Annotated in this window: 45 protein-coding genes and 1 riboswitch (1 of these 46 cut by a window edge); of the genes, 21 read left to right on the top strand and 24 right to left on the bottom strand. The window is 45.8% G+C overall.

Features of this window, described 5'->3' with window-relative positions:
* The 3 genes from MC24_RS01845 to axeA all read left to right on the top strand — a co-directional run.
* Positions 1-496: oligopeptide/dipeptide ABC transporter ATP-binding protein (locus MC24_RS01845; protein WP_038052016.1), on the top strand; the 496-nt coding region annotated here is incomplete at its 5' end.
* Between the two features lie 37 nt (positions 497-533).
* Positions 534-2,870, top strand: a complete 2,337-nt coding sequence (locus tag MC24_RS01840) for a glycoside hydrolase family 3 N-terminal domain-containing protein (RefSeq protein WP_038052014.1) — start codon at positions 534-536, stop codon at positions 2,868-2,870.
* 4 nt (positions 2,871-2,874) lie between these two features.
* Positions 2,875-3,852 carry a cephalosporin-C deacetylase gene (gene axeA / locus MC24_RS01835; RefSeq protein WP_004082599.1) on the top strand — a complete coding sequence of 326 codons (978 nt, stop codon included), beginning with the start codon at positions 2,875-2,877 and terminating at the stop codon, positions 3,850-3,852.
* Here axeA and MC24_RS01830 read toward each other — a convergent pair.
* From MC24_RS01830 to flgM, 8 genes are all read right to left on the bottom strand, one after another.
* Positions 3,835-4,605, bottom strand: coding sequence for an ABC transporter ATP-binding protein (locus tag MC24_RS01830; protein ID WP_004082601.1), 771 nt, complete (start codon positions 4,603-4,605; stop codon positions 3,835-3,837). The genes axeA and MC24_RS01830 overlap by 18 nt on opposite strands.
* A 1-nt stretch (position 4,606) precedes the next feature.
* Complete coding sequence (locus tag MC24_RS01825) at positions 4,607-5,575, bottom strand: FecCD family ABC transporter permease (RefSeq protein ID WP_038052012.1); 969 nt, start codon at positions 5,573-5,575, stop codon at positions 4,607-4,609.
* On the bottom strand, positions 5,572-6,465 hold the full coding sequence (locus MC24_RS01820) for a cobalamin-binding protein (protein WP_065212821.1): 894 nt from the start codon (positions 6,463-6,465) through the stop codon (positions 5,572-5,574). Before MC24_RS01820 ends, MC24_RS01825 begins: the two co-directional genes overlap by 4 nt.
* Before the next feature lie 53 nt (positions 6,466-6,518).
* Positions 6,519-6,703: riboswitch (cobalamin riboswitch) on the bottom strand.
* Between the two features lie 10 nt (positions 6,704-6,713).
* Positions 6,714-7,163 (bottom strand): flagellar assembly protein FliW, encoded by a 450-nt coding sequence (gene fliW / locus MC24_RS01815; protein ID WP_011943429.1) that lies wholly within the window; start codon positions 7,161-7,163, stop codon positions 6,714-6,716.
* Positions 7,164-7,167: 4 nt separating this feature from the next.
* Positions 7,168-8,082: a flagellar hook-associated protein FlgL gene (flgL, locus tag MC24_RS01810; protein ID WP_038052007.1), complete on the bottom strand. Its 915-nt coding sequence runs from the start codon at positions 8,080-8,082 to the stop codon at positions 7,168-7,170.
* A 5-nt stretch (positions 8,083-8,087) separates the two neighbouring features.
* Positions 8,088-10,664: a flagellar hook-associated protein FlgK gene (flgK, locus tag MC24_RS01805; RefSeq protein ID WP_038052005.1), complete on the bottom strand. Its 2,577-nt coding sequence runs from the start codon at positions 10,662-10,664 to the stop codon at positions 8,088-8,090.
* A gap of 3 nt (positions 10,665-10,667) precedes the next feature.
* Entirely contained in the window at positions 10,668-11,114 is a 447-nt protein-coding gene (gene flgN / locus MC24_RS01800; RefSeq protein WP_012310783.1) for a flagellar export chaperone FlgN, read from the bottom strand.
* Positions 11,111-11,389 carry a flagellar biosynthesis anti-sigma factor FlgM gene (gene flgM / locus MC24_RS01795; protein WP_011943425.1) on the bottom strand — a complete coding sequence of 93 codons (279 nt, stop codon included), beginning with the start codon at positions 11,387-11,389 and terminating at the stop codon, positions 11,111-11,113. Before flgM ends, flgN begins: the two co-directional genes overlap by 4 nt.
* 67 nt (positions 11,390-11,456) lie before the next feature.
* Here flgM and murJ point away from each other — a divergent pair, with 67 nt between their 5' ends.
* Positions 11,457-12,878 (top strand): murein biosynthesis integral membrane protein MurJ, encoded by a 1,422-nt coding sequence (gene murJ / locus MC24_RS01790; RefSeq protein ID WP_038052003.1) that lies wholly within the window; start codon positions 11,457-11,459, stop codon positions 12,876-12,878.
* Here the strand turns inward: murJ and amrB are convergent.
* The 14 genes from amrB to ligA all read right to left on the bottom strand — a co-directional run bounded on the left by amrB (position 12,859) and on the right by ligA (position 27,589).
* Complete coding sequence (gene amrB, locus MC24_RS01785; RefSeq protein ID WP_011943423.1) at positions 12,859-13,692, bottom strand: AmmeMemoRadiSam system protein B; 834 nt, start codon at positions 13,690-13,692, stop codon at positions 12,859-12,861. The genes murJ and amrB overlap by 20 nt on opposite strands.
* The gene (locus MC24_RS01780; RefSeq protein WP_038052001.1) at positions 13,689-17,537 is read right to left on the bottom strand and encodes a type II secretion system protein GspD; all 3,849 of its coding nucleotides are present in this window, start codon (positions 17,535-17,537) and stop codon (positions 13,689-13,691) included. The genes amrB and MC24_RS01780 overlap by 4 nt, the downstream gene beginning before the upstream one ends.
* A 15-nt stretch (positions 17,538-17,552) precedes the next feature.
* The gene (locus MC24_RS01775) at positions 17,553-17,981 is read right to left on the bottom strand and encodes a hypothetical protein (RefSeq protein ID WP_235280275.1); all 429 of its coding nucleotides are present in this window, start codon (positions 17,979-17,981) and stop codon (positions 17,553-17,555) included.
* 29 nt (positions 17,982-18,010) lie between these two features.
* On the bottom strand, positions 18,011-18,427 hold the full coding sequence (locus tag MC24_RS01770; protein ID WP_038051997.1) for a hypothetical protein: 417 nt from the start codon (positions 18,425-18,427) through the stop codon (positions 18,011-18,013).
* Positions 18,424-18,843, bottom strand: coding sequence for a hypothetical protein (locus MC24_RS01765; RefSeq protein ID WP_235280273.1), 420 nt, complete (start codon positions 18,841-18,843; stop codon positions 18,424-18,426). Before MC24_RS01765 ends, MC24_RS01770 begins: the two co-directional genes overlap by 4 nt.
* A gap of 100 nt (positions 18,844-18,943) precedes the next feature.
* Positions 18,944-19,924 (bottom strand): hypothetical protein, encoded by a 981-nt coding sequence (locus MC24_RS01760; RefSeq protein ID WP_038051993.1) that lies wholly within the window; start codon positions 19,922-19,924, stop codon positions 18,944-18,946.
* Position 19,925: 1 nt separating this feature from the next.
* On the bottom strand, positions 19,926-20,309 hold the full coding sequence (locus tag MC24_RS01755; RefSeq protein WP_011943417.1) for a hypothetical protein: 384 nt from the start codon (positions 20,307-20,309) through the stop codon (positions 19,926-19,928).
* Complete coding sequence (locus MC24_RS01750; protein ID WP_038051991.1) at positions 20,306-21,505, bottom strand: type II secretion system F family protein; 1,200 nt, start codon at positions 21,503-21,505, stop codon at positions 20,306-20,308. The genes MC24_RS01755 and MC24_RS01750 overlap by 4 nt, the downstream gene beginning before the upstream one ends.
* A gap of 1 nt (position 21,506) precedes the next feature.
* On the bottom strand, positions 21,507-21,977 hold the full coding sequence (locus MC24_RS01745; RefSeq protein WP_008194070.1) for a ferritin-like domain-containing protein: 471 nt from the start codon (positions 21,975-21,977) through the stop codon (positions 21,507-21,509).
* Positions 21,978-21,979: 2 nt separating this feature from the next.
* Complete coding sequence (gene dusB, locus MC24_RS01740; RefSeq protein ID WP_038051989.1) at positions 21,980-22,900, bottom strand: tRNA dihydrouridine synthase DusB; 921 nt, start codon at positions 22,898-22,900, stop codon at positions 21,980-21,982.
* Positions 22,890-23,507: a nicotinate (nicotinamide) nucleotide adenylyltransferase gene (nadD, locus tag MC24_RS01735; protein WP_038051987.1), complete on the bottom strand. Its 618-nt coding sequence runs from the start codon at positions 23,505-23,507 to the stop codon at positions 22,890-22,892. The genes dusB and nadD overlap by 11 nt, the downstream gene beginning before the upstream one ends.
* A complete protein-coding gene (gene obgE, locus MC24_RS01730; protein ID WP_038051985.1) occupies positions 23,464-24,771 on the bottom strand; it encodes a GTPase ObgE in 1,308 nt (435 codons plus the stop codon). The genes nadD and obgE overlap by 44 nt, the downstream gene beginning before the upstream one ends.
* Positions 24,768-25,532 (bottom strand): hypothetical protein, encoded by a 765-nt coding sequence (locus MC24_RS01725; RefSeq protein WP_011943411.1) that lies wholly within the window; start codon positions 25,530-25,532, stop codon positions 24,768-24,770. The genes obgE and MC24_RS01725 overlap by 4 nt, the downstream gene beginning before the upstream one ends.
* Positions 25,523-27,589, bottom strand: a complete 2,067-nt coding sequence (gene ligA / locus MC24_RS01720) for an NAD-dependent DNA ligase LigA (protein WP_038051983.1) — start codon at positions 27,587-27,589, stop codon at positions 25,523-25,525. Before ligA ends, MC24_RS01725 begins: the two co-directional genes overlap by 10 nt.
* A 50-nt stretch (positions 27,590-27,639) precedes the next feature.
* On the opposite strand from ligA, the gene MC24_RS01715 reads away from it, so the two are divergent.
* Genes MC24_RS01715 through MC24_RS01695 form a run of 5 tightly spaced genes read left to right on the top strand, consistent with a single transcriptional unit; the run spans position 27,640 to position 34,130 of the window.
* Positions 27,640-29,508, top strand: a complete 1,869-nt coding sequence (locus MC24_RS01715; protein ID WP_012310776.1) for a hypothetical protein — start codon at positions 27,640-27,642, stop codon at positions 29,506-29,508.
* Positions 29,505-30,584 (top strand): BMP family lipoprotein, encoded by a 1,080-nt coding sequence (locus tag MC24_RS01710; protein WP_011943408.1) that lies wholly within the window; start codon positions 29,505-29,507, stop codon positions 30,582-30,584. Before MC24_RS01715 ends, MC24_RS01710 begins: the two co-directional genes overlap by 4 nt.
* A gap of 35 nt (positions 30,585-30,619) precedes the next feature.
* Positions 30,620-32,143 (top strand): ABC transporter ATP-binding protein, encoded by a 1,524-nt coding sequence (locus tag MC24_RS01705; RefSeq protein WP_011943407.1) that lies wholly within the window; start codon positions 30,620-30,622, stop codon positions 32,141-32,143.
* Positions 32,140-33,174 carry an ABC transporter permease gene (locus MC24_RS01700; RefSeq protein ID WP_011943406.1) on the top strand — a complete coding sequence of 345 codons (1,035 nt, stop codon included), beginning with the start codon at positions 32,140-32,142 and terminating at the stop codon, positions 33,172-33,174. The genes MC24_RS01705 and MC24_RS01700 overlap by 4 nt, the downstream gene beginning before the upstream one ends.
* The gene (locus MC24_RS01695) at positions 33,171-34,130 is read left to right on the top strand and encodes an ABC transporter permease (RefSeq protein WP_008194051.1); all 960 of its coding nucleotides are present in this window, start codon (positions 33,171-33,173) and stop codon (positions 34,128-34,130) included. Before MC24_RS01700 ends, MC24_RS01695 begins: the two co-directional genes overlap by 4 nt.
* Here the strand turns inward: MC24_RS01695 and MC24_RS01690 are convergent.
* Complete coding sequence (locus tag MC24_RS01690; RefSeq protein ID WP_038051981.1) at positions 34,112-35,296, bottom strand: TM0106 family RecB-like putative nuclease; 1,185 nt, start codon at positions 35,294-35,296, stop codon at positions 34,112-34,114. The genes MC24_RS01695 and MC24_RS01690 overlap by 19 nt on opposite strands.
* A 76-nt stretch (positions 35,297-35,372) precedes the next feature.
* On the opposite strand from MC24_RS01690, the gene MC24_RS01685 reads away from it, so the two are divergent.
* From MC24_RS01685 to xylB, 10 genes are all read left to right on the top strand, one after another.
* Positions 35,373-35,945 carry a diguanylate cyclase domain-containing protein gene (locus MC24_RS01685; protein ID WP_011943404.1) on the top strand — a complete coding sequence of 191 codons (573 nt, stop codon included), beginning with the start codon at positions 35,373-35,375 and terminating at the stop codon, positions 35,943-35,945.
* Positions 35,946-37,211 carry a UDP-N-acetylglucosamine 1-carboxyvinyltransferase gene (murA, locus tag MC24_RS01680; RefSeq protein WP_038051979.1) on the top strand — a complete coding sequence of 422 codons (1,266 nt, stop codon included), beginning with the start codon at positions 35,946-35,948 and terminating at the stop codon, positions 37,209-37,211.
* Entirely contained in the window at positions 37,192-38,154 is a 963-nt protein-coding gene (locus MC24_RS01675; protein ID WP_038051978.1) for a radical SAM protein, read from the top strand. The genes murA and MC24_RS01675 overlap by 20 nt, the downstream gene beginning before the upstream one ends.
* Before the next feature lie 107 nt (positions 38,155-38,261).
* Positions 38,262-39,398 (top strand): ROK family transcriptional regulator, encoded by a 1,137-nt coding sequence (locus MC24_RS01670; protein ID WP_038051976.1) that lies wholly within the window; start codon positions 38,262-38,264, stop codon positions 39,396-39,398.
* A gap of 13 nt (positions 39,399-39,411) precedes the next feature.
* A complete protein-coding gene (locus MC24_RS01665) occupies positions 39,412-40,575 on the top strand; it encodes an iron-containing alcohol dehydrogenase (RefSeq protein ID WP_038051974.1) in 1,164 nt (387 codons plus the stop codon).
* A 12-nt stretch (positions 40,576-40,587) separates the two neighbouring features.
* On the top strand, positions 40,588-41,541 hold the full coding sequence (locus MC24_RS01660; RefSeq protein WP_038051972.1) for an ABC transporter permease: 954 nt from the start codon (positions 40,588-40,590) through the stop codon (positions 41,539-41,541).
* A gap of 14 nt (positions 41,542-41,555) precedes the next feature.
* Positions 41,556-42,275, top strand: coding sequence for a polysaccharide deacetylase family protein (locus MC24_RS01655; protein ID WP_038051971.1), 720 nt, complete (start codon positions 41,556-41,558; stop codon positions 42,273-42,275).
* Between the two features lie 25 nt (positions 42,276-42,300).
* A complete protein-coding gene (locus MC24_RS01650; protein ID WP_004082691.1) occupies positions 42,301-43,272 on the top strand; it encodes a sugar-binding protein in 972 nt (323 codons plus the stop codon).
* 15 nt (positions 43,273-43,287) lie between these two features.
* Positions 43,288-44,850, top strand: a complete 1,563-nt coding sequence (locus MC24_RS01645; RefSeq protein ID WP_156105007.1) for a sugar ABC transporter ATP-binding protein — start codon at positions 43,288-43,290, stop codon at positions 44,848-44,850.
* A complete protein-coding gene (gene xylB, locus MC24_RS01640; protein ID WP_038051968.1) occupies positions 44,850-46,328 on the top strand; it encodes a xylulokinase in 1,479 nt (492 codons plus the stop codon). Before MC24_RS01645 ends, xylB begins: the two co-directional genes overlap by 1 nt.
* Before the next feature lie 21 nt (positions 46,329-46,349).
* Here xylB and MC24_RS01635 read toward each other — a convergent pair whose 3' ends face one another.
* A complete protein-coding gene (locus MC24_RS01635) occupies positions 46,350-47,081 on the bottom strand; it encodes an SPL family radical SAM protein (RefSeq protein ID WP_038052020.1) in 732 nt (243 codons plus the stop codon).
* 157 nt (positions 47,082-47,238) lie between these two features.
* Between MC24_RS01635 and MC24_RS01630 the strand changes: the two genes are divergently transcribed.
* A complete protein-coding gene (locus tag MC24_RS01630) occupies positions 47,239-49,722 on the top strand; it encodes an adenosylcobalamin-dependent ribonucleoside-diphosphate reductase (RefSeq protein WP_038051966.1) in 2,484 nt (827 codons plus the stop codon).
* Positions 49,723-49,734: 12 nt separating this feature from the next.
* On the top strand, positions 49,735-49,967 hold the 5' end (the start) of the coding sequence (locus tag MC24_RS01625; protein ID WP_008194031.1) for an acetamidase/formamidase family protein. Its footprint extends 625 nt past the window's final position; 233 of the gene's 858 nt are visible here — the first part of the coding sequence; its start codon is at positions 49,735-49,737; the stop codon falls past the right edge of the window.

Genomic DNA, 49,967 nt, shown 5'->3' with positions numbered 1-49,967 from the left:
AGGAGGTCAGCTTCAAAGAATTTCCATCGCAAGGGCGCTTCTCACGAATCCTTCTCTTCTTGTCGCAGACGAACCCGTCTCGATGGTCGACGCTTCTTTGAGAATGTCGATCGTGAACCTCTTCAAGGATCTCAAAGAACAGTACGGTGTGAGCGTGCTCTACATCACCCACGATCTCACAACGGCTTACTACGTCTCTGACAGAATCGCCGTCATGTTCAGAGGAAATATAGTGGAACTGGGACCTGCAGAGAAAGTTCTCATGGAACCAAAGCATCCATATACCCAGCTTTTGAGGGAATCCGTCCCAGAGCCGGATCCGAAGAAAAAGTGGGACATCAGGATAAAACTGTCCGAGACAGAACAGGCAGAGTATCTGAGACAGGGCTGCAAGTTCGCAGGAAGATGTCCAAAGGCCATGGATATATGCAGAAAGGAGCCTCCTCCGTATTTTGAAGTTGATGGTGTGCAGGTGAAATGCTGGTTGTACAGATGATCTTTATGGTTTCAATAACAGATGAGGAGGGAAAAATATGGAACTGTACAGGGATCCTTCGCAACCCATTGAAGTGAGAGTGAGAGATCTTCTTTCCAGAATGACGCTGGAAGAGAAAGTGGCCCAGCTTGGGTCTGTCTGGGGTTACGAACTGATAGACGAGAGGGGAAAATTCAAAAAAGAAAAAGCAAAAGAACTCCTCAAAAATGGTATAGGCCAGATCACAAGGCCTGGTGGATCAACGAACCTTGAACCTCAAGAAGCCGCGGAACTTGTGAACGAAATACAGAGATTTCTTGTGGAAGAAACACGCCTTGGAATTCCTGCGATGATACACGAAGAATGTCTCACCGGTTACATGGGACTTGGAGGAACCAACTTCCCTCAGGCGATAGCAATGGCAAGTACATGGGATCCAGATCTCATAGAAAAAATGACCACCGCCGTCAGAGAGGATATGAGAAAGATAGGGGCACATCAGGGTCTCGCACCTGTTCTGGATGTCGCAAGAGACCCAAGGTGGGGGAGAACAGAAGAGACGTTCGGAGAATCTCCCTATCTGGTGGCGAGGATGGGAGTCTCTTACGTGAAAGGCCTCCAGGGGGAAGATATCAAAAAAGGTGTCGTTGCCACAGTGAAACACTTCGCCGGATACAGCGCTTCTGAAGGTGGAAAGAACTGGGCACCAACGAACATTCCGGAGAGGGAATTCAAAGAGGTCTTTCTCTTTCCGTTCGAAGCGGCCGTTAAAGAAGCGAATGTGCTTTCTGTGATGAACTCCTACAGCGAAATAGACGGTGTCCCATGTGCAGCGAACAGGAAACTCCTCACAGACATTCTCAGAAAAGACTGGGGATTCGAAGGAATCGTCGTTTCTGACTATTTTGCTGTGAAAGTTCTGGAAGATTATCACAGAATAGCAAGGGATAAGTCAGAAGCCGCAAGACTCGCACTTGAAGCGGGGATAGATGTTGAACTTCCGAAGACAGAATGTTATCAATATTTGAAAGACCTTGTTGAAAAAGGCATCATCTCCGAAGCTTTGATCGACGAGGCAGTCGCCAGGGTGTTGAAACTAAAGTTCATGCTCGGACTCTTCGAGAATCCCTACGTTGAGGTGGAAAAAGCAAAGATAGAAAGTCACAGAGACATCGCACTCGAGATAGCAAGGAAATCCATTATCCTTCTCAAGAATGATGGAATTCTGCCTCTTCAGAAAAACAAAAAAGTTGCCCTGATCGGACCGAACGCGGGTGAGGTGAGAAATCTCCTCGGAGATTACATGTACCTTGCACACATAAGGGCTCTCCTCGACAACATAGACGACGTCTTTGGAAATCCTCAGATCCCGAGAGAAAACTACGAAAGACTGAAGAAGAGCATAGAAGAACATATGAAGAGCATTCCGAGTGTTCTCGATGCCTTCAAAGAAGAAGGGATCGAATTCGAATATGCAAAAGGCTGTGAAGTGACAGGGGAAGACAGAAGCGGTTTCGAAGAGGCGATAGAAATTGCAAAGAAATCCGACGTTGCCATCGTTGTCGTAGGGGACAAATCTGGACTCACCCTTGACTGCACAACCGGTGAGTCCAGAGACATGGCAAACCTCAAGCTTCCAGGAGTCCAGGAAGAACTCGTCCTCGAAGTTGCAAAGACAGGAAAACCCGTCGTTCTTGTCCTCATCACGGGAAGACCCTATTCACTCAAAAACGTCGTCGACAAGGTGAACGCGATCCTTCAGGTGTGGCTTCCTGGAGAAGCGGGAGGAAGAGCGATCGTTGACATCATCTATGGAAAGGTGAATCCCTCTGGAAAACTCCCGATCAGCTTTCCAAGAAGCGCTGGTCAGATTCCTGTCTTCCACTACGTCAAACCATCCGGGGGAAGGTCTCACTGGCACGGAGACTACGTGGATGAGAGCACAAAGCCTCTCTTCCCGTTTGGGCACGGTTTGTCTTACACGAAGTTCGAGTACAGCAACCTCAGAATCGAACCGAAGGAAGTGCCACCGGCCGGCGAAGTGGTGATAAAGGTGGACGTGGAAAACATCGGAGACAGAGACGGAGACGAGGTGGTTCAACTTTACATCGGTCGTGAGTTTGCAAGCGTCACAAGGCCTGTGAAAGAGCTGAAGGGCTTCAAGAGGGTTTCTTTGAAGGCGAAAGAGAAGAAGACTGTTGTGTTCAGGCTTCACATGGACGTGCTCGCCTACTACAACAGAGACATGAAACTCGTGGTTGAACCCGGTGAGTTCAAAGTGATGGTGGGAAGCTCTTCTGAAGACATCAGACTCACAGGTTCTTTCTCCGTCGTCGGTGAAAAAAGAGAAGTGGTGGGAATGAGGAAATTCTTCACGGAAGCCTGCGAGGAGTGAAAAAATGGCCTTCTTCGATTTACCACTCGAAGAACTGAAGAAATATCGTCCAGAGCGGTACGAAGAGAAAGACTTCGATGAGTTCTGGGAAGAGACACTCGCAGAGAGCGAAAAGTTCCCCTTAGACCCCGTCTTCGAGAGGATGGAGTCTCACCTCAAAACAGTCGAAGCGTACGATGTCACCTTCTCCGGATACAGGGGACAGAGGATCAAAGGGTGGCTCCTTGTTCCAAAACTGGAAGAAGAAAAACTTCCCTGCGTTGTGCAGTACATAGGATACAACGGTGGAAGAGGATTCCCTCACGACTGGCTGTTCTGGCCTTCTATGGGTTACATATGTTTCGTCATGGATACTCGAGGTCAGGGAAGCGGCTGGCTGAAAGGAGACACACCGGATTACCCTGAGGGTCCCGTTGACCCTCAGTATCCAGGATTCATGACAAGAGGAATACTGGATCCCAGAACTTACTACTACAGACGAGTCTTCACGGACGCTGTCAGAGCCGTTGAAGCTGCTGCTTCTTTTCCTCAGGTAGATCAAGAAAGAATCGTGATAGCTGGAGGCAGTCAGGGTGGCGGAATAGCCCTTGCGGTGAGCGCTCTCTCAAAGAAAGCAAAGGCTCTTCTGTGCGATGTGCCGTTTCTGTGTCACTTCAGAAGAGCAGTACAGCTTGTGGATACGCATCCATACGCGGAGATCACGAACTTTCTAAAGACCCACAGAGACAAGGAAGAAATCGTGTTCAGGACTCTTTCCTATTTCGATGGAGTGAACTTCGCAGCCAGAGCGAAGATCCCTGCGCTGTTTTCTGTGGGTCTCATGGACAACATTTGTCCTCCTTCAACGGTTTTCGCTGCCTACAATTACTACGCTGGACCGAAGGAAATCAGAATCTATCCGTACAACAACCACGAGGGAGGAGGCTCTTTCCAAGCGGTTGAACAGGTGAAATTCTTGAAAAAACTATTTGAGAAAGGCTAACGGTCTTCCTGTGACAGGATGTTCAAGTACCACGAATTCCGTTTCGAATGTATTCCGGAGCACCTCTTCGGTCACCACCTCTGGGGGTGCTCCGGTTTTTATCATCTCACCGTTTTTCATAACGCCTATTCGATCACACAGAGCAGATGCCACGTTTATGTCGTGGAAAACGGAGATGATGGTTTTTCCCGATTCTTTCAACCTTTTCAAAACGTTTCCCACAAGACTCACGTTGTTGTAATCCAGATGGGCTGTGAGTTCATCGATGAGCAGGATTTCCGTGTCCTGCACAATCGCTTTCGATAGCACAACCTTCCTGCGCTCTCCAGAGCTCAATGTCCAGAAGTTTCTGTCGACAAATTTCAATGTTCCGGTTAGCTCTAGGCTTTTCAGGACTATCTCCTCATCCTTTCTGGATGTTCCACTCAGAAGACTCAAGTGTGGAAGCCGTCCCATCTCGACTATCTCTTTTACAGAAAAGTCGTAGGAAGGAAAGAAATCCTGAGAAACGAGGGTTACTATCTTCGCCATCTCTTTTCTCGAAGTCTCCCACGGTATCCTACCGAGGAGCTGAACCGTTCCTTTCTGAGGACGAAAAATCCCCACAAGGATCTTTAAAAGAGTAGTCTTTCCGGAACCGTTCGGTCCGATGATACCGAAGAACTCCCCTTTTTTCACAGAAAGATTTATGTTTTTCAGAGAGAATCCGCCTCTGTATTGGAAGAACAAATTTTCAATCCTCACAATCTCCACTTCACACACCTCTTTTCATGAGGAAAGCAAGGAAAGGTGCTCCGATCAACGCTGTTACAACGCCGACTGGAAGTTCTGTGGGAGAAAAGAAGGTTCTGGCTGCCGTGTCGCAGAGTGTGAGAAGAACTCCTCCCACGATCAAACTCGAAAGGACGGACTTCAGAAAATTCGGACCAACGAGGTAGCGAGAGATGTGAGGAACTATGAGACCGACGAAACCGATAACACCACTTCTGGAGACCAGAAATGCCGTGATGAGATTTCCAAAAAGAAAAGTGACAACCTTCAATCTCTCAACGCTGACTCCAAGGATGAACGCCTCTTCCTCTCCAAGTGCCATGGCGTTCAGATGTTTGGAGAAGATCAAAGAGTAAAGTAAAAACGGGATGACGACCATCAGATAGAAGAGAACATCCTCCCACGTACTCCCTGAAAAGCTTCCAAAGAGCCACATAGAGATGGTGGTTACATTCCTTTTCAAAAGAACGATCGTCATGTAAGTGAGAGAGCTGAACAACGTGCTTACCACCACTCCAGAAAGCACGATGGTTGTTACCGGAAAGCGGCCCTCTTTCCTTGCAATGAGAAGGGTCAAGAGTGACGCTATCATAGAGAAACCAAAGCTGAGAAGTGGAATTCTGTATATCCAGGAGATTCCGAAGATTTCAGCGAGGTAAAACGACACAACGGTACCGAAAGATGCACCCGAGGAGATTCCAAGGAGATACGGATCAACAAGAGGATTCTTCAAAAGATTCTGAAACGAATTTCCCACGATCGAAAGACCGGCTCCAACCAGAAAACTTGCCAGAACCCTTGGAATTCTGAGAGAAAGAATCCTTTCGACCCCGGGGTTTTCTTTCAAACCAAAGAGGACCCCCAGCACTTCAAGGGGGTCCAGAGGCACACTTCCAAAGAAGATTCCAAGAAGAAAACTGAGTATCAGTATCGGAAAAACGAGTTTTCTCACTCACCTTTTCCTCCGTAGAAAAATTCATAGAACAAATCGAGGAGTTCAAACACATCGGGAGAAGGTTGAGAGGCCACGTTTCCATCCACTGCAAAGACCCTTTTGTTCTTCACTGCGTTTATTTCTTTGAAAGGTTCAAAATTGAGTATTTTCTTTATCTCTTCGTTCTCCGTTCCAGAGATGTAAACTCCAACTATTATCACATCAGGATTTTGAGACACAACATACTCAAGAGAAAGCTGTGGCCAGCCGTTCGGCCCTGCGATTCCGGAAGCAATGTTCACCCCGCCCGCCAGAGAGATGATCTCGTTGAGATAGGATCCCATTCCACACGTCCAGATATCCTTCACATCAGGACCGGGAGATGAGATCAGGTAGAGTACCTTGGGACGCTTCGATGGAGGAACGTTGTAGGTCTTCTTTCCTATCTCAAGCATTTTCTCTCTCAGCTTTTCCGATTTCTCCAGGGCAAGGTCTCGACGATCAAAGATCGTTCCAAGAAGGACCACGTCTCTGATGATGTCGTTGAGAGAATTCGGATTCACAACAAGGACCTTTAAACCTGCTTCCTCAAGTTTTGGAACTTCGGGAAGCTGAAATCCGCCGAACATCAGAACGAGATCGGGATTCAGACTCACCACCTTTTCGATGTTCGCAGGAACCATCGCACCGACTCTTTCGGCTTCGTAGCTGTCGTAATCGGTGACTCCAACGATTTTGTCTTCCAGGCCGAGGAACACAAGAAACCTCGTTGCGGCGGGAGACAGACTGACCACCCTTTCGGGTGCGGATGTGATCTCCACCACTCTTCCAGAATCGTCCACAACCGTTACGGCGAGCGCAACAGCGGTGACAAAAAGAAGAATCAAAGAAACCAGTTTTCTGAACACTTCCATCCCTCCCTGAAAAAGAATATTCCCACCTTCCTGGTGCCGAGGAAGGTGGTTTCCCTTCACCGCGGGCGGGTTTCCCGGCTTCCGGATCATCCTACTCCCCGCACCTTCCCAGGGTGATCGCCCCAGTGGCGTTCTGCGGGTTTCGTCCCCGGTCACGGTGGCGGCCCCGCGCCGGATTTCCACCGGCTTCCCCTTTGAACCCCGAAGGGTACCGCACGGTGAGGGAGGCTTCTATTTGAAGATCATACCACAGTCTTTGAACGCTCCATCTCTTCGGAAAGAAGGTGTCTCAACTGGTAATCTTCGTTCTCCAGTATCGTTTGAATTCCCTTCTTTTTCTTTTGATTCAAAATTATCGGTGCCCTGAGATTTATCGTGGTCTTTTCCGGTTTCCCTGGGGGAATCGTTAACACACAGAAGAAAAGGAGCGCTTCCTGATTTTCGGCTTCGATCTCCTCGAGATCCTCACTTAGCACTACAGGGTCGTAATCGGCTCTCACGAGCTTTGGATCCACAACGGGAAGTCCCACTTCCGGATCCTCGAGTGAAAGCAGCCATCCTATGGGAAAGGTTTCCTGAGGAAAAACGAGCGCGAACTTTCGCAGATGTTCGAATCCGGGAATTCCTTTTTCGAACGTGAAGATACTTTCATCCGAAATTTCCATCTCTCCGAGTTTGGTTTTGTAAACCACGTTATCACCTCACGAAGTCTACCAGGGTCGCCTGAAGCACTCGACTGGCCGATTTCAAAGCAGCTTCAAGAACCGACTGCTGCATAGCAAGATCCGTCACGAGTTCTGTGATGTCTGCATCTCTCTCTTTTGAAAGGTACTCGGTGAAGAAGAAATCGAGATCCTGCACCCTCGAGTTCACCATATCGATGAACCTGCTCACACCACCGACCTCTCCTATTGTTCTGGTTATACGCTCTTCGAAGTAGGATAATTCCTTCAAGAAAACGTTCGACACACGCTCCGATATCTGAGTTTCGTTGAGATTGGAACGAAGAGTGGCAGAAACCTCCTCAAGCATCTGGAACACATTCTTTCCGCTGTCCAGTTCAAAAACCTCACTGGCTGTGACACCGTAATCAATGGAATGTCCCAGCACCAGAATAGAGCGACTCTTATCTGAGGCCGGAAGTGTCGAGATCTTCCAGGTGCCGTTTTCGTTTTCGACCGGCTGACTGAAAACATCGTATCCAGAAAAGATGTACTCGTTCTCTATTCTTGTGTTCGCCACTTCCACCAGATTCTCTTTGATTTTATCGATCTCCTCTGCTATAGCCTCTCTCTCTGCTTTCGAAAGAGTCCCATTCGCTGCTCTAACCAGCAGTTCTCTGAGTCTTTGAGTAATGGAGGAAACGGTTTGAAGGGCACTGTCGTACGCGTTCACGTAAGTTTGAACATGATCCACGCTTCTTTGAAACTGCTCGAGTTCCCTCTTTCTCGTCAGAATGTCACTGGCCCTCTTCGCAACGACGGCATCGTCACTCGGATACCTCACCTTGTATCCCGAAGAGAGTTGATCGTGGAGCTTCGCTATTCTTTTCAAACTCGTCTGTATGTTGAACAGCACCCTATCACTGATCATTTTGTTTGTAACCCTCATTCAGATCACCCCACCATGTTGATCACGGTCTGTATCATCTGATCGACAGCGGTGATGACTTTGGCAGCAGCGCTGAACGCGTGCTGATACTCTATCATGTTTGCCATCTCCTCGTCGAGAGAGACTCCCTTCACTTCTTCACGGGCATTGTCGATCTCCTGTCTGAGGATTTCCGTGTTGTTCTTGAGATTGCTGGCAGTCTCCGCCTCCACACCGAGCTCCGAGACCACACCGCCGAAGAACTCGTAGAAACTCTCCTTGCCGTTCGATAATATCTTTCTGGTGTAAAGATTCTGTATGGTTTCAAGAAGCTCTGGATTGGCTCCACCCGAAGGTTTGATACTCGTCGCGTTCCAGTCGGAATTTTCCAGAGCGTATCCCACATCGACCGCGAGGTTTGCCGGGTTCGCAGCGAGAGAAGAACTCACCTCGAACTGATTGACGATGTTCAAGGGTTCATCGTACGGTGCCCTGTCGAAAGTCAGAATGTCCGCAACCTTGAAACGTTCGCTCAACGTTGTGAAATCGTCAGATTTTGAAACCAGGGTGAAGGAAGAGCTCCAGTCAAAAGTATTGGGATCACCGTCTGGATCAACAAATCCGACGGCTTCGAAAAAACCCTGCGGACCTTTTATTTCCATCATTCTGAGATCGAAATCGTAGAGTGACGACGCCCTGAAGACGAGCGAATGATGGGGCGTCAAATCCGCGAGAACTCCCGTGTTCTTTTCGTTGATCTTTTCAACGAGTGTTTCCAGAGTGTCCACAGCTGGATCTATTTCTATATCCGTGGAGTTAATAGTGATCGTGAAAGGCCTTGTTGGGTCAAAACCGGTTTGACCGTAGAAAATGTTTTCCAGAGTGTCTTTGTATTTCAGCACCTCGTAATTTCTCACGAACGCGTTAGACTCCGTGAAGAAGTCATCGTCACTCAACACCTTGACAGCTGAAGGATCGAAATTGAGCTGCTCATCTGGAACGATCACAAGCATGTTTTCTCCAGTGGATGGATCCGCGTAAATCTGCGCCCTCAGATGCGAAGAAGAATTTATGGAAGCTTCTATATTCGAAAGGTTCACCCCGGAAGAAAGATCCACGCTGATTGTTTCTGTCTGCCTTGTGCCATCTTCAAGAGTGTACTCCACGTTTATGTTGTAAACACCGGAAGACAACCCGGAAAGGTCGGATTCTTTTATGGTTATATACCCTTTTGTCTCGGTGTCGAATCCCATCTGCGATAGAGAATCCCCCAGTGAGAGGAAAAGCTTGTTCCTCAAAGAACCGGTGCTGTCCTCCAGGTAAAGTCTGTATCCTCCCGCATGTGAACCCACCCTAAGAGAGGTACCGAGCAGGTTCCACGAACCAACGAGGTCACCAATGGTCGTTCCAGCCGAGACGTTCAAAACGTTCGATGAGCCACCACCGAAAGAGAGAACGATGTCATCAGAGTTGAAGCGTCTTCCTTCTATTTCAACTTGGCTGCTTGTAGAATGAAGACCAGTTACAGTGTGGTAAGGTCCCATCTCGAGCTTTCTACTTCCTTTGATTCTGAAGATGGAAGGATCATCGCTGAAGGCCTCAATTTTCTTGAAGAAGTTGAGGTTCGTTGTCACTCCGTTCGACTCAAAACCATCCCTGTGAACAAGATTCAATGAGTCCGTTATAAAAAGCACGAATTCATCGAGTTTTCTCATGTACTTCACTATGCTGGAATCCCTCAGATCCATCAACGCTTTCAGCTTCCCATCCGAGAGAATCAACTGAGAGTTTCCAACGAAGAGCTCATGGTATCCTTTTCCGTAAGGTCTCTCCAGTGCCCTGAGTTCTCTATAAGTAGAACCGTTCAAAACGATCTGATTTCCTATCCTCAGGGTAATCTGTCCGTCCTCCGCTTCGGTGTAGTTGATATTCGCAAGATTGGAGAGCTCGTCAAGGATCCTGTCTCTTTCATCGAGAAGGTCGTTCGGTGGAGAGTTGAGCATCATGCTGGTTCTGATCTTGTTGTTGAGATCTGCCAGTCTTTTTATCATCTGGTTTATCTCGGACACTCTCTGAACGATCTCATCGTCTATATCTTCTCTGAGCTGCTCCAGTCTTCCGTAGAGATCTTTTATCTGAGAAACCATCTGTTGTGCTCTGGAAACAACCTCCGCCTTCGAGGCTGTGCTACTGGGGTCGGACATGACTTCTTTGAAAGCGTTCCAGAAGTTGTCCACAAGGCTTCTTACACCATCTTCACCTGGCTCTGCCAGAAGCTGCTCTATGAAGTGAAGGTTAGAAAGGACAGTGTCCCAGTAGTTGTATCTGTTGTTCACCTGTCTGTACTGCACGTCGAGGAAGGCATCTCTCAACCTCACAATAGTTTTAACCCTTGCACCGGTTCCCATCTGCAAGGGAAAAGAAGGCTGTGTCAGGGTAGTGAGGGGAATGGGGGGATTCGCCTCTATGACTGGTCTCTGTCTCGAGTAACCGGGTGTGCTGGCATTCGCGATGTTGTGCCCCACAACGTTCATCGCCAGCTTGTGCGCGTGTATTCCTGTGAGCGCCGTGTTGAGTATTCCAAACATGGACATATCGGGCATTTTTCAGGACCTCCCGTTGAACATCGAAGGACCATCTCTATCGAAGGATCCATTTCGATTGTAGGTGAGTTCATTCCTTTGAAGATTGAACACAAAATCTATGTAATTCAAATGAAAACCTATTGCCTGTTTTAACTTTTCTATCTCGAAGACCAACTTGTTCAGCGTTTCAAAGAAACTCCTTAGCTCTGAAAGCATTTCTTCATCGTCCTTGTAGATTTCCAGAAGATCGATGAGCTTTGTGCCATTTCCGTGTGATTCCAGTGAAGATTTCAATATTTCGTTGCAGGTTTCCATCGAAACGGAAAGCTCCTCAATGTGCGGCAGGATGCTTTCAAGACGTTCGAAGTCCTTATTTACAATCGCTTCCAGTTCTTCTTCCAGAAGATTTCTCATATTCTCCATGAGTCTTATCTTCTCTGTGAGAACCCTCTTCAATTCCTCTCTCATTCGGACAGCTCCTCCAGAATTTTTCGGGCAAGCCTTTCAGTATCGACGAAGTAATTTCCACTCTCTATGGCCTTTTTCAGCTCTTCTACCAGCTGCTCGCGGACAGTTGATATGTTTTTCGCCTCTTCAGCGAATTTTCTGACATCTTCGACGTGCCGAAGCTCAACATTATCGGTGCTTTCCTTTTTCCTCTTCTCCTTTGATTTTTCTACAGAAGGCTTCTTTATTCCTTCGATAGGATTTATATCTCCCGGTCCGTTTATTCTGTCTATCATTCCCTCACCTCCTTCCGTATAATATTATCGGGTGCTTTTCCGCAAACTTAAATCAGGAGGAAGAAGAGTGTCCAGCATAAAGAAAACGCTCGCTTTCTCTCTGGGAACGCTTTTCTCGCGTATCACGGGCCTCGTTCGTGATGTGATTCTCGCAAAAACTTTTGGTGCTTCCTCTACTCTCGATGCTTACTATGTTTCTATAGTCTTTCCGTTCTTCCTCAGAAGGACCTTCGCCGAGGGTGCAATGAGCTCAGCTTTTCTGGCAATCTACAAAAAGTTGGAGAACGAGGAAGAGAAAACACAATTCACTTCGGCCGTACTCACCTCTCTCGGACTCGTCACTCTCGTTATTGTTTTTATTTCCGAAGTTTTTCCTTATTTCATGGCATCTATCTTCGCCACAGGTGCCGATGAAAAAGTGAAATCGCTGGCAGCCAATCTTATACGCCTGACAGCTCCGTTCATAACCATCGTTTTTGTGTGGGCAGTTTTTTATTCGGTACACAACGCCTCACACAGATATTTCCTTCCCGCATTGACTCCGATGTTTTCGAACGTAGGTGTGATGGTGGGATGTCTGTTTGGTGACATAAAATGGGCAGCCGCCGGATTCACGATTGGAGGCCTGGCTGCACTACTGGTTTTACTTCCCTTCGGAAAATTTCGATACAGACCAACATTCAAAGGCCTTGGAGAATTCTACAGACTCTTCTTTGGAACGTTCATGACAATGGCAGTCTCCCAGATAACCACACTGATCGACGTGAACGTTGCATCCTTTTTAGACCCGGGTTCTCTCTCTTTGATCCAACTTTCCAGCCGGCTCTACCAACTTCCACTCGGTATCTTTGGTGTCGCGGTATCCACTGTTGCACTGTCCACCCTCAGCGAAAGTGAAGGGGATTTCCACGAGAATCTGAAAGACTTCATAAGCAAAAGCCTTTTTCTGACACTTCCTTCCTCGATTGGATTGATGGTTCTTTCCGAAAGAATCATTTCCCTACTCTTCGGATATGGAGCGTTCACCTATGAAGACGTGAAAAAATCGGCTCAGATACTCTTCATGTACGCAATTGGATTGTGTTTTGTGTCTCTGTTTAACCTTTTATCCCGCGCCTACCACGCTTCGAAAGAAGTGAAAACCCCCTTCTTTGCCACTCTGCTCGTCTCTGCTGTGAACATAGCACTCGATATGATACTCGGTTTTACCATGGGAGCTTCGGGCATTGCACTTGCGACGAGTGTTTCATACATCACCGGATTCGCTTTTCTCGTTTTAAGGATGAAACCTTCCTTCGATAAAAAGATTTTCAAAATCGGCTTGTCCTCTGCTGTTATGGGAACGATGATCTTTCTACTGAACGATTCGTTCAAAGGAAATCTCGGAACGATCTTTCTGATACTGATCGGTGTGTTCGTTTATGTGTTGCTTTCGAAACTTCTGAAAATAGAAGAACTCGAAGAGATTCTCAGAAGAGGATCGCACTGAGATATCCAACGACTTCCAGTTTATCACCGGATACATCTCCGCTGGTCGCGTGTTTCAAAATCCTGGCGTTTTTGAAATTCATGTTCAAAAGGGTGGCCACTCCACCGTATCCACACATACTTATATCTTCCTTCACAAGATACTCATATAGAAGACGAGGATCTTTATTTCTTATTGCTTCCATGATATAGGAATCTTTCCTCAGGGTTGTTCTTTGATCCTCGTAGTGGTTCAGATCTGTTGAAGCTATTATCAGAACACTTGGGAACTCGGCTACGAGTTTTGTCAAAGCGTTCGCGAGATCTTCAGCAACCGCAGGGCTTTGATCCATCAGACATATGGGGACTATGGAAACGTCCCCAAACACGAACTGAAGAAACGGAATTTGAACCTCAATAGAATGCTCTCTGATATGAGACATGAAGTCTTCCTCAGCGTATCTGGAGCTGTTCAAGATGATCTCTGCTGCACGCTGATTCACCGGAACGGTTCCAAGTGGAGTTTCCCATTCACCCTCTGGCCACACACCCACAGGCCTTCCCAGGCCTGTGTGATTTGGTCCGATAATAACCACGACAGAAGGTTCGCCGAACTTAGCCACCTCGAGGAACCCCCACGCGGCAACAGGCCCACTGTAGATGTAACCAGCATGGGGAGAAACGAAGCCAATGGGACTTTGAAGCTTTGTTTCGGAAGGATCCGGCAACTCACCCGGTCCAATTCTTTTGTCGAGAAAGCAAATTCTGATTTGTTCAACGAGTTCATCTCTCCTAGAGGGATAAAAAAGGCCGGCCACGGCCGGTTTTCTTTTCATGGTTCCACCACCCTTACGGTGAGGAATATGATGAGATCTCGTTTTTCCTTATTTTCGGACTTTGTTCTGAAGAACTGTCCTATCACCGGTAAATCTCCGAGGAAAGGTAGTTTGCTCTCTGTTACATTCGTTACTTCCCTGATCAGACCTCCTATCGTTATGGTACTTCCGTTCTTCACGATGAGGTGTGTCTGAGTCTCTCGTGTTCTCTCTCCAGGCACTTCATTTATGTAGTTTCCAGGTTCGCTAGCCTTCACAAAGAGATCGAGCTCTATAGTGTCGTCACTTCGTACAAACGGTGTGATGTTGAGTTCTATACCGGTCTCGAGGAATTGCACTTCCGGAGTCCCGTCTCCATTGGTGTCCGTAACGTACGGTATTCTGTCACCTATCAGTATTCTCGCCTCTTTTCCACTGGTGGTGACGATTCTGGGACTCGCAAGAATGTCATCGAGGGTGTTTGTCTTTTGATCTGAGAACTGGAGAGAAAGATTGCTGTTCAAAATTCCTCCAAAGATCTTTTCGAAATCAAGGTAGTCGGTCACAGAGAAAGATATCCCTGCACCAGAGGGCCCCACATTCACATTCCCTCCCGTCAATTCGAGACCGGCTTCTTTGCTTAGTCTGTCAATCAAAGATCTATCCACTATCTTCGCGGATATCTCTATCTGTTTCGTCGGCTTTTTCAATTTTTCTATGATATTGTCCAGTTCTTTCTTTATCGTCTCAGAAATTCCCGTTACCACCATGAAGTTGTTCAGAGAATCCACATAAACCGTTCCTCCGTAGAATTCGATCAAAGCCTTTATTTGATCGAAATTGTGCGGTACGTCGTAAATGTAACGCCTTGCAAGATCCTGTTTGGGTTTTGAGAGAACGTAAACACCGCTTTTGTTGTCAAACAAATAACCATAGTTCTGAGAGATCAGATCCACGAACTTTTCCCAAGTGATATCATCTGCCTTCATCGTGATCTTTTCCGAAGGAATGGAAACAAACATCACCGAAATTCCAAGTTCACTGGCGATTTCTGCGAGAAGATCGTAAAGCGAAACATCCTCTGCGTTTATAGCCAGCCTACCATTCGAAACCTTCACGTAATCTTTCCTTTCCCTCGAAACGATCTTTTCTTTTTCCGCTTCTACGAGTTCTACAGCTTTTTCCACCTCGTTTTCTGGTCCCTCTACGATCATCTGGCCCATGTTCGGAAAGACTGTGATCTCGACATTTCTGAGGAGTTTCTTCAAGTAAAAGGAAAGTTCATCGGGATTCACACCGGAAGGTATGGTGACGCTTTTCACCGCTTTCTTTTCCGATACAGCTTCTTCTTTTTTCAAGAACGTATCGAGTAGACTACTCACTCTTTCCGATTGTGAAACAGGAACTTCCACCAAGAGCAAGTTCAATTTGTCAAGATAGACAACCTGTTTGACTTCTGGAACGAGAACTTCCAGGAAGGTCTTGAATTCCTCGAAGGAAAAACCGCTCGGAACCTCTAGCATGAGTCGATCGAACACGTTTTCTTTCACTATCTTTTGGTATCTCTCGAAGAAAGAACGATACATGTTCGAAAGATCTTCGACCGCTTCTGAAGATCCCTTGAGAACCAGAAGACCCAATTGATCGAGACTGAAACAGGTAGCATCCGGATACAACTTGCTGGAGAGGTTCATAAATTCGTCAACAGGGAAGGAAGAATCCACTTCGAGGAATTCCACTTTCTCTTCTTTGCGTACTTCTCCGAGTTTTTCCACTATGTCTGAGAAGAGTTCCTTTGCCTTCTCAACGTTTTCCTTTGTCCCTTCAAAATAAACTACTCCATCCAGTACTTCGTAAGTAATTCCAGCGCTGTTTTTCACAACTTCGAGGAGTTTCTCTGGTTCATCGATCCAACCAGGTAGCTTCACAAAGTCACGCGAGATCTCTACTTCGGAAGAGAAAATTTTCTGAAGAAGATCAGCAGCTTTTTCGACTTCTTCTCTTTCACCGATGACGACAAGCTCATTCCCTAACTCTTCTATGGATACACTGTAGAGTTGTGAAACAACGCTTTTCGCTTTATCGATCGGTACATTCTCGGATTTTTTCACAAACCTTATGATCCTTTCCTCCGAAGAAATTAACTGCAATTCTTCAGCAGCTTTCTGAACGCTTTCTTCTTCCTTTCCACTCAGCATTGCCACTTTCAGAGAAGAAAAGTACTCGAATTCAACACCGTACTTTTCCTTCATGAATCTCTTCAAATCTTCCACATTTTCAGCTTTTAAGGTAATTTTCAGAAATTGTGTGTGTTCACTCTGGAGTTTCTCCAGTTGTTCTTCAGCGTTTTCAACGGAACCATTGGCTCCCTCTATGAAGAGGAAGTTTCCTATTTTTTCTATAGAAACCCCGTACATTCTCGTTATCGCGTCTATCATTTCCTGCTGAATCTCCTTTTTCAATTCCACACTTTTCACGATGAAATTCTTTCTCCTGAGTGACAACATTTTTTTCAGAATGGGAGATATTTTCTCATAGACCGCTTTTGGAACTGAGATACCGACTTTTACATTCTCACCGTCGATGTTGAGAAACCTCAACCTCGAATCTGGTACTCCAAGAAACTGTATCGTTTCTTTGAGAAAATCCTCTTCACCTTTTTTGATATCCAGATAGAACATCTCACTGAGCTCCAGGTTGTTTTCCGCGATGAAATCAACCAATTCCTGCTCTCTGTCTATCGGCACCTGACATACCACCAGATTCATGTCCTTGAAAGACTGAGCATCTATTCCGAGGAGTAAAGTGATAAGCGAAGCAGCGGATTCTGGATCGTAAGCATAAAAGACGAATTTTTTAGCTGGAATCTGGACCTGTTCTTCTACAGACACCTGCTCGCGAGTTTCCAAAATCTTGATATATCTTTCCACTTTCGAAATCGTCTCAGAATCTCCCACAAGAATCACCCTGGATACCGGCTTTAAGAGGTGATACTCGAACTGATACACGTTTTTGAGGGCGGTCAAAAGTTCCTCCACTCTCATCGAATCTACCGAGAAAGAAACTTCCTTTTGCTGAAGGGGGGGAGAAACAGAAAGAAGGCTCGCCACGAGATCATGTTCTTCCGAGGTTCCATAAACGAAGAGAACGGATTTCGATGGAAGGTAGTCTATCATGGCTTCCTGAGAGATGAGGCTCTTTATCCTGTCCGCGACGGTCTGGTTCTCTACTTTGTATATACCCCAGAATCTCTGGAACCTTCCGGATACTTCTTCGTATTTCCCTATGAACATAGTCCCATCCGGGAAATAAGCGTAGGCAACTTCTCCGAATGTAACAAGAAGATCCCTTAGAGCGTCTTCAGGTGTGACATCGTTCAGTTTCAAACTTGTTGTCGCGCTTTTGATGCTATCAGAAACGATCACGTTGAGATTCAACCTTTCAGCGAGATACTTCACCATATCTTCGAAAGGCATGTTTTCAAAGGACACATCGATTCTTTCCTTACTTCTTGGAAATTCCATTACTATCGTTTCGTCTTCCACGCGGTAGCTCCCTGGGAATGGAACCAGTAGACTCGCGGACACCATAACTCCATTGCCTACGTTTACCACCCTTATACCTTCAACAGGCCCAACACCAACGGGAACCATGAACCTGCTGATCTTCATTTGAACCCCTTTCATAAAGATGGAGAACACAGTCTTTGAAGAATTCATTTCTGCCGAAACATCTTCAACCGGTGAAGAAACCTGAATCTCTATGGTCACTCGATCATTTTCTATCTTAGGAAGTACCCCTACGAGTTCTGCAGAGAACAACACACCGAACATCAACATGACAAGAATCAGAAGTATTCTTCTCACAGCTATCACCCCTCCTCATCTTATTGAAAAGAATCTCCCATTTTCCACGTCGAGAACCAGAACACCGAGGCTCGAAACATATGTGATCACATAATTTCCAAAAGATGGGCTCTCGCCCGACACCTCAAAGAGTTTTTCCCCATCGGAGAGGAATATTTTTAACCCGTCAACCGTTCTTATGAAACCCAGGAATCGATATTTCAGAGAAGGAAGCGTCACAATCAGAGTGTCAGCTGCCTCTTTCGCAAAACCGAGCGTCACGGGATTGAAAACTTTGTACGAGAATTCTGGAGGATTTTCCTGAACCGTTTTCTTGAGCAAGGGGTTGATCTGTATTTTGTTCACCAGCGCTGTAAAATCCGTTGTTCTTTCCACCTGAGAAGTTCCGGATTCTCCGTTGCCAGCGAATAAATAGAAAAGAACGAATGACCACACAACCCCCATAATCACGAGAAGGACTACGGTTCTTCGGTTCATTGTTTCACCCTTTCTAATTCAAGGGAGATCTTCACACTGGGTTGAGATATTGAGGTACCGAAGAAGTTGATCGGTATAACTCTTTTCGCATCAATGGTCAAGGTCTTCACTGTCACCCTTCGTGTCTCAGCGAGTTCTTTTAAGAGAACTTCAACTTCTTCAACACTGATTTCTTTTTCGGTGAAATTGTATTGAAACTCAGGTGTACTCATGATCGTCTTTATTATTTCCTCGTATTCCCTTTGCTTCAAGGTGAAAACCTTGAAAGCAGGTGCCAGGTTTTGAAGTCTCCGTTCCAGTTCTTTTGTGTTGGCCATGAAGATCACAAAATCTGGCACCACAAGTCCAAAGACCAGCACGAGGAGAGTCAAAACAGCGAACCAGATAGCGAACTTTCTGTTTATTCCCCTCACTTTCCCACCGCCTTGTACTCAAGCCTGTACTTTCTCAGATAAAAACCTTCCGGTAGTTTTTCTTCAAACAGGAGACTTGTACTCACATTCGAGTTTTGAAAAGTACTACTTACAACGTTTTTGGAAACTTCGTAAAACTCAACAATGGCTTTTTCTTGAGAGAAATCAAGATAGCACAGAGTTCGATTTTGATCTTCAAAAATGTTCAGCAAAACCTTCAAAAAATCTTCCCATTTCTTCCTTTTGTCAAGGAAAGCATTCAGTTGATTGACTCTCACTTCCAATGATTTTATTTGGTTCATAAAAACGCTTTCCACACGGGAGATTTCCTCCAGATTTTTGGAAGAATCTTTCGAAAGCTTCACAGAATACGCTCTCAAAACCTCGGAGTAATCACTTTGCAGTCTTTCTATCATTTGCTCTTTCGCATAACTAAAGTAGATATTAAAGGAAACAGGAGGAAGCAACATGACGACCAACAGTACCAGAAAAGTAGATAACTTTACCTTTCGTTTCTTAAACGGATAGATGTTTAACCTTTCCAATTTCCCTACCTCCCCTTATCATCAAACCAAGGGTTCCTAAGGATACACCAGGTTTAAAAGAAGGAACGATTCCTTGCTTCAATGCTACTCCTTCGAACTTTTCCAGCGTCTGAGAAAGAACTGGTGAAAGGATTGGGGGATCAACGATGTAGAAGAACTGATCGACCCTGCTCAGATTAACTTCATCCAAAGACACTTTGACTTCTCTGTCGAGTTCAATCAGGAAATCACCAAAATATGGTTGTAAAAAGTCAAGATCTACATTCACTGTTCCTTCCATCAATTCCTTGGGCTGAACTCCCGTGTTCTCCACCACAATGTCCATATAGTCCCAGAACATCGAAAAAAGCAACCTGAGAGAACGATAGTGGTTGTTCTCGAGAACAACTATGGAATAATAGTCACTCAAGAAAGAAATCACCGTAAGAACACTGGTTCCTTTCAAACGCTTCCCAAAATAGAATTCGAACACTTCAAGATATTTAACGATATCGGGAATAACCACATCCGTTTCCGGAAATTCTTTTTTCATGAGATCCTCCACAAAACTTTTCACCTGATCAACCTTTGAAACAAAAAACAATCCCTCACCACCGTGAATATCCAGAGGAGCAACAACAAGCTGTTCAGGGAGTATACCAAGATTTCTTGATATTTCCATCGTGGCATACTCTACAGCATTTTGCCTGTTCAACGTAGGAGGAACTTTTATATTCATCACCAGCACGTTCTCCATGGACACGTTCGCAACGACTATATCTTCAAGATCTTTTTTCACGTTTCTTGAAAGATTCAGTATAATTTCATCTGATTTCTCCTCATCTGTTATTTCCAGAAGAGATAATTTGTGATCTAACAGCTTCAATTTGGACCCTCTCATTCTCGCACGGGATATCTCCACACAATGTGAACACCAATTCAGGGAAAGGATATCATTGTAGAAAAGCTGCAAGCTATCTCCCCCCGTACAATCTCATTCTGCCAGTGACTGGTTCCACGGTGATCCACCACCCATCTCCATAGACAGTACCTGCTGTGGAGACAAACCCATTTTTGAAAGTGATGTCTTCTCCATCTACAGCCGTTTTGGAGAGAAAAGTGAATGGAAATTCATAGATTTTCTTTTCATTCTTATGAGGATCGTAAGTTACTATTTTCCCATTATCTTCTATTATCAAAAGTCCGTTTCTGGATGTTCTTTCAATCATTCTAATCGCCATGATCTTAAAAGCAACAGCCTGATGATCTTTTCCCAGCTTGAACATCAGAGTCGGTATGAAAAATCCCATTATCATCAATGAAATAGCGATGACTATGAGAACTTCGATAATGTTCATCCACCTATACTCCTCTGAAGCTGAAATACCGTGGTGTATATCGAATACGCGAGGAAAGCCACAAATCCACCAACACCTGCTATCAATAGAGGCTCTACCAGAGAAACAAGCTGCTTCACACTGTTTTTCACTATGTCCTCGTAGAAGTCGGCCACTCTTTCCATCACTTCGTCGACTTTTCCAGTCTCTTCTCCTGTTCCGATCATCTCATAAATCAACTGTGGAAAAACTCCACTTTCTGCAAAAGTATCTCGAAGGGTTTTCCCTTCGGATATCTTCCGAACCATTTCTTCGGTTTTTCTGATAATGGAAGGTGAACTGGAAGCCTGAGCGGCCATCTTTATGGCATCGGTTATTCTGACACCGCTTCCCACAAGAATTCCCAGTGTTCTGGCGAATCGTTCGAGCCCCATGTTCTGTCTGAGCTTCCTGACAGGTGGAAAAATAAAGGATAGATATTCCTTTATGTAAACACCGTATCTTGATTTCATCAAAACGAAAATACCGGCTATGATACCCACCACAAGCACCGAGAACCACGGCCAGTTTTCACTCAAAAATTCGTTGGCTTTTAGAAGAGATTGAATCGTGGGTGAGAGTGGAATAGAAGTTCCAAAAGCCCTGACGAGGTTGGGGAGTATGTAAAAACTGATCACAAGTACGATTACCACTGCAAAGAAGAGAACAAAGAGAGGATAAGCCATGGCGGATTTTACCTCATCCTGAAGCCTTTTCATACTTTCGTAAAAGTCCGCAGCCCTCTTCAGGGTTCTGTCAAGGACTCCACCTTCTTCTCCCGCTTCTAACATACTGATCAAAACGTTGTCGAAAACACCTGTTTTTCTGAAAGCTTCTGCTAAAGAGTCCCCCGTTTCAACGTTGAGAGCGATTTCCAGTATAACTTTTCTGAAACGTCTTGAAAAAACCGTTTGACGTGCCAGAATGTTCAACGCTTCTTTTATCCTTATACCGGCTGAAATCATTATGGAAAGCTGTCGGCAGAACGTAGCTATTTCGCTGATTGAGATTTGGAAAAACGTTGAACTTCTCTGCGCTTTTTTTCTCTCCTCCACACGAACAACCATCAATCCTCTCTCAGAAAGGATCGATATCGCTTTCAATTTGTTCTCTGCCTCTATGACCCCCGTTATTTTCTTGCCATTCCCCTCCACGGCCACGTATTTGTAGAAAGGCATATCAGGTGATCATCCCCTTTATCCTGAGGAGTTTTACCACGTGCTGTTTTTCCTGCTCTATAATACCTTTAACAAGAGATCTTGCTTTCTCATTCTTCAAGAGCTCTAAAATTTCGTAATAAAAGATGATGGTTTCCTTTTCAACCGATATAGAAAAATCTATTGCTTCCTCGACAGACTTTTCTTTCAGATATCTTTCCATAACTTCAGGAGATGGAAAGAATTTCCCCTCCACAAAGCTTTTGAGATATTCTTCGGTGTCTTCCATATCGAGGTAAGTCTCCTCTTCGGCTCCCACCTCTTCTCCGATCTTTTCAAAGGTTCTGGCATGTTCGGCTTCCTGTCTGGACATGTAAGAGAAAAATTCCTTTATGTCCGGCTGAGTGAAACGTTCGGCAATTTTTCTGTAAAACTCTTCTCCCTCTTTCTCTACTCTGACCGCTATGTTCAGCAATTCCTTTGCAGAAAACATGCTCACACCTCCTTGATGAAATTATAAAACATTTCTTTTAGATTTTGAACATCTTCTATTTTCATAATTTTCTCTCTGAATCTCCTTGCGCCTTTCAGATCTTTTGTATAACCTGCCAGAAACTTTCTCATTTCCACAACCGCTTTTCTTTCACCCTTCGTCTTTATCAACAGCTCGAGATGTCTTTCGAACGTTCTAAGAATCTCTTCCCGGGACGGTTCAGAGTACTTTCCGCTTCGGAGGAAATCCTTTATCTGTTTGAAAATCCAAGGTCTTCCTATAGCACCTCTCGCTACCAGAAGACCATCACATCCGCTTTCTTCCAGAGCCCTCTTGGCGTCTTCTGGAGTGAAGATATCACCACTCACAAAGGTAGGAACTCTCTTTTCCAGAACACTCAACGCCTTCCATTCAGCCCTCCCAGTGAAACTCTGAACCACCGTTCTCGTGTGAATGAATACCTCATCCACCCCTTCCTCAACGAGTATTCGATATATCTCCTCGACTTCATTTTTCTCCCATCCAAGGCGAGTTTTCACAGAAAATTTGCCAGAAACACTCTTTCTGAGCTCCCTCACAATGTATCGAAAATGTCTCAAATCTTTCAACAAAGCTCCGCCTGCTCCTTTTTTTACAACTTTTCTCACAGGACAACCAGCGTTCAAATCTATCCACTTGTACTTTTCAGAGAGAATCCTCGCTGCCTCAGAAAGTTCGCTCGGTTCGCTTCCAAAGATCTGGACCGCCACGTTTCTTTCATGTGGTTGTGGTAAGAGTTCTTCTGTCTTCTGAGAATTCATGAGAAAACCCTTTGCACTCACCATTTCAGAGAACGCAAAATCCGCACCCCATTCGAAAGCCAGAGTGCGGAATGCCGAATCAGTGTATCCTGCCATCGGCGCAAGACCGACTTTAACCTCCATAGAAAACCTCCACTTCCTCCCTGATCTCCTCTGGTACGAACCCTTTCAAAGTCTTCCCAATTCTGGCCCTTTCACGAATCTCCGTAGAAGAAATTTGAACGATAGGCATATCCAGAAACACAATCTCGCTCAGATCTCCTAATACTCTCCTGGCGTGCTCATGATAAGGTTTCCCGCAGTACCTCGGATAAACAACCAGGGTGGATTTTTCCAGGATATCGCGGTATCTGTACCATTTCTCAAAGTAAGAAAGCGCATCTTCGCCAACGATAAAGAACGGTTTTGTCTTGTAGATCTCTGAAAAATACTCTATTGTGAAGATAGAGTAAGAAACGCCTCCTCTCCCTTTCTCATAATCACTCACTTCCACCTTTTCCATTCCTTCGAAAACTTTTTTCAACCACTCGAATCTCTTTTCAAAGGGGGCGACTGTTTTCTTGTGCGGCGGATTGAAAACGGGTACAACGATCAACCGATCCAGATCGAGAATTTCAAGCGTGTAGACACTCACAAGTACATGACCGGTATGAACGGGATCGAACGAACCTCCAAATATGCCTATTCTATTCCCTGTATTCAAACTCGAAATCTCCGATCCTGACAACATCCCCTTCCTTCACCCCGGCTTCTTTCAATTTATTGTTCAAACCGTTTTTCTCCAGAACCTGTAAAAGCATCAATCTCGCATCCCTCTGATTCAGGTCGAATCTCTCTATCCAGACTCTAAGGTTCTCTCCTTCAACCACCCAGTATCCCTCATCTTCTTTGACAACTTCTAAATGGAACTTCTCAGGAAGCCTCCTCCAGACAGGTGAAGGCTTCACGAATCTTTCTTCTTTTCTTTCTGGTTTCTCTACCTTCATTTCCCTGACGATGGAGGCCAGCTTCGAAACAAGCAGATCTATTCCCTCACCTGTCAAGGCAGAGACGGGGATCACCTCTCGGTTGGTAGCATCTCTCAGTCTCTTCAGAATTTTCTCCCGTTCTTCTTTGCCGAGAAGGTCTATCTTGTTTGCAACCACTATTTCGGGCTTCTCCAAAAGGAACGGGGAGTACTTCTTCATTTCTTCTCTTATGACGAAGTAATCTCTCACCGGATCTTCCCTCTCATAGCCACTCACATCGATCACATGGGCTATCAAGTAGCACCTTTCAACGTGCCTCAAAAATACGTTTCCGAGACCTACACCCTCACTTGCACCTTCGATGAGACCGGGAATGTCCGCTACCACAAAGCTGAAGTCATCGTATTTCACCACTCCCAGATTAGGTATGAGTGTTGTGAACGGATAATTCGCTATTTTGGGTCTTGCGTTGCTGATGCGCGATATGAGGGAAGACTTTCCCACGTTCGGGTATCCAACGAGTCCAACATCTGCCAGTATCTTCAGTTCAAGTTCGAGCCATCTGGACTCACCTTTCTCGCCGCGTTCTGCTATCAAAGGAGCCTGCTTTGTGGATGTTGCAAAATGGGCGTTCCCTCTTCCGCCCTTTCCACCGCGCGCCACACACACGATTTTTCCCGGTTCGTTCAGATCAGCGATGATCTCTCCGGTAACGGCGTCTTTGACCACAGTTCCTACCGGCACGTCTATGAAAAGATCCTTACCGTTTCTTCCTTTCATTTTCTTTCCCATGCCGTGTTTTCCGTTTTCCGCCACGAATTTTCTTTTGTTCACAAATTCTATCAGTGTGGAAACAGAAGGATTGGCCCTGAGGAAGACGAACCCTCCATCGCCGCCGTCTCCACCATCAGGACCGCCCTTTGGAACGTATTTCTCTCTTCTGAAGCTCACACAACCGTTTCCTCCGTCACCGGCTTTCACGAAGATTTTCACTCTGTCAACAAAATCCGCTCTCTCTATGTTCAACTCGAGACCCTCCTGAACATCTTTTCAATCGCGTCTATCTTTTTCAAAAGATCCAGATTTTCCAGTTCCTCCAATGCATCTCTTATCGAGACCTTTTCCTTTTTGAAAATGTTCAGATTTATAAGGAGATCAACCGTTCCTTCTGTTGTCTCCAGTTGTTTAGCCAGTGAAGCCTTGAATCTGTCCTTGTATTTAGAGATTTCATGGAATGGAGGAAGACGGAAATTCTTTCCATAGTGTATCCTATCCCCGATCGGCGAAAGCTCCAGGAAGACCTCTCCCGCTGTTTCTTTTAGGAAACTATAAAGGAAAATCGTTTCCAACCTGCTCAGGTTAAACGTCTTGAAGAAATTTCTCGGTTTGATATGAACCTTTGGAGCTTTTGAAGGCTTGGGAAATTTCATTCTTTCCAGTTCATTCAACACTTCCGATTTCATAGCACCGGCTGCCACCGAAAAGATCAATCCACCACCAATTTCCAGGAAGATCTGTGGGGGAAGCGCCAGCACTTTATGAACTGCCTCCAGAAGGATTTCCGCTTTGTCAGAGGTTCCCCAGATCTTGAGTTTAGAGAATTCTGCATCAATGTGCTTTGAAACATCGAAGTATTCGGGAAGTTCTTTCTTCAGAATTCCCACAAGGTCATCGAAGGTTCTCAACAGAGAACCTCGTAATTCAGGTGGTTCGTGTCTCCAGCCAATGTTGAAAACCATCGAAAAACAAAAGCTCTTCAGTGGTTTTCCTTCGAATATCAACTCCATTCCTTCCAACTCCTCATTATCTCATCGAAGTTGTACCCTTTCAATTCTGCTCTTTTTCTGACAAACTCGAGGAATTCTTCCTCACTCATCGTTTTTACTTTCAACATCTTCGCTTTTTCGTACTTGGAACCGGGATTTTCACCCACTATGAGATAGTCCGTGTTCCTGCTCACAGAGTTGACGACTTTCGCTCCCAGCTTCTCGAAAAACTCTACTATTTCTTCTCTCGTAAAGTTCTTCAAGGTACCTGTCACGGCGAAAGTCAATCCCTTCAGAATATCGAGTTTCATAACTCTCTCTTCGAGTTTCACTCCAGCTTTTTTGAGTTTTTCAATGATTTCCCTTGTTTTTGGATTTCGGAAGTACTCAACGATGCTCTTTGCGATTTCTGGACCGATTCCCGGTATGTCCTTCAGTGTTTCATAAGAAGCATCTGCGATTGCTTCCAGGGATTTGAAGTGTTCTGCGAGGATTTTTGCTGTCTTCTGACCCACCATGGGAATTCCAAGACCCGCTATCAGTTTGTGGAGTGGCCTTTTCTTCGCCTCCTCTATCTCTTGGAGAATCTTCGCTATCGTTCGCTGACCGATTCCCGGTCCAAGTTGGGCAAGATCGAAAGGAGTAAGGTAGAAGATATCCGCTATATCCTTTACAAGGCCAGCATCGACCAATCTGTCTATCAACTTCTCCCCGAGTCCTTCAATATCGAGAGCCTCTCTGGAAACCAGAGTCCTCAAAGCCCTCTTCAGTTTGGCAGGACAATGCGGGTTTAGACACCTGAGAGCAACCTCTTCGGGATCCAACTTTCCTACTTTCCCGCCGCAGACAGGACACTTATCGGGTGGTTTTATTTCCTTTTCGCTTCCGGTTCTCAATTCCGGTATCGATTTGACTATTTGAGGAATGATTCCACCGGCTTTTTCCACAAAGACATAGTCTCCTATCCTGATATCTTTTTCTCTTATGTACTCGAAATTGTGCAGCGAAGCTCTCTTCACAATCGTTCCAGCGAGCTGAACGGGTTCGAGCTCGGCAACGGGTGTGAGAACACCTGTTCGTCCAACCTGGATGGTGACATCCAGCACCCTGGTTCTTGCCTGCTCAGCGGGAAATTTGAATGCGATAGCCCATCGCGGTGCTTTCGATGTTTCGCCGAGAATTCTCTGGAAATCGAATCTGTTCACCTTCACCACAACGCCATCAACCCAATAATCCAGCTCCTTCTTTCTTTCTTCCCACTCCCTCCAGTAATCGATCACTTCCTGAATGTTTTTACACAGTTTAGAGTGTGGATTCACCTTGAAACCGAGTTCTTTCAGAAACTGGAGAGCTTCCCATTGTGTCTTCAAACCGTAGTTTTCGGGATGAACCACATAGTAGATGAACGAATCCAGACGCCTTGCCGCAACGAGTGCCGTGTTCAACTGCCGAAGCGTTCCTGCAGCGGCATTCCTCGGATTGGCAAAGGGAGGAAGTCCTTCTTCTTCTCTTTCGTCGTTCAACCTTTTGAATTCATCCACAGGCATGTATATTTCTCCTCTCACTTCTATGGTGACTGGTTTTCTCAGGCGAAGTGGAATACTGCGCACGGTCTTTACGTTCTCAGAAACATCTTCCCCCTCCATCCCATCTCCCCGTGTCGCTCCCAAGACGAACTTTCCGTTCTCATATCTGAGAGCTATGGAAACGCCGTCTATCTTCAGCTCGGCAACGTACTCGACTTCTGCCTCCTGAAGAGTTTTTTTAACACGCCGATCGAATTCGAGAATCTCTTCTTCGTTGTACGTGTTATCCAGACTCAACATAGGAACGGAATGCTTTACCGTTTTAAAACCTTCGAGTACCTTTCCCCCTACCCTCTGAGTTGGCGAATCCGGTGTAACCAGTTCTGGATACATCCTTTCCAGTTCAATGAGCCTTCTCATGAGTTTGTCATATTCCTCGTCCGTAATAACTGGATCGTTCAAAACGTAGTATCTGTAGTTGTGATACTCGATCTCCTCTCTGAGCCTTTCCACTTCTTCAATTACTTCCTTTGGGATCTTTCTCTCACTCATTCTTGATCACCCCTTGTCTATAGTATAATCCCGAATGGGGAGTTGAGACGATGAAAAAATGGATTTTTCTGTTCTTGTTATTTCTGGTTGTACCCGTTCTTTCCCTTGCCATCGATTTAGAAAATGTCACCGCACAGTTTCAAAAGCTGGTGGAAGATTACGAAAGTGGATCCCCGCAGGATCCATTCGTGAGTTATGTAAAAGAAAACATCCCTCAACTTCAAAAGTACAGAATCTTTCGAAGATTTCTTGCAGGAAGTGTGGAAAAAACTGAATTTGCAAAAACACCGGGTGACTACCTTTTCGTGCTCTATCAAAGCTGGAAAGAAACCAACTGGGAAAGAAAACTCTCCAACGTTCTTTTCCTCTCTTACTTTCAGTCCACGATGTCCGGCTCAAAGCCTTCAGAGAGTGTCCTGAAAAATTCTCCTGCCTTCAATTCCTTCTTTGCCGAATACAGAATGTTCGTTCGCTCCAACGCGTTGAACTTGATTAGATGGATCTTAGCCTACTACACAGGAGGAACAAACACTCCCCCACCTGTTGAATTCAACCTTGGCATCAGAAAATTAGGGTTCTCTTTCAATGTGAATCATGATGTTCATCCAGATATTTTGAAACTCCTCCCTGAAGATCTGGAAACAAAATTAAAAGAAGCGATCGAGGAAATCGCCTCTTCGAAAAACCAAGCCGAGTACACTCGAAACATAAACAGGCAGGCGAGTCTTCTGTGGAAAGAATTCGAAAGTAATATCTCCGCACTCCAGAACGAAGTAGCGGGTATCTTTGAAAACACATCACTATCGATATCCAACTTCTGGTGGATCCGGTTTGTCGTCTACGGTGTTCTTCTGGTGATTTTCCTGAGAAAGTATCGAACGATACTGCAGTTCATCATCGCCGCAGAGATTCTGTTCATCTGGGTGACAAAATCGCTGTATCTCAACACCGTTGAAAACATGATCTTTTCAACTTTTGTCGTTTTCACGTTCATCTTTTTCAATTTTATCTTTCTTGTCAGGAAAAGGTATCTCTATCCACTGCTATCACTGATATTTGTCTTCCTCCTTTTCATCCCGTCGTACATCTCAGTCAGAGAAATGGGTATGGATAGTGCTTTTGAGAACTCACCGTATTACAATCAGCTGAAAGTTGAGATATTTGAAGATCCTGACTCACACGTAAAAACGATCATAAACAGAATAAACACGATAGCCCTTTCAAGTAAAGAACACACAAAGCAAATAGTGGAAACCCTTGGATCTTTACCGGAAGAACTGCTAAAAATCGAAGCTCTAAAATCGATAGAATCCACTAAAAACGGCATTTTCCTTCAGCTGAATGATCGCTCAAAATTCTTCACCACAGCCGGGTTCGAAGACAGATTGAATTTAACCGGTAAAATCGAAGGCGATCTGAGTGATTACCTCTCACAGGAAAAATCCAGGTATAGAAAGTACAAAAGAGAAATCAAATCACTGGACCAATTTGTAGAAAGGATCACCTCGTACACTTCCGAAAAATTCTCACAGGATTTCGAAAGAGAACTGACAAACACCATTGAAAGGTACCCACTCATTGAAGGTGTTTCTTTCTCCTATTCAACGGAGAAAAGGTATCTCTCGCTGAAACCTTATCGCACCGTGAATGGATTGATCGGCATCTTCACTTTCTTTTTGCTTTTCTTCTCCGCTGTTCTTGGAGGAAGATATCTGATCTTTCCCGCAGCAGCGACTCTGTTCACCTCCATCCTTTCGATGATCAAATGGAAACACCTCGAAGTTTTCGTTGAAAGCGGAATTTTCCCTCTGATCATCGAAACTTCGTCCACTCACACCTTCCACATCGAAGTGTTTTTGATATTCGTTTCTCTGTTTCTTCTCTATAAAAACTTCATGAAAAGGAGGGTGAAAGCATGAAAAAGTTTCTCGTGATTTCTTTGATGATTTTCGCGGTTGCTCTGTTTGGTTTCAAAGTCATCATGGTGACGGACGTCGGGGGACTCGGTGACAAATCCTTCAACGATGGAACGTGGGCAGGAGTAAAGCAAGCTGCAGAAGAACTCGGAATAGAAGCGAAAGTGATACAATCTTACGAGCAGTCCGACTACATACCGAACCTCAGCAAAGCAGCGGAAGAAGCTGATCTCGTGTTCGCTGTTGGTTTCATGATGACGGATGCCCTCTTTAAAGTGGCAAAGCAATATCCGGACACGTACTTTGTGGGAATAGACATCACGCCTCCCGAGGGCCAGATTCTCCCGAACGTACTCACATTCACCTTCAAAGAACAGGAAGCCGCCTTCCTGGTAGGTTACGTGGCGGCCGCCATGACGAAGACCGGAACGGTTGGATTCGTCGGAGGAATTCCGATACCTCCTGTGGAAAGGTTCAGATACGGTTACGAGGCCGGTATAAAGACTTACTCGGTTCTCCACAAAAAGAACGTGAAGATCTTGAGAGGCTACACACAGGACTTCGAAGATCCGAAGAAGGGTAAGGACCTCGCCATGTCCCAGTTTGCGGAAGGAGCCGATATTGTGTTCCACGCCTCCGGCGCCTGTGGAAACGGCGTTATAGAAGCTGCCAGGGAGAAATTCTCAGCACTGGCCGGTTCTGACAAACTCGTTGACCTTATAGATTACTACACGACGAACGGAAAAGGATTCTTCGCCATAGGAGTGGACATGGATCAGGATTACATGGCTCCCGGTGCAGTTCTGACGAGTGCCATGAAGAGAGTGGACGTTGCGTCTTATTACGGAGTTGTCTGGGCTTACGAGGGAACGTTCGAAGGTGGACACAGGGTTCTTGGAATCTCCGAAGATGCAGTTGGAATAAGTCCTATGAAGTACACGAAAGGACTCGTTCCCAACAGAGTCATAGCCGAACTCCTTTACCTTGAAAAATTGATGAAAGAAGGCACTCTGAAAGTCCCAGAGACTCAGGAAGAACTCGATGCTTTTGAAGTGCCACAAATCGAATTCCCATTCTGAGGGGGAGTCCTCCCCCTCTTTTCAGGGGTGATCCGGTGGAGTACGCAGTTGTGATGAAGGGAATCGTTAAAAGGTTTCCAGGAGTTCTGGCAAATGATCACGTGGATCTCTTCGTCGAAAAGGGTGAAATCCACGCTATCGTTGGTGAAAACGGCGCTGGAAAAACCACTCTCATGAAACAACTCTACGGCCTCTTAAAGCCCGATGAGGGGGAAATCTACATAAACGGAAAAAGAGTAGAATTTTCCGGTCCCGCTGACGCGATAAAAAATGGTATAGGTATGGTTCACCAGCATTTCATGCTCGTTGACAACCTGACGGCTTACGAGAACGTGATCATCGGGATGGAACCAAGGAAAGGAATTCTTCTGGATAGGAAAAAGGCGAGAAAAGAAGTTAAAAAACTCTCGGAAGAGTACGGATTAACAATAGACGTCGATATGAAAATAGAGGACATGCCCGTGGGGTTGCAGCAGAGAGTAGAGATCATCAAGACACTCTACAGAGGAGCAGAGATTCTCATATTAGATGAACCTACTGCCGTCCTCACTCCACAGGAAACAGAGGAACTCTTCGAAGTCTTGAGACGATTGAAAAAGAGCGGGAAGACGATCATATTCATTTCGCATAAATTGAACGAAGTGATGGAGATCTCCGATAGAATCACCGTTATGAGACAGGGAAGGGTCACAGGAAACCTCATTACTTCACAAACCACACCACAGGAAATAGCGAGATTGATGGTGGGAAGGGAAGTCGTTCTCACGGTTGAGAAAAAGCCAAAAGAAGCCGGTGAAACACTCCTCAAAATAGAAGATCTCTGGGTCAAGGACAACAGGAAACTGGACGTTGTAAAGGGAGTTTCTTTCGAGGTAAAGAGGGGAGAGATAGTAGGGATAGCCGGTGTTGCTGGAAACGGTCAGTCCGAACTGGTAGAAGCGATCACAGGACTTCGCAGAGCGGAACGCGGAAGAGTCCTCTTCAGAGGTGAAGATATAACGGGATACGACCCAAAAAGATTGCGAGATCTCGGAATGTTCCACGTTCCAGAAGATCGACTCAAAAGAGGTTTGATAGTGGATTTTCCGGCATATTTCAACACCATTTTGGGAAGGCACATGATAGAGCCTTTCGTGAAGAGCGGTTTTCTCAACATGAAGGAAATAAAAAGATTTTCAAAACAACTTTTTGAAAAGTTCGATATCAGGCCGAGAAATATAGAACTCCTCGCGGGAAGTTTCTCCGGTGGGAATCAGCAGAAGATCATCGTTGCGCGTGAAATGAGTTTCTCCCCCGAACTTCTCGTTGTGGCTCAACCGACACGTGGTCTGGACGTGGGTGCGATAGAATTCATCCACAAAACACTCGTATCGATGAGAGACGCAGGTGTTGGTATTCTTCTCATATCCATGGAACTGGACGAAATCTTCTCGCTCAGCGACAGAATACTGGTTATGTACGAAGGACAGATAATGGGAGAAGTCAGACCGGAAAAAACCACTCCAGAGGAAGTAGGGCTCATGATGGCAGGTAAAAGACTGGAGGAGATCAGAAGATGAACAACAGGGTGTGGTCATTTCTTGTCCCGTTCTTTTCGGTCATCATAGCACTTCTTATAGCAGCCGTGGTGATCATTCTGATCGGGCAGAACCCCGTGATAGCGTACAAAGCCATGATCGAAGGGGCTTTCGGAAATATCCAGGCTCTGGCCGATACGGTGATAAAAACCACGCCGCTCATCCTAACAGGACTCGCCGTTGGATTTGGTTTCAGAGCAGGGCTATTCAACATAGGAGCGGAAGGACAGATGATCATGGGAGGGATTCTGGCAACTGTCGTTGGAATGCACATGAGAGGAATACCGCCATTACTCGCTATCCCTCTTACGATGATTGCCGGCATGCTGGGAGGTGCCGTCTGGGCCTCTATAGCCGGTTATCTGAAGGCAAAAACGGGAGCACACGAAGTTGTGTCAACCATAATGCTGAACTGGATTGCAACCTACATATCCTCCTACCTCATCACGGGACCACTGGCAGTGGGATCGGGTACCCCAAAAAGCCCAGAAATTGCTCCTTCTGCCAAACTTCCTCCTATTGTTACAGTTGGCGCCTTAGAAATGACCTCCGGTATTCTGATTTCAATCCTTTCAGCGGTGGTTATATACATCGTTCTGGAGAAGACGAAAACTGGCTATGAGGTGAAAGCAGTTGGATTCAATCCGTACGCGGCAGAATATGGAGGAATAAACATCTCAAAGAACATCGTCATGTGTATGGCAATAAGCGGAGCGCTGGCGGGTCTTGCTGGAGCCCTGGAAGTGATGGGGTTACATCACAGGTTCCTAGGAACACTCTCCGGCGGAAAGGGCTTCGATGGAATCTCGATCGCGCTGATCGGACAAAACCATCCCATAGGCATCATCTTCGCCTCATTTCTCATAGCTGCTCTGCGAACTGGATCGAGCAACATGCAGTTCGTTGGGGTACCAAAACACATCGTCACAATCATACAGGGTATCGTCATATTCCTCGTCGCAGCCGACAGGATTGTTAAAACCCTTCTCAGGTTCAGGAAGGTGAAAAGATGAAAATACTGGAAGTGCTCTGGAACATTTTCTCGAATCCCCTCTTTTACAAGCTCACTCTCACAGCTTCCACTCCTCTTCTTTTCGCATCCCTTGGAGGTGTTTTCAGTGAAGTTACAGGGGTTGTGAACATCGCCCTTGAAGGAATAATGCTCCTTGGAGCGTTTTCTTCGGTGGTGATCACATACTACACCGGAAACGTGTGGCTCGGTTTCTTGCTTTCCATCCCCATAGGGATCGGATTTTCCTGGTTCCACGCCTGGGCGAGTATCAAATGGAGAGGTAACCAGATAGTGAGCGCGACGGCGTTGATACTGGTCGCGCAGGGTCTGACAGGTTTTCTCATGGAACCGATATTCGGTCAGCCGGGGCAGACACCTTATGTGGGTCGAATCGAAGAGATCACACTACCTGGAATTTCCTCCATTCCTTTCATCGGAGAAGCCATCGGAACCATCAGTCCAATAGTTCTCATAGCCTTCGCAATGGTCTTTTTTGCGTGGTTTTTGATCTACAAGACCCCACTGGGTCTCAGAATGAGGGCAGTAGGTGAAAATCCCGAGGCCGCCGATACTCTCGGTGTTGACGTCTTCAAAATAAGGTACTTCGGAGTTCTCATGAGCGGTGCTCTGGCGTCCATGGGAGGAGCGTTCCTTTCCATAGGAGAGGTCGGTAACTTCAGGGAACTCATGACGGGAGGAAGGGGCTTCATTGCCCTTGCGGCCATGATCCTTGGAAACTGGAATCCCATAGGTGCCATGTGGGCCTGCCTCATGTTTGGTATGTCAGAAGCTCTGGCCAATCAACTTCAGAGTAGTCCCATTCTCAACGTACCTGCTACGGCAAAACCGTTGTTCAATCTCTTTCCGTTCGTTGTTACCCTCGTTGTCGTGGCTGGCCTGATAGGAAGAACTAGACCACCAGCAGCCGATGGTGTTCCCTACGAAAAAGAAGAGTAAGACCTCATGAAATCCAGGACCAGCTTCGTTGCTCTCACATCATCCTCGTTGTACAGGAGCATCTGCTTTAGAAGCTCCTCGTTTCTCGTTTTTTTCCATTTCTCATAAAGCCGCAGTATTTCATAACCATTCAGGGACGTTCTCCAATCGTACCCCAGATACTTAGCGATTCTTTTGAGCGAGTAGGACATAACAGGAAAAACGAAATGATTCCTCAGGATCGAGAACACATCGAGAAAATTCATCCTTTTGTTTCTGCCGATCAATGAAATCAGCTTTCTCTTCTCCGGTCCATGATAGTGATAGAAAACACTCTCATCGTCCAGAGAATTCAAAAATGCGATCAGATCTCCTTGATCCTCTTCCAGAAAATATCTGTACTCATCACCTATTAAAAACCCATAGAGAAAATCACTCTCTTCCGCTGGATGATACTCTATGTCAACTATTGTTCCTTCTGGAAGATCTTCCGGAGGAGTTATCATTATCACTCTATTCTCGAGAAACGCCCTCGCCGCCATGATGAACCTTTTTCCCTTCTCTTTTCCAAATACCTTTTCCAGGATTCTCTGGTCCGCCCCTGCGAGATCTTCCAGCGTTTCTATACCCATTCCATAGAGAACCCTGTACGTTTCTTCTCCTATCCCGTTCACCAGAAGCAAACTCTTCTCTTCAAGAAGCTTCCCTTCGCAATCTTCGAGAAAATCACAGTATCTACAGTGTTTTCCCACTCTGGGATGAGGATCATCATCTAATGTCAACATTTCTCTCAAAACATCTTCGACGATGGGTATCAGATTTTTCCAGTTTTCCATCTTTCTTGAGAAGCTGTCGGATACGATCTCCACTCCAGAAACCTTCAGACCAGCTTTTGAGAAAACCAGGGCATGATAAGCGCTCTCAAGGATGTATTTGTCTTTAAACCTTTTTGCGTTCTTTCTTAGAATAATTCTCCATCCATCCCTTTCTTTCACAACCAGATCGGGATTTGAAACCAATCCATGACCCTCAAACTCACACACGATCACAGGATTTTCGAGAGGGAATCCAGCCTCCATTAACTCCTCCGAAAAATTCGGAGAAACCTCTTTTGAAATTTTTTTTGAAAGGTAATATCGCCTTGGACACACCAAGAAATTTTCCATATCTTCGTAGCTTATTGTCATCGAATAATCCCTCCACAATTTCGACGTGGTAGAATATTTCTGAAGTTTATTATACTGACAATCGGAGGTGCTCAACATGGATGAACGCACGGAACTTTTGAAAAGAATAGAAGAGCTGGAAGAGAAGCTGCGGCAATGCCAGCAGAGAGAGCAGGAGCTCGAGGCTCTGATAGAAGAATACAACGAAGTCATGAAGAAACAATTCCAGGTGTTCGACGATTTCTTTGAAAAGCTGGGAACTACAAAAATGATCGATCCACTGACAAGAGTGTACGCGAAAGACCATTTCCTGAGACTCCTATCTTATCAACATCAGAGGGCCTTCGAAGAGAACACACCTTACACGATATTCTTTGTGAAAACAAAGGTATCTGAGAATGAAAGAGAAAAAGCGCTGATGAAGATAGGAAAAGTTCTCAAAGAATGCGTGAGGGTACCCTTAGATAGTGTGGGCAGATACTCCGATGATACTTTTGCACTCTTCGTAATCGGTGTTGGAAAAGAAACGGCTCCGAATATAGAAGAGAGAATAAAAAATCACATCGAAAGTATAGGAGACATCGAATACTCGATTGCATACAAAAGCTATCCTGAAGATTTCATGGATCTGGAAAAGGCGATCCTCGATCTTGAAAAGGCGGTGGCTTGATTGGGCAAACTGGTCGTTCAGGGTGGTACCGTTCTCGAAGGAGAAGTGGAGATATCGGGTTCAAAAAACGCTGCTCTTCCAATAATGGCAGCGGCGATTCTATGCGATGAAGAGATAATTCTCAAAAACGTACCGAGACTCCAAGATGTCTTCGTCATGATAGACATCCTGAGATCCATTGGATTCAGAGTGGAATTCGACGAGAACGAACTGAAGATCAAAAGAGAAAACGATATCTCACAGGAAGTACCTTACGAACTTGTCAGGAAGATGAGGGCGTCCTTCAACGTGCTCGGTCCGATCGCTGTGAGAACTGGAAGGGCGAAAGTTGCTCTTCCAGGCGGGTGTTCCATAGGTGTCAGACCTGTGGACTTTCATCTTGAAGGTCTCAAAAAAATGGGATTCTCGATAAAAGTGGAACACGGCTTTGTTGAAGCCACCTTTGAAAGAAGAACCGACCAGGTGACGATTACCCTTCCTTTTCCAAGCGTTGGTGCCACGGAACACCTGATGACCACAGCGGCTCTCCTGGAAGGCACTCGTGTGGTGATAGAAAACGCCGCCATGGAACCTGAAATCGTGGACCTTCAAAATTTCATAAACAGAATGGGTGGACGTATTGAAGGAGCCGGAACCAGCCGAATAGTGATTGAAGGCGTGGAGAAAATGCAGGGAGTTGAATACAGCATCATTCCCGATCGAATAGAAGCTGGAACGTACCTGGTAGCCATCGCAGCAAGTCGAGGAAAAGGTCTGGTGAAGAACGTGAACCCGGATCATCTCACGAACTTTTTTGAGAAACTAGAAGAAACAGGGGTAAAACTTAAAGTTTTTGGAAACGAAGTAGAGATCGAAATGAGAGAAAGACCAGAAGCGGTGGATGTTACAACGAATCCGTACCCTGGTTTTCCCACGGATCTCCAACCTCAGATGATGGCGTATCTATCGATAGCGTCGGGAGTCTCGGTTATAACCGAAAACGTCTTCAAAACGAGGTTCTTACACGTGGACGAGTTGAAAAGAATGGGAGCGGACATAGAAGTTTCTGGAAACGTTGCCATAGTGAAAGGAGTTGAAAAGCTCAGCGGTGCCCCTGTTGAGGGAACGGATCTCAGAGCAACCGCTGCCCTTCTCATAGCGGGAATCATAGCGGATGGCGTCACAGAAATAAGCAACATTGAACACATATTCAGAGGTTACGAAGATGTCATAGACAAATTCAGCAAACTGGGAGCAAAAATCGAGTATGTCGAAAAAGAAAATTGAGAGAATAAAAGAGATTGAAAACATACTGTGGGACAACCTTGAAAAATGTGAACTCTGTCCGCGAAAGTGTGGTGTCAATAGATACAGAACCACTGGCATCTGCAAATTGCCCGCCAGAGCCAAGTTATCCAACGCGGTTCTTCACTTCGGTGAGGAACCTCCCATCTCTGGAAAGACGGGTGCGGGTACGGTGTTCTTCAGTGGTTGTAACATGAAATGTGTGTACTGTCAAAACATGGGATTCAGTCAGAAGGGTATAGGAACGGAGATCGAAGTGGAAGATCTTGCGGAGATATTTTTGATCCTTCAAAAGCATGGTGCGAAGACTCTCAATCTTGTCACCCCCACGCCACACCTTCCGTTCATAATCTCAGCCCTGAGAATCGCCATTGAAAACGGATTGAACCTTCCTATCGTATACAACACCAGCGGATACGAAGACCCTGAGATTCTCAGACTTTTAGAAGATGTAGTTGATATCTATCTTTCCGACGTGAGATATTCAGACAACGAAGCATCTAAGAAATACTCAGGAACCCCGGATTATTGGACGGTTGTCCAAAAAGCCATCATCGAGATGTTCAGACAGGTAGGTGTCTTCGACGAAGAAAGAATGAAAGGTCTCATCGTGAGAATTCTTGTTCTTCCTGGAAACGTGGTGAATTATTCTGAAATTTTTTCTTTCCTTTCAAGCCTGTCCACACGAATCCCCCTCTCCATAATGAACCAGTACATCCCTCACTTTGACGCCCAGAAATTTCCCGAAATAAGCAGGAAACTCAACCAGGATGAGTACGAAAAAATTTTAGAACTGGCTGAAAGATACGGTTTTACTGAAGGATGGTATCAATCTGAAGAAAAAGAGAGAGTAACCGTCAGAGGCCTGAAGGAAATCTCCGAAAAATTGCAATTTTTAAGGTTAAAAACCTATAATTCCTATTAAGCAGCCGAAAAAGGAGAAAATAATGGATATCCGACCTTGATTTTAAATTATTTCCTGCATATAATTAATGTGAAAATAATATTACGATCCAAAAGGAGGAATCGAAGTTGAAATACAACTCACCGAGAATAAAAATCCTCAACAAAAAGAGCATCCTCAAGGTGATTCACGAAAACCACCCAATCTCCAGGTCGGACATATCGGAGATCACAGGGCTCACCCCGAGCAGTGTAACAAGACTCACGAAAGAACTCATAGATGAAGGTTATATAAGAGAAATCGGTACAATGGGAAAAAATTCTCCCGGAAGAAGAAGAATTCTCCTCGATCTAAGAAAGAACGCCTTTCTGAGTATAGTCTTCGATATAGGAGTGAACATAACTACTTACGGTATAGGATTCTTCGACGGAGAAGTGGAACCGAGGGGAACTTTCAACACACCAAAGGAACCAGTGGAATTCTTCAAGATAGTCAAAGAAATCTACGAACGTATCTCAGGTGAATATAGAATTTCAAGAATCTCTCTCTCCGTTCCAGGAATGGTGGATATGGAAGAAAAGAAAATACTCCTCGCTCCAAACCTTGAGTGGGAAAACGTGAGCATAAAAGAACTACTCAAGGTTGATGTTCCCGTTCTTGCAGACAACGAAGCAAATCTCTCCATGCTCGCAGAAAAGTACCACTCAGAAGATCTGAGAAACGTGAAAGAAGCCGTCTTTATCATCATAAGAGAAGGTGTTGGAACGGGATTGATGATCGATGGAAAGATCTTCAGAGGCCCTTCTTTCACGGCGGGTGAAGCAGGACACATGACAGTGAACATGTACTCCGACAGGCAGTGCCACTGCTCCAACTGGGGTTGCTGGGAACTCGTCTCTTCGATCAACTGGGCGATCGAGCAGTACGGGAAAGAACTCCCTGGAAAAAACGCCATAGAGAAATTCCAGGCATTGAAGCAGAGAAACGACGCGAAAAGAATACTGATGAAATTTGCGGAAAACATTGCAGTCGGTATCGTGAACTTGGTGAACATTTTGAATCCCGAACTCGTGATCCTTGGTGGGGAAGTCGTTGATCTTGGTGAAAATTTCCTCGACATTGTAAAAGATTTCGTCCATCAAAGAGCTTTGAAGGCCGCTGTGAGGGATCTGAAAATCAGAACCACAGAATTCAGAAACATCAGTTCTAACCTCGTGGGCGCGGCCGTACTGGCTGTCGAGGACATAATAGAAGAAGTCAAATGAAGGAGGTGGCAACATGTTCAAAATTTCTTTCTATCTTCCAACGGAGATCGTTTTCAGGGTGGGAGCGGTGGACGAACTGGAAAGGAAGGCAAAAGAACTCGGAAAAAAAGCACTGATCGTGACAGGACGATCCAGTACGAAGAAGACTGGTCTTTTGCAGAGAGTGGTAGACCTTCTCAAGAAAGCTGGAGTAGAAAGTTTTATCTTTGACAAAATAATTCCAAACCCGATATCGGATCACGTCGATGAGGCTGCAGAAATCGTGAGAAAAGAGAAGATAGATTTCATCATAGGTCTTGGTGGGGGAAGTCCCATAGACAGTGCAAAAGCGATTTCTATCACCGCTCCGAACGAAGGAAAGTTCTGGGATTACGTTCCCGTAGGTGGTGGAAAGATTCCAGAAAAATACATCCCCGTTGTTGCTATACCCACCACACACGGAACAGGGACCGAGGCAGATCCATTTGCGGTGATCACAAATCCTCAAACGAAAGAAAAAGTGGGAATAGGTTACAGGAACACTTTCCCCGTTCTTTCCCTTGTGGATCCTGAAGTGATGAAGACATTACCGAAAGACCAGACCGCGTACACCTCCATGGATGCGTTCTATCACGCCATAGAAGCCTTCCTAAACGTAAATGCGAATCCTTACTCAGATGTTCTCGCTCTGGACGCCATGAAAAGGATCGTGACATATCTCCCAGTTGCTTACGAAAACGGAGAAGATATGGAAGCCAGAACGAACCTTGCCTGGGCCAGTACTGAAGCAGGAATCACAGAGACTCTGACCGGCGTGATCGCAAACCACGCGCTGGAACATGGCCTCAGTGGTTTCTATCCAGAAATCACCCATGGACTTGGACTGTGCATTACAGGTCCGTATCTGTTCGAGTACATTTTCGATCACGCCTACGAGAGACTCGCCATCGTTGGAAGGGAAGTGTTCGGTGTTTACGAAACAGACGATAGAAAAGCTGGAAGGCTCGCTATCAAGAAACTGAGAGACTTCCAAGAGATGTTCGGCCTCAACAAGAGACTCAGCGAACTGGGTGTGAAAAAAGAAGATATTCCAAAGATGGCAGAAACCGGCTACAGGATACTGAATGGAGTGGTTGTCGTAACTCCCGGTAACCTGACCGCGAAAGACATGGAGGAAATATTCAACAGGTGTTACTGAGGAGGAGATAACTTGACTTCGAAATTTAAGAAGAGAACTTTCAGAGAACTCGGTCCTTTAGTTGCTCTCGTCAGTTTGGCTGTTTTCACGGCTATCCTGAATCCTCGCTTTCTGACAGCATTCAATCTTCAGGCTCTCGGAAGGCAGATCGCGATCTTTGGCCTTTTAGCCATCGGGGAAACCTTTGTCATCATCTCCGGGGGAGGAGCCATCGACCTCTCCCCCGGTTCTATGGTGGCGCTCACAGGAGTAATGGTCGCCTGGCTCATGACTCACGGTGTTCCCGTGTGGATCTCTGTGATTCTCATTCTTTTGTTCTCTATAGGAGCAGGTGCGTGGCACGGCTTGTTCGTCACAAAACTCAGAGTTCCCGCTTTTATCATCACCCTTGGAACTCTGACGATCGCTCGAGGCATGGCTGCTGTGATCACAAAGGGGTGGCCTATAATCGGACTCCCATCTTCTTTCTTGAAAATCGGACAGGGAGAATTTTTGAAGATACCGATCCCGGTGTGGATTCTCCTTGCAGTGGTTCTTGTGGCAGATTTCTTCCTCAGAAAGACCGTTTATGGAAAACACCTGAGGGCTTCCGGCGGTAACGAAGTCGCCGCAAGATTTTCCGGAGTGAACGTAGACAGAGTGCGAATGATAGCGTTCATGGTATCGGGATTCCTCGCCGGTGTGGTGGGGATAATCATTGCGGCAAGGCTTTCTCAAGGGCAACCAGGTGTCGGTAGTATGTACGAACTCTATGCCATAGCCTCCACTGTAATCGGTGGAACGAGTCTCACGGGAGGAGAAGGAAGTGTTTTAGGAGCAATCGTAGGCGCGAGTATCATAAGTCTTCTCTGGAACGCTCTCGTTCTTCTCAACGTTTCGACGTACTGGCACAACGTAGTCATCGGAATCGTCATAGTTGTGGCAGTAACTCTCGACATATTGAGAAGGAGACTTGCAAGCAAATAACAGGTGGGTGGGTCATGAAAAGACTTCTGGTTTTTCTTTCGATCTTTTTGACAACAGTTTTGCTTTTTTCAACTGATTCAAAAGTGAACTTCGGGGAGGAAAACGGAGTGAAACTGGTGGCGCTCACTTTCGATGACGGTCCTGATGTAAAACTCACCTCCGCAGTACTGGGTACTCTTGAAAAACACGGTGTTGTAGCTACCTTTTTCGTTGTGGGACAGAGGTTGAACGAAAGTACTCGAACTATCCTCGAAAGAATGTTCTCTCTGGGATGTGAAATAGGAAATCACTCGTGGAATTATGAACCACTTGACAAAAAAGATCCTGAGACGATAAAAGATTACATCGAACGTACGAAGGATCTCATCAAGAAATACACAGGAAAAGAGCCTCGATTCTTCAGACCACCCAATCTGGCGGTGAGCGATACCATGTTCGATGTGATAAACATGCCGTTCGTGAGCGGCATTCTCGGCTACGACTGGGCGGGATGTGATAGAGATCCCCAAAAGATCGTAAGCAACGTGTTGAAAGACATAAGAGATGGTGCAATAATTCTTCTTCACGACGTACAACCAGAGCCGCATCCGATCGTCGAAGTTCTAGAGATACTGATCCCGGAATTGAAAAAACGTGGATACGGATTCGTCACTCTGAGCGAGCTTTTCAAAAGAAAAGGAGTGAACCCTGAAGATCCGGTGTACAGAAAAAAGATGTGGGTGTATGTGGAATAAAACATCTTTACAAGGGGGTGTTATCATGAGGAAACTTCTGGTTTTTCTTTCGGTTCTCCTGGTTGCTGGTCTGTCGCTGGCTCTCACCATAGGTGTTATCGGAAAATCCGTCCATCCTTACTGGTCACAGGTAGAACAAGGTGTTAAAGCGGCGGGGAAGGCACTTGGAGTGGATACGAAGTTCTTCGTTCCACAAAAGGAAGATATCAACGCTCAGCTTCAGATGCTCGAATCTTTCATAGCCGAAGGTGTAAACGGTATTGCGATCGCGCCGTCCGATCCAACTGCAGTCATCCCCACCATCAAGAAAGCCCTTGAGATGGGTATTCCTGTTGTCACTCTCGATACAGACTCTCCGGACAGTGGAAGGTACGTCTACATCGGAACGGACAACTACCAGGCAGGTTACACAGCTGGTCTCATCATGAAAGAGCTCCTTGGAGGAAAGGGTAAAGTTGTCATAGGAACGGGTTCACTGACAGCTATGAACTCCCTTCAGAGAATCCAGGGATTCAAAGACGCCATCAAGGACTCGGAGATAGAAATAGTCGACATCCTCAACGATGAAGAAGACGGTGCGAGAGCAGTGTCTCTAGCGGAAGCCGCTCTCAATGCCCATCCAGATCTCGATGCATTTTTTGGTGTGTATGCCTACAACGGACCTGCCCAAGCACTCGTGGTGAAAAATGCTGGAAAAGTTGGAAAAGTGAAGATCGTCTGTTTCGATACAACACCTGATATTCTTCAGTACGTGAAAGAAGGAGTTATCCAGGCAACGATGGGGCAGAGACCCTACATGATGGGATACCTGTCAGTCACAGTTCTTTATCTGATGAACAAGATAGGTGTTCAAAACACTTTGATGATGCTCCCGAAAGTCAAGGTTGATGGAAAGGTTGACTACGTGATCGACACAGGTGTTGATGTGGTCACACCAGAGAACCTCGATGAATATTTGAAGAAGATGGAAGAACTCGGAATTCCAATAAAATTCTGAAAAACACGAGGAGGGGTGTTTCCCCTCCTCGCTTTCCGGGGTGATCGAATGGAGATACTGAAAGCAAAGGGCATAGTGAAAAGATTCCCTGGAGTTGTGGCTGTGGACAACGTCGATTTTGAGGTTTACGAAAACGAGATTGTCTCTCTGATAGGTGAAAATGGTGCTGGTAAATCCACCCTCATAAAAATTCTGACGGGTGTCCTCAAACCTGATGCGGGAGAAATTCTGGTCAACGGCGAAAGGGTAGAATTTCACTCTCCGGTCGACGCGTTCAAAAAGGGCATAAGTGTTATCCATCAGGAGCTGAACCTGTGCGACAACATGACTGTGGCGGAAAACATCTTTCTCGCCTATGAAGCTGTCAGGGGACAGAAAAGAACCCTTTCCAGTAGAGTTGATGAGAACTATATGTACACAAGATCTAAAGAACTGCTCGATCTCATCGGCGCCAAGTTCTCTCCAGATGCTCTGGTGAGAAACCTCACCACCGCCCAGAGACAGATGGTGGAAATATGTAAGGCACTGGTTAAAGAACCCAGGATCATCTTCATGGATGAACCCACATCGTCGCTTACTGTCGAAGAGACAGAAAGACTCTTCGAAATCATAGAAATGTTGAAAAGTAGAGGTATTTCTGTTGTTTTCGTTTCACATAGACTGGACGAAGTTATGAGGATAAGCGACAGGATCGTTGTGATGAGAGACGGAAAAAGAATCGGCGTGTTGAAAAAAGGAGAATTCGATGTGGACACGATCATAAAAATGATGGTAGGACGTGAAGTGGAGTTTTTCCCACACGGAATAGAGACCAGACCCGGAGAAATTGCCCTTGAAGTCAGAAACCTGAAGTGGAAGGATAAAGTGAAGAATGTTTCTTTTGAAGTGAGAAAGGGAGAAGTTCTGGGATTCGCGGGACTTGTGGGGGCTGGAAGAACTGAAACGATGCTCTTGGTGTTCGGAGTGAATCAAAAGGAATCCGGAGACATATACGTTAACGGAAGGAAAGTTGAAATAAAAAATCCGGAAGATGCTATTAAGATGGGGATAGGACTCATTCCTGAGGACAGAAAACTTCAGGGGCTTGTTTTGAGAATGACTGTGAAGGACAATATCGTGCTCCCATCACTGAAAAAAATCAGCAGATGGGGGCTCGTGCTCGATGAAAGAAAAGAAGAAGAGATCTCAGAAGACTATGTAAAAAGACTCTCCATAAAAACGCCTTCCATTTATCAAATAACAGAAAATCTATCGGGTGGAAACCAGCAGAAAGTGGTCCTTGCCAAATGGCTCGCCACGAACGCGGATATTCTGATCTTCGACGAGCCAACACGCGGAATAGACGTTGGTGCAAAGGCAGAAATACACAGGATGATCAGAGAACTCGCCGCACAGGGCAAAGCTGTGATCATGATCTCTTCGGAACTCCCAGAAATACTGAATCTCAGCGATAGAATAGTCGTCATGTGGGAAAGTGAAATCACAGCCGTTCTGGACAACAGAGAGAAAAGAGTCACTCAGGAAGAAATAATGTACTACGCATCTGGACAGAAAAAACAGAACGGGAGGGTCGCATAATGAACCTGTACGTGGGACTCGATGTGGGAACGACCGGTGTCAAGGGAATTCTTGTGAACGAGAAGGGAGAGATTCTTGCAACAGCGAATGAAAGACTAACCATGTTCACTCCTCAGCCTGCCTGGGCGGAGCAGGATCCCCTCTCCTGGTGGGAGGCGGTGAAAAAAATATTGAAGAACCTCTCCGACAGATCGAAAGAAATGGGCGGCAAAATAAGAGCGATCTCCACCAGCGGGCAGATGCACAGTCTTGTGGCAATCGATGACAACGGTAAAGTCCTGAGAAACGCTATCCTCTGGTGCGATCAGAGAACATACAAAGAGTGCGAAGAAGCCACCCAGATCCTCGGCGGAGAGGAAAACGTCCTCAAGCTCGTCGGAAATCCCATTTTGCCCGGTTTCACGCTCCCAAAGATACTCTGGATCCGAAAGCATGAACCTGAGATCTACGGAAAAATTTCAAAAATCATGCTGCCAAAAGATTTCATAAACTACATGCTCACCGGTGAGATGAAAACGGAGCATTCCGATGCCTCCGGAACGGTGATGTACAGTGTATCAAAGATGGAATGGAACAAGGACGTATTGAAAGAACTCAACATACCGGAAAGTGTTCTCCCAGAGATAATACCGTCGAACGGCGTGGTTGGAAATGTGAAACCCGAAGTAGCGTCGGATCTTGGTCTCTCCGAAGACACGCTTGTGATAGGCGGAGGAGCTGACAACGCCTGCGCGGCTCTTGGAATAGCCGTCGTAGAACCAGGTGACGCGATGGTGAGTCTCGGTACTTCAGGAACCGTTTTGGCACCCACAAAAGGAGACCAACCCGATCCAAAGGGTAGAGTACATTTCTTCGCACACACCGTTCCAGAAACAAGATACCACATGGGTGTGATGCTCTCCGCTACCTATTCACTGGAGTGGTTCAAGGAGAAATTCCTGAACGAAGATTATGAAACGATCAACGAAGAGGTGGATAAGGTTCCCGTGGGATCAAACGGGATAATCTTCCTGCCGTATCTCAACGGTGAAAGGACACCACACAGAGATCCATTCGCGAGGGGTGTTTTCTTCGGTATATCCTCGTACAACACCAAGTGGGATATGGTGAGAGCCATATTCGAAGGCGTTGCCTTCGGTATCAAAGATTCGTTCGATATACTGAGAGAACTCAAGGTGGATCTCAACAATGTGAGAATCACAGGAGGAGGTTCAAAGAGCAGGGTATGGAACAAAATGCTCGCAGATATGACAGGATTGAGAATACAAAAACCAGCTGTGGATGAAGGGGCGTCTTACGGTGCAGCGATCCTCGCTGTGTCTGGCTCAATGGGAGAAAATCCAGCGAAAATTTCGAAAGAGTGGTTCCGCGTGAAGAGTTACACTGACCCTGTTGTTGAAAACACAGAAATCTACGAAAAACTACACGAGAAATTCAAAAAACTCTACGCATCTCTCAAAGAGATGTTCAGATCTTGAAAAGAGGGCGTTCTGCCCTCTCTATTCTTGAAAGAATGCAAGTAGTTCTTTTCGAGTTCTTTCGAAGTACTCATCCTCAAGTGCCCAGGAAAGTCCGAGTTTCCCATAAAAATCCTTTACGCGCCATCGATAGTGCATGTCGTCGATAAACACGCGATCCACGTGAGGTTTCAACATGCTTGCCAGTTTTTTCGGGTTCATTGGAAGCATGGGACTGATGAAAGCACAGGTCCTTATTCCATTTTCTTTCAGCACCTTCAAAGTTTCCACTCTCTCCTCTATGGAACTCGAGTTGGGCTCGAACATCTTCCGGATTTCGTCGTCATCAGTTGTGACGCTGAGTCCTATCGAAATTCTTTTCATCTTTCTGAACAGGTCCAGGTCCCTTAAAACGAGTGTGGATTTTGTGAGGATCATCACTTCGATTTCCAGAAGCGGGAACTCCAGAAAGACTTCGAGACATCTTCGGGTGAGCTTGTACTCTTTCTCGATAGGTTGATACGGATCGCACATGGTGCTCATGAAAACGTGGTGTGGTTTCTTCTTGATGATATCTTTTCTGAGAACTTCGGCTATGTTTCGTTTCACAATGATTTCTAACTTCCAGTTCATCTCTCTGTATCGTCGCGCGTAATCACTTGCGTAACAGTACACACAGGCATTGGTGCAGCCCACGTAAGGGCTGAGGGTGTACCTTCTTTTCGATTCGGAATAAGTCAGCGCGCTCCTGACATTTATCTCCTTCACTCTCATCTTCAAAAGGATACCATGGGAAATCCTTTAGAAATTTTCTGATACTGTTTCAGATTTTCATCGGGATGGTGATGTATAATTTCTCGGGAAACCCTACCACATGTTGAATTTCTGTGAAAAAACACACAATATGTTGTTTAAAAACAGGAGGGAGAACATGAAATTGTCCGATTTGATCTCAAGGTGGATCGACGTTGAACCTTCAAAAAATGCTCAGATAATTCTCAGAGACAGGTATTTCATGAAGGATCTGGATGGGAATTATCTGGAAACGAAATGGGAAGATGTGGCAAGAAGGGTGGCGAGAGTTGTAGCAACAGCAGAGCTTCTGAATCCATCGTACAAGAAAAACGAAAAACTCGACAGAATAAAAGAATGGGAAGATATTTTCTTCAAAGTCTTGAAAGCAAGACTCTTCATTCCAAACAGTCCCACCCTCTTCAACGCAGGACTCGGGGTGAGACACGAGCTTCTGTGGAAACCCATTGATCAGATGACATTGGAAGATTACGAAGAAATTTACAGATCGAGAAACCATCTTCATATGCTCTCCGCGTGTTTCGTAGTACCCGTTGGTGACAGCATCGAAGAGATCTTCGAAGCGGTGAAAGAGTACGCGCTCATAACGAAAGTGGGAGGAGGAGTGGGGAGCAACTTTTCTGAGCTGAGGCCGAAGGGCAGTTTCGTGGCAGGTACACACGGGAAAGCGTCCGGCCCTGTTTCTTTCATGCACGTCTTCAACTCCGCTATCTCTGTTGTGAAACAGGGTTACAGAAGGCGTGGAGCGTTGATGGGTATTTTGAACATAAACCACCCCGACATAGAAGAATTCATAGACGCAAAGAAGGAAAACACGGGAGAAGCGGTGCTTAATTTCTTCAACCTCTCTGTTGGATTTCCGATGGACAAGAAAGAGATTCTGAAACTCTACGAAGAAGATGGTGAACTCGAGCTCTCCCATCCAAGGAGTGCGATCAGAAAGAAGGTTAAGATCAGGGATCTCTTCAGAAAAATTGCCACAAACGCCTGGAAGAGTGGGGATCCAGGACTTGCCTTCCTCGGAGAGATGAACAAATACTATCCACTCTACCCGCACAGAAAGATCAACTCAACCAACCCGTGCGGTGAGATTGGGCTTTCAGATTACGAAGCCTGCAACCTCGGTTCCATCGACATCGCAAAGTTCTACAACGATGGTTTTGTAGATTTAGAGGCACTTCAAGAGCTCGTTCAAATAGCCGTTCGTTTTCTTGACAACGTCATCGATGTGAACGTGTTTCCAATAGACAAGATCACAAAAGCGATCAGAGAAAGTAGAAGACTCGGTCTTGGAATAATGGGATTCGCCGATCTTCTCTACAAGCTCGAAATTCCTTACAATTCCCAGGAGGCTCGGGACTTCGCAGCCAATCTCATGGCTTTCATAGCACTCCACGCGCACAGGACTTCTTATGAACTCGGAAAAGAAAAAGGGAACTTTCCACTCCTTGAGATCTCAAGGTACAAGACGGAAGACGGCTTTGTCCCCTTCGCCATGGGTATGAGCAACTACGACGATGAGATAAGAGAAACCATGAAGATGACAAAAGAGTTTAGAAGAAACGTCGCTCTTCTGACGATCGCACCCACCGGTTCGATCTCGAACATAGCGGACACTTCGTCGGGACTGGAACCAAATTTCCTCCTCGCGTACACCAGATTCGTGACGAAGGAAGACGGGACGAAAGAGCCTTTTCTCTACGTGAACCAGGTGCTCAGAGAGAAGTTGAATCCGGAGATTCTCAAGAAGATAGAGAAAGAACTCATAGAAAAGGGAAGCTTGAAGGATATCCCGGATGTTCCGGAGAAGATAAAGAAAGTCTTTGTGGTCGCACTCGATATAGATCCGATGGATCACCTGCTCATGCAGGATGCTTTCCAGAGGTACGTTGATAACAACATCTCCAAAACAATCAACATGCCTCAGAGCGCAACCGTGGATGATGTTCTCAACGTATACCTTGAAGCTCTCAGAACAAACGTTAGGGGCATCACCGTGTACAGAGACGGTTCTTTACAAACACAGGTGCTGACGAAAGCCTTGAAAACACCGGAGGCTCCAAAGGTTCAGTTCTTCGTCGTCGATGAGAAGCTGAAGCTCCACCCAAGACCGAGAAAAGATACTCTCAGAAGCGTCACGAGAAAGTACAAGAGGCCCGATGGTACCACTTACATAACGATATCTTTCGACGACACGGGAGAAGCAGTGGAGATATTCATTTCCAACGGCAGTGAAATGGCCGAAGCGATAGGAAGACTCTCCTCAATAGCTCTCAGAGCGGGAGTTTCCATAGATGAAATAGTAGAACAGCTTTCGAAGGTGAAAGGAGAGTACTGCAAGGGTCTAGCTGAAGAAATCAAGAAAGCGCTTGAAGACTTCGCAAAACTGTGGCTCAGAACGGGTGAAGAAGCACCAGAGAGTGAGGAAGAACCGATCGAAAGAGAAAAATTCATAGTGGCGCACAACCTCAGATGGCAAAGCGGTTACTACGTGGATGACGAAGGAAACGTGTACTGTCCCGTTTGTCTCTCAAAGAATTCCCTGATAAAGCAAGAGGGATGCGTGAGCTGTAAGAACTGCGGCTGGTCAAAGTGTGAGTGAGGAGATGAGAGCATGAAGGTTGTGCCAGCCCAGAGGTGTGTATACTCGTTTTCAGCGAACATGGCACCCGTAGAAGAGGTATACCCTGGTGAACAGGTCGTGTTCGAAACACTCGACGCACTCGGTGGTAGTTACGATAAAATCGATTTTTCGAAGGTGAATCCAGCGACGGGACCTGTATTTGTCAACGGTGTAAAGCCCGGAGACACACTGAAGGTTCGGATAAAGAGGATAGAACTTCCTCG

The organism is Thermotoga sp. Mc24 (genome assembly GCF_000784835.1).
GTDB lineage: Bacteria > Thermotogota > Thermotogae > Thermotogales > Thermotogaceae > Thermotoga.
The sequence above is the reverse complement of the archived record's forward strand: the minus strand, read 5'-3'. Positions and strand labels throughout refer to the sequence as shown.

Bases quoted from the DNA above. Each gene is read 5' to 3' on its own strand.
- MC24_RS01840 (WP_038052014.1), top strand. From the start codon at position 534: ATGGAACTGTACAGGGATCCTTCGCAACCCATTGAAGTGAGAGTGAGA.
- axeA (WP_004082599.1), top strand. From the start codon at position 2,875: ATGGCCTTCTTCGATTTACCACTCGAAGAACTGAAGAAATATCGTCCA.
- flgL (WP_038052007.1), bottom strand. From the start codon at position 8,082: ATGAGGGTTACAAACAAAATGATCAGTGATAGGGTGCTGTTCAACATA.
- flgK (WP_038052005.1), bottom strand. From the start codon at position 10,664: ATGCCCGATATGTCCATGTTTGGAATACTCAACACGGCGCTCACAGGA.
- flgN (WP_012310783.1), bottom strand. From the start codon at position 11,114: ATGAGAGAGGAATTGAAGAGGGTTCTCACAGAGAAGATAAGACTCATG.
- flgM (WP_011943425.1), bottom strand. From the start codon at position 11,389: ATGATAGACAGAATAAACGGACCGGGAGATATAAATCCTATCGAAGGA.
- amrB (WP_011943423.1), bottom strand. From the start codon at position 13,692: ATGAAAAGAAAACCGGCCGTGGCCGGCCTTTTTTATCCCTCTAGGAGA.
- MC24_RS01775 (WP_235280275.1), bottom strand. From the start codon at position 17,981: ATGGGGGTTGTGTGGTCATTCGTTCTTTTCTATTTATTCGCTGGCAAC.
- MC24_RS01765 (WP_235280273.1), bottom strand. From the start codon at position 18,843: ATGATAGAAAGACTGCAAAGTGATTACTCCGAGGTTTTGAGAGCGTAT.
- MC24_RS01755 (WP_011943417.1), bottom strand. From the start codon at position 20,309: ATGAACATTATCGAAGTTCTCATAGTCATCGCTATTTCATTGATGATA.
- MC24_RS01750 (WP_038051991.1), bottom strand. From the start codon at position 21,505: ATGCCTTTCTACAAATACGTGGCCGTGGAGGGGAATGGCAAGAAAATA.
- MC24_RS01745 (WP_008194070.1), bottom strand. From the start codon at position 21,977: ATGTTTTCTGCAAAGGAATTGCTGAACATAGCGGTCAGAGTAGAGAAA.
- dusB (WP_038051989.1), bottom strand. From the start codon at position 22,900: ATGGAGGTTAAAGTCGGTCTTGCGCCGATGGCAGGATACACTGATTCG.
- nadD (WP_038051987.1), bottom strand. From the start codon at position 23,507: ATGTTGTCAGGATCGGAGATTTCGAGTTTGAATACAGGGAATAGAATA.
- MC24_RS01725 (WP_011943411.1), bottom strand. From the start codon at position 25,532: ATGGAGTTGATATTCGAAGGAAAACCACTGAAGAGCTTTTGTTTTTCG.
- ligA (WP_038051983.1), bottom strand. From the start codon at position 27,589: ATGAGTGAGAGAAAGATCCCAAAGGAAGTAATTGAAGAAGTGGAAAGG.
- MC24_RS01715 (WP_012310776.1), top strand. From the start codon at position 27,640: ATGAAAAAATGGATTTTTCTGTTCTTGTTATTTCTGGTTGTACCCGTT.
- MC24_RS01710 (WP_011943408.1), top strand. From the start codon at position 29,505: ATGAAAAAGTTTCTCGTGATTTCTTTGATGATTTTCGCGGTTGCTCTG.
- MC24_RS01700 (WP_011943406.1), top strand. From the start codon at position 32,140: ATGAACAACAGGGTGTGGTCATTTCTTGTCCCGTTCTTTTCGGTCATC.
- MC24_RS01695 (WP_008194051.1), top strand. From the start codon at position 33,171: ATGAAAATACTGGAAGTGCTCTGGAACATTTTCTCGAATCCCCTCTTT.
- MC24_RS01690 (WP_038051981.1), bottom strand. From the start codon at position 35,296: ATGACAATAAGCTACGAAGATATGGAAAATTTCTTGGTGTGTCCAAGG.
- MC24_RS01685 (WP_011943404.1), top strand. From the start codon at position 35,373: ATGGATGAACGCACGGAACTTTTGAAAAGAATAGAAGAGCTGGAAGAG.
- MC24_RS01675 (WP_038051978.1), top strand. From the start codon at position 37,192: ATGTCGAAAAAGAAAATTGAGAGAATAAAAGAGATTGAAAACATACTG.
- MC24_RS01665 (WP_038051974.1), top strand. From the start codon at position 39,412: ATGTTCAAAATTTCTTTCTATCTTCCAACGGAGATCGTTTTCAGGGTG.
- MC24_RS01655 (WP_038051971.1), top strand. From the start codon at position 41,556: ATGAAAAGACTTCTGGTTTTTCTTTCGATCTTTTTGACAACAGTTTTG.
- MC24_RS01650 (WP_004082691.1), top strand. From the start codon at position 42,301: ATGAGGAAACTTCTGGTTTTTCTTTCGGTTCTCCTGGTTGCTGGTCTG.
- xylB (WP_038051968.1), top strand. From the start codon at position 44,850: ATGAACCTGTACGTGGGACTCGATGTGGGAACGACCGGTGTCAAGGGA.
- MC24_RS01635 (WP_038052020.1), bottom strand. From the start codon at position 47,081: ATGAGAGTGAAGGAGATAAATGTCAGGAGCGCGCTGACTTATTCCGAA.
- MC24_RS01630 (WP_038051966.1), top strand. From the start codon at position 47,239: ATGAAATTGTCCGATTTGATCTCAAGGTGGATCGACGTTGAACCTTCA.